Below are 44241 nucleotides of genomic sequence, written 5' to 3' on the forward strand. Positions count from 1 at the left end.
TGAAAAGAATTCACTCATTCGCATCAGGTGACTTGTGCCTTTCCCATAAGCAGTCAACTTAGCAACCTCTGTGATAATCTTTTCACGCTTGCCAGGTTTAAGAACTGCTGGGAGCTCATCTGTAACTTCTTCCGGTGTACCGGCTCCGTATAGTAATTCTACCCACCCGAAAAGATCTTTGCCTGCGTTGTCTAGCAGCATCAACAACGGCGCGGCCACGTCATCAGCATAGATTTGGTCACCCGTGAAGTAGCACTGATGCGGTCGAGGTTCGCCTCCCCCTTGGGCAACTATGTCCTGCCGGGTACCTACTTTATTGTGGCTATCCTCAATCAATTTGTCCAGATAAGCCAGCGCATCGTCTTCGCCACCGTGCGGTTTACGGCACGAGCCGTGAATGATGCGCAAATCACTCAACTCGGTGGAGGGCAGCACAAATGTTGGACGCTCGTAAGTGCCATAGCATAGCCCTATACTATCTTTAGAATTGCTTATACCGCCAGCATGAAATACCCCAGGTGCTGCCAGGTCCTTTTGTCCGCTCGAATTCTGAAACAGCATATCGTAGCAATACAGTTGGTGTGGCTGTAGAGCGCTGCCCCTAGAAGCCGTGACAGCGGCTATATGCAAATAATCGCCCATCTGAACGGTTGAAGTACTACCCGTGAGCTTCAGCTTGTTGGGAACTACCCTACCGCCCTCGTAAATATTCAGGGTAAGTGTTGCTGCATTCTTGAGAGCTACCCATACGGTTACAGAATTAGCTTCGGTGCGTCTTAGAATGGGGCCAGCAATGATCAGCGGTAATGAATTGATCCTATCACGGAGCGGGTTAATGGACATAGTAATTAGGTATAGTTAATTATGCGTATAGTAAAATTCTTCTGTCAGATAGAACCCGCAGATCATGTAGTTGCGAGTATCTAGATGCGCTTGTAAGAATAAATGCTAACGACGGTTGCCTCATAGAGAAAAGCACCTTTTAAGATGGCGAAGCCGAGACTGATGGCCCACTCATAACCTTTTCCAAACGACCGTTCAGAAAATGTTATAAGCTCGGCAAAAGTCGTAGCTTTGGGCTGAGTTAGTAGGAAGTAATGGGGGTAGAAGCCACGCAGGCTTCGGAGAGCTCCAGGGGGAGCAGCAGAGAATACAGCACGATACGAATAAGATAAGTAAGAAGAATAAGGATATGTCCCGACAGGTATACGTTACGAACTACGCGCGGTTAACTGAAGAATTTGCCCTGGACCGGGCCGCGTCTCAACTAGAAATAACAGAGCTGCTCGTGCGGCTCCAGGATAAAGTAGATCAGCGGATGCCCCAGCCCTATCTTATAATTGGCCAGGCGCGTCCCACTGAAGGCGAAGATAGTGTAATCTTTCAGTTCTCCCACCAAACGGCCGAGAGTATTCACTACGAATACGAGCGGCGGCTGGGTTCTTAACCGATAAGGCATTCTATGCGGCAATACGTTCCCTACTACCGGGTCTCGACACAGAAACAAGGCAGTTCCGGACTGGGCCTAGAGGCGCAGCGGGCGGCCGTGCACCAGTATGTGCCCAGCCCTGGATGCATTGTGGAAGAGTTTACGGAAATAGAGAGCGGCAAGAAAAACCAGCGGCCGCAGCTAGAAGCCGCCATTGCCGCCGCCCGCCGGGCCGGGGCTACCCTGCTCATCGCCAAGCTCGACCGCCTGAGCCGCAACGCGGGCTTTATCTTCGCCTTACGCGACTCGGGGGTGGATTTTGTGTGTTGCGACATGCCCGATGCCAACACGCTCACGGTGGGGCTGTTTGCCGTCATTGCCCAGCACGAGCGGGAAACCATTTCCAAGCGGACCCGGGATGCACTAGCGGCCAAAAAGGCCCGGGGTGCCCAACTTGGCACCCCGGCTAACCTGACGCCCGCAGCCGTGGCCAAGGGCCAGGCCGTGCGGCAGCGGAACGCGGCCAACAACCAGCGTAACCGCCAGGCAGCGCGGCTGGCTACTCTCCTACAGGCCCAGGGCCACACGCTCCAGCAGATTGCCACCGAGCTCAACGACTCCGGCTACCTCACGCGGCGGGGGCACGCTTTCTACCCGGCCACGGTGCAGCGCCTGCTTAGCCGGGTAACGGCTCTGCCTCCTGACCCCTCGGCGGAACAGGCTCCCTATGCCCCTGCTGGTGGTAAGGCGTAGCAAGGGGGTAGTGTGTGGGATTCGTCACAAGGCTTGGGCAAAGCCCGCTGTGCTATTTGGGTAGGCCCCGCCGGATGCGCTGCCGGCGGCTTTCCTCCTGCTCCCGGATGTGGGCGGGCCGGGCCTCAATAGTAGCACTGGCGAAGAGCAGCTCCAGGGCCTCGTGCAACGCCTGCTTCTGGGTATACTCGTACTGGCCAGCTACCCGGCGGGTGTGCACGTAGTCCTTGAGTTGCTCCAGATACTGCTGCCCGATGATAAATGTTTGGCGCACGTCAGCAGACGCTGCAGGACTGACAACATTAGTAACACTGGTAACAGGTGTAACCAAAGGCGTCTCACCGTTCTGCGTGTTATTGGTGTTACTAGTATTACCTGTATTACTATTTTCGTTACGAACCGCAGCCGGTGATGTTTCAGGGCTTCGTTCCTGCTCCAGAAAATCCAGGAAGTCCTTTTCCGAGGTTCTTTTGGGGGGCGTGGCGGGGGGAGCCAGCTTCTTGAATGACTTAGCCATGTGCCTGCTTCGTTAGCGGGTAAGGATTTCTTGCACCAGAGCCTGGTAGTCGGTGGCTCCGGGACTGGCGGGGGCGTAGCGGAAAATATCCTGGCCCAGGTGGGGTGCTTCACCCAGGCTGATAGCTTCCCGGACCGTGCTGGTAAGTACCAAGGTGGGGTACTTCTCCCGAATCAATTCGGCGGTTTCTCGTCGGAGCACTTTGCGGCCGTCGAAACGGGTGAAGAAGATACCGCCGATTTTCAGGCCTGGGTTCAGCCGCCGCTGTACGCGGGCAACCATCTCCAGTACTTTCTCCAAGCCATCAGTGGCGTAGAGCTGCGCTTCCACCGGAATGTAGAGCGTGTCGGCGCAGGCGTAGGCGTTTAGGGTAATCAGGCCCAGGGCGGGCGGGCAGTCCAGCAGAATATAGTCGCAGCGCGCGTGCAGCGGCTCGAGCAGATCCTTTAGCAGATACTCTCGGTCCAGTTCGTCGCCCTTTACTTTCTCGAAGCTCGATAAGGCGGGGGCTCCGGCCACCAGGCCCAGGTTTTCCTGCACGGGGTAGGCCTTCAGGTCGTACTCTTGCAACAGGGCACCGTACACATTGTACTCCGGGGCCTCCAGGCCCAGCCCCCGGGTCAGGTTTGCCTGGGGGTCCAGATCGATGAGCAGGACTTTGTAGCCAGCCCGGGCCAACCCGGCTCCCACATTCGCCACGGATGTGGTTTTGCCTACCCCTCCCTTCTGATTAGTAAATGCGAGAATCTTGCTCATGAGGCAATATTATAAAAATGCCCGGTGTTATGCGTGTTACTGAGTTGCAGATATGGTGTTACCAATGTTATTCAATGAGGATTGTATTTTCTTCTGTATACCCACTTGATGCGCTGGGCATACAGAAGAGGGGATTTTTGGTCGGTTAACTTATAAAAGGGGGGTATAGAGTATGACGGTTTCACTTATAAAAAGTGGTTTTATATTTATAAGAACATATATAATATTAAAAAAGTACAATCACAGAGGCTGCGTGCTGATGTTGTTTCCGGTGGGGTTGCTTGTTGATGTTTTTGGGTGAAAAACCACTTTTTATAAGTCGACAAATCTCTTTAAAAGCTTTTTGTTGGCCCGACATCAACAAATTTGTGAAAACTTGTCTTATTTACCTATTTGCAGGGGTCACAACTAGCTGATAATCAATAGCATATAAAGGTTTAAAACCACTTTTTATAAGTGAAAAACCACTTTTTATAAGTGAAAAACCACTTTTTATAAGTGAAAAACCACTTTTTATAAGTCTATCCACCACTTTTTATAAGCGAAAAACCACGTCTAATTTTAACAGTGGTTTTTATACTGTATAGACAGTACATTTAGCCAAACATTCCCTGGTATGCCGCCCGAGAACCTACCGCTAACTGAACTGGCCATTCGTCAGCACAACGCCATTACCACGGCGCGCTATGATTATTCGGCTTGTCAGCTGGATATCCTGTTTTACGTGCTGTCCAAGCTCAAGAAAGACGACAGCCCCGATACCCAGTACTGCATTTACGTCAAGGACATTGAGAACCTGACGGGGCGCCGCTGGAACTACCAGCAGCTGCGCGAAGCGACGGCGGATATGGGCTCGCGTATGTTTGAGGTAGAGAATGCGCAGGTGTACAAGCAGCTGTGGATGTTCCAGAAGGTGGAGTACATCAAGGGGCGAGGCTACCTGGAAATTGAGCTCTCGCGCCACATTCGGCCCTACCTCTACGAGCTGAAAGATAATTTCACGTCCTACCAGCTACACTCGGCTCTAAAGCTCACCAGCAAGTACGCCAAGCGCATTTATCAACTGACCTCGCAGTGGAAGGACGTGGGCGAAACTCGGGTGTACGAATTGGATGAGTTCAAGCTCATGCTCAAGCTCAAGGACCCCACCGGCCGGGAGCCGGAGCAGTTCCAGAATATCAGCCAGCTCAAGGCCCGGGTGCTGGATATTGCCATCCGGCAAATCAACGAGCACACCGACTTGCAGGTAGACTACCAGCTCCAGAAAAAGGGCCGGGCCTTTACGGGGCTGCGGTTTTACGTGCGCAAGCAGCAGCCCCAGCAGCTCCCAATTCCGTTCGCCGATACTCAGGACGATACCCGCACCCAGCTGGCCCGTCAGCACCTCGATACGCTCGGCATCGCCCAGCCCGAGTTGCAGCAGGCCATTCTCACCGATGGTCACCTGGTCGACGAGCTATTCAAGTTCATGTACAAGCTGAAAACCGACAAGGTAAAAGCGGACCGCAACCCTGGGGGACTGTTTCTAAAGATGCAGGGCCTACGGTAAGTTGAAAAACCACTTTTTATAAGTGGCACCCTGGCCACTTCCTCTCCTAAGGAACATAGGTAACACCGTGTTATTTGTGTTATCTGCTACAGCTAGCGCCAATTGGCTACCCTTTAGCACTTCTTCCACTTTATGGGTCACTGCACCGCTGCCCTCGAGGACAACCTGCTCAGGCTTACGGATAAACACGAAGTGAATGCACAGGAGGAGTTGAGAGTCGCCGGCGCGGAGCGCTATGTGCTGGAAGAACTGGACTACCCCGTAGACCTGGCAGCGGGCCTGCTCCAGAATCTGCACCGACGAGCGTTCGGGCAGCTGTACGAGTGGGCCGGGCAATGGCGGCGCGGCGTGCCAAACGAGAGAGCCTACCTGTCCCCGCCAGCTCACCAGGTACCCTTGCTGCTCTACGAATTTGTAGACGAACTGACTGGCCTTCTTATAGCAGCGGGGGGGGTAAAATTACTCTAAGCCGTTTCCTGACTCACCGGCAGCTCCCGGCGGAGCCCTCTCCGGAAAGTGTGGCGGCGCTGCTGGCGTATGCGCATTACCGGTTAGTGGCCATTCGGCCGCACGGCGCGTCTGTTTACCAACCTGCTGGCTTACTCCTACGGCTATCAGGAGGTAGTACTGTACCAGTGGCAGGCCATCCGCCGGGCCGATGCCTATGAGCTAGGGCCACTGCACCAGCTCATCCGCGCCTAGCTGCGGCCGCTGCTTTAGGCTGCCGGACTAGGTTTGCTCATAGAGGGCCTCCAGGCGTGCCAGGGGCACAGTTTGGTTTTCCAGGGCCATGGACGCGTACACGGACTGCACCACTCTTGCTTTCACAATGGCCGGATCCTGGAGCTGCGGATAACGGTCGCGGAGTTTCATAACGGCAAGGGCAGTAGATACTGTGGTACCGCAAAAGTAGCCACAAAGTTCACGGGCGGGCCTTGGTGCGCCCCCTATGCTACCATACCAAACGCCCGGCCCCGGCCCCCAAGGGGGCGGCAGCCGGGCGTGCGGGAGAAGGCAGTAGCGGAAACTTACTGAGCCTCGGGCGGGGTAGAGGGGAGCTGGGAAGGAGCCACCTGCCGGACCAACGTTTGCAGAAACTGCCTCAACTCCTGGTTTTCCTCTTTCATCTGCTCATACAACTCCCGCAGGTCGTGCAAGCCTTCCTCCACGTTATCTACCTTGTGGAATAACTGTTCGTTCCGGTTGGGCATATACTTTGTGATCTGCGCTTCTACGTGCCAGATTTCCAGAATATCGTCGTAATACACATTGAAGGGCGGGTGCGTCCGGTTATCGGAGCGCAGACGCAGAAATCCGTCGCGCCGTAGCCGGTTTTTTACCCGCTTGATTTGTAGCCCACGCGACTCGGTAACGACCACGTAGCACTCCAGGTCCGTGAGCGACTCCCAATCGAAGCGTTCCAGGTAGCGGCACACCAGCCAGTCGCCGTCGTGGTACGTGGTTTCCATACTGTCGCCCACTACCTGCACGCCCCGCATGTGCCCCTGGCGAACTATCTCGCTGGGCAGTATCATGGGGCTCGACTGCTCGAAAAACTCCTGGCTCTGGTAACCGGCTAAGTAGTTGGCGGCGGCCTTATAGTTGATCAGCGGGATGGTAGCCAGGCCTTCCGTGTTCTGGGTAACCACCAAAAACTCGCCCGCAGCTGCAAGCCGAGCCGAAGTTTCGGGGACCGGTTCAGGCTGGGGGGCCAGTGACGGCTCCGAAGAAACCGGGGCAGCCGCCAACAGCGGCTCTTGCGGCGGCCCGCTCGTGAACAGAAAGTTCAGGTTGATTCCCTTACTATGCAGAAAATGCATGTACTCATGCGGGATAGTTTTTGTCTTTCCCCCCTCCAGCCGGCTGATATCACTTTGCGACAGGCCAGCGGCTTCCGCCGCTTCTACCTGCTTAAGCCCCAACAGTGCCCGACACTGCTTGAGACGCTCAACTATAACTGGGTCCATGCATTGATATTTAAAAATTTCATATCAATTCTTGTTTGATATGTTATTAGTGCATATACTTGCACCGTACTAGCACACAAATATGCATAAACTTATTATAAAAGCCTAATGCAACAGCTCTTTCGCCGCGGTCGGCTCTCAGGTGGCCGCAATGATATCGTTGAACTCCCGCAGCCGGACCAGCCACCGAGCCAGGCACTCCGGACTGCCATCCAGTTCCACCAGCACAGTGACGGTCTGGGGGGAAGCAGCACCAGTCGTAAGCTCAGCCGGCACGGCTGAAGCGCGGCGCGGCGCAGTTCGCACATCTTCATCGGGATTGTAGTTGTAGAACTGCTCCAGGCTCATCCCAAAAATGCCTACAATCCGTTGGAGCACGTCCACTTTGGGCTTTACATCGCCCCGTTCGTAGCGCGCAATAGCGCTGTAATCCTTCCCTACTCGCTCCGCTACCTGGGATTGAGACAGTTTAGCACGAATTCGTAGCAGACGAAGCTTTTCCGAGAGTTCCATGGGCGCGTTCCTTCATCGAAAGAAAGTATTCTATTGATTTTCAATATATTATACTAGTAACTTAAATTTAACTATAGTATTTTTATTGCAAGTTGCGTTATAACTACAGCATATTGCCACGAAATAACTACCCTACTTTATGCTGATTTCGCATAATTAGTTAATTTATTCTTATTCACTTTATCCTCGTTAGGTTATGCTACTGGCACAAGCTGGTAAGGTTGGTTTCCGCTTTCCGTCTTCCGTATCACTATCCATTATGCTATCTGGGAAGGCAGCACTCCTCCCGCAAGGAAGGCTGTTTTTGGAAGACGTTGGGGGAAACCGCAGCCACATACGGAGGGAGCAACCTGTTCGGCTTTCACGCTTCGGCCCCAGGGCCGGGCGTAGCCTGGGCAGGCTTCCCCTACGGCCTCAACTGCCCTTGCCGCTACGTGTTTTGTGGCCCTCGTCCTCTGCTCTGCTCCTTCAGGGGTAAGGCCAGTGGCACTGGGGCGGGACCGTACGCTTGCCGCGCGCACGCGTCCCGCCCACAGCGCCCGCTTACCGCTCTGCGTACACACACCGTGCAATTTTTCTGCTGCGCTGGCTCCGGCTTCGGTCGGGCCTGGCGGGCGTTTGCTGTCTCCTAAGCACGTGCACCTCCTGGTATGTTTTCCTGTTGGTTTCTGACGCCCGGACTGCGGTCCGGCACGGTTTGTTCGGCCCCGGCGCTACGCCCCGGGCTGCTTTGCCCACCTGCCTACAAGCCCGGCGGAGGCACTTTTTTCCTGCATCTGTAGATACGGCTGCCGCCTGCGGTAGCCTCACTGGCGTGCGCTGGCGAGGCGAAGCAGGCTGGGCAGTCTTTGCCGATTCTGGCTATGCTACGACATCCTTCTTGGCTAACGACCCCGCGCGTGCTGGCCTTGGTGGTGCTGGAGCTACTGGCCCTGCTGGGTCTGCTCGGCCACCACCTCTACTGCTGGCTACACTAGCCCTATCTGCCCGCCCACCGCCAAACGCGGGGCACCTCCGGGACGCCCTTGGTGTAGGCCGGCCCTACCAGTTCCTTTCTATTCCGACTTCATGTATCACCCCACCGCCCGGCGCAAGCCCCGCATCAATTACTCGGCTACCTTCCGGCGGCTGCACCAGCTGCTGCGCGACCCCTCGCCTATTGCCCCCGCCCCACGGCCTACTCACCTGGCAGCCGTGCGCGCCCAGTACGGCCCCGGCCCCAAAAAGCTCCGCTTCCCGCAGCTGAAGGGCAACGTCTGGAACACCATGAAGGAAATAGTAACCATCTTCTACGCTACCTGGCAACGGGCCCGCGGGGCCACCAACCTGGCCATTACTACCACCCGCGCCTCCTTGGCCAAGCGCTGCGGAAACCGCGACCCGAAAACGGCCTACCGCCACATTCTGACGCTGGTGGAAACGGGCTTCCTGCGGGCTAAGGTGCACATCCGGCATGGCTTGCAGCTGCTACTGAACCCCACCTTATTGGTTTTCGAGGAGGTAGAGCAGCTGCCCTCGCCGCCAGCCCAAGCGGGCGGATCAACCCAGGCCGCGGCCGTTGCCGATTCGGTGCGGCAGCTAGCCGCCACGTTTTCGCTCACCCCCGTGCAGCGTACTTAAAAAAGCCTAAACGGGCATTTTCCCCCGCTTTATAGATAAGAACTATTTATAAATTCTATGAAGCATAGGAACGCCGCCACCCGGGCGAGTTATCCACTTTTTTTCCACAAGAAAGGAAGCCGGCTGAAAAAAAATAGGTCCGCCGGCGGCCGCCTTGCCCACCCATAGCGGGCGGGCCAGCGGCTTCGTGCTTATCCTCTATGCGTTCTTCTTCCTCCCTGGCTGCGGCCAAGCGCTTTCCCATTCTCTCCCTGCTGACCCTGCTCAACATTCCGGTGGTGAGCGTGGCAGCCGGACAGGAGCACTACTGCCTCTCGCCCTTTCGGCAGGAGTCCACGCCTTCCTTCGTGGTGAATCCGCGCAAAAACGTCTGGATTGATTTCGGGGAAACCGATGCCGCCGGCCGCCCCGCCGGGGGCGACGTGCTGGCCCTGCTGATGCGGTATTTCCGGGTAACGCTGCCTCAGGCCCGGCTGCTGCTGCGCGAGCTGGCCGGGCAGTCCGTACCCGCGCCCACCCTCCCCCCACTGGAGCCCCAACCCGCCGGGGCGGCGTTTCAGGAAGTGAGCCTGAGCCCGCTCAGCTACGCTCCCCTGGTGCAGTACCTGCGCGAGCGGGGCATCCGCTGGGAGCTGGTACAGCGCAATCCACACGTGCTGGGGCGTCTGCAGCAGGTGTTCTACCGGCCCGTCGGCTCTGCCCGCTCCCGGCCCTACTTCGCGCTGGCCTGGCGCTCCGACGCGGGCGGATGGGAGCTGCGCAGCAAAAACTTCCAGTCCTGCCTGGGTCCCAAGGGCCTGAGCTACCTGCCGGGCCGTGAGCCAGGCTGCGCCTTATTCGAGGGCTTTTTCGACTACCTGAGCGCACTGACCCACTTCGGCTGCGTTTCTTTCCGGTGCAGCGTGCTCATCCTCAACTCCGTGAGCATGTCGGCACAGGCTTTGCCCTACCTGGAGGCGGCTCCCGTGGTATACAGCTTCCTGGATAACGACGCGGCCGGGCGCAAGACGCTGGCGTTTTTTGAGCACCACCTGCCCGGGCGCGTGCAGGCCCAGAATCATCTTTATCAAGGCTACAAGGATGTAAACGATTTCCTGACCCGCACCCCCCCCACCCGCCCGCTGCCGGCCCCGGAACCGCAGGCGCACCCGCGCCGGGCCACGGCCCGCTGGTGGCTGTGGGTAGTATTTGAGACGCCCGATCCTACCCCGCGCCACTGCACCTTCTACTCCTACTCCAACGACGCGGCGGGCTACCAGGCCCTGGTGCAGCTCTGCCAGCGCCTGCAGCCGCAGCTGCGCTACTACCGCCTCTGCGAGCGGACCCAGGGCCTCGAGTTTCGGGTGGTGGCCCGGCCGGGCAGCTTCCTTCCCGCGCTGCCCACCCACGCAAGCTAACCCGGCCGGGCCGGAGTGAGTAGGTAGCGCCTAGGGGAGAAAATACGCCGGTGGCGGTTCGGTTTCTGTTTGCTATCCTTCCCATCATGAAAGAAACGCTCCTGCTTAGCTACCTGCAAGTTCGTTTTCTCACCCAAGCCCTGCACCAGTGGTTGCAGGAGATTCGGCCGCCCCACGGCAACGCGCCCCGGCTCTCGGCACTGCAAGCTATCAGCGCCGAGGCCGTGCTGCCCAGCCTTACCGGGCGCCTGCACCGCCAGCTGCTGCACCATCTACGCCCGGGCGAAGCCGCCGCGACCCTGCTCCCAATTCAGCTAACCTTAGCGGAAATGCTGGCCGTGTTCCGCTGCCTGCCATTGCCAGAAACCCAACCGGAACTTCACGCCGTTATGCTGCGGCTCAGTGAGCTGCTGAAAAAATATGAACCCTATGTCATCGTGTAGCCCGGCGGCAGCCTTCACTTCTTCCTCCCCCATTCGGAGCCAGCAACTGGGCCGGCTGGTTGGGGAAGCACAACGGCCGCTACCAGGGCACGGCTCAGGGTGTGTCGATTTCCCGCTGGGGCGGACCCAGGGCCTGAATAATCTGGGCTACCTCGTTGGCCCGTAGCAGCTTGCGCCGCCCAAACTGCAGGCCAGCTTCTTGTAGCCACCGTCGCAGCGTGTCGGGAGTGCACGAATACCAGCCCGCAATCTGGCTTTTGGTTGCCGATGTAATTCTCATAAGTCGATAGAAATAGAAACGATACACTAACGCTAACGCCCTGGTGGGGCAGTGGTAAAGATACGCAGGTTTGGCCTGCCCCCGCCAGTGTGCTATGTCCGCGAAACCCCGCCATACCCACGAAATAGCCGCCGTACCCCGGCGTATCCGACGCAAACCTGCTGGTGGCGGAATCAGAAGCAGAACTTGCCGGTTCTTAGCAAAGCTTCGGCGTACTATCCTATTCAGCTGGCTATCAGCTGAGCCTATATTCAACAGCCTCTATCTACAATCCAATTACTACCTATTCGTATGTGTACTATTCTGCCCCCCGGGGCCGCCGCGCCGGCCGCCCGGTGCTCTGGCGCGGCTTGCCCCGCCCGCAACGCCGGCCGCTGCCGCCGCGCTGCCTGCTCCGGCCCGGCTGCTGCGGTGCCCGCCCTGCCCGCTGCCGTTGCGTTTCCGTCCGTATCTGGTGAGGCGGGCGCGCCGGCCCGTCCGGTCCTTACCGATGCTTCCCAGCGCGTATGAGCTGGTTGCTACACGCCCTTCGCCAGCGCCTGAGAGAGTTGCAGGAACAGTTGCTCCGCCTGCTGCCGGGAGTAACGGCGCTACAGTGGCCACGCCGGCGCCTGTGGTGGCTGCTGGGCCTGAGCCTGCTGCTGTGGGCGGCCCTGGCCGGCCTTTCGCCCGCGGGGCTGGTTTGGCACGAATGGGGCTTGCTGGTGGGTACGGTGAGCATGGCGGCTGCCTGCCTGGCCTTCAACCTGCTGCTCTGGCGCATCTATCACCGCCGCGGCGATTTGCGGCCCGTGCGTACGGCGTTGGTACTGGTGGGGGTGCTGTTTTCCCTGCTGACGGCCGGGCGCATGCTGCACGTGACTACCCTGTTTACGGGAGCCTGGGCCGTGGTAGGCAGCGCCATCAGTCTGGCCACGGGCCTGGTGGCGGTGGTGGCGGTGGTGCTGGCCTTCTCGGCCGAGCAGTACGCCATGCAGCTCCCGCGCCTGGCCGACTTACAGGCCGCTACCGAGGAACTGGTGGAAGTGCGGGCCTTGCTGCAGCTGCGCGAAAACATGAGCCTGGAGGGCATGTTTATCAGCGCCGATGCCACCATCCTGGAGGCCAATGCGGCAGCCTACAAAATCCTGCAGTACGACCAGAGCAAGCACGAACTGGTGGGCATGCGCGCCGTGCAGCTCCTCCACGACGACGACTACCACATTGCCTACCAGCACCTGCTGCGCAATGATTCCAGCCCTTACGTGGTGCGTGCCATCACTAAAACTGGAGCCGTGGTGTACCTGCAGGTGGTAGGGTCCAATTTCTGCCGCCACAACCAGGATGTAGTCCGCGTGACCAGCTTCCGCGACGTGAGCCTGGAGCGCCACTACCTCCAGCAGCTCATGCCCTACCCCGACATCAACGACAAGCTCACCCAGGAGCTGACCGAGTTACGGTCCTACTTCGCGAGTTCATCCTCTTCCCCCTCCCCACCCCATGCTGCCGCCCCCCGCTGATGCTGATGCGTACAGGCAGGTGCTTCTGGCTAGCATCCTCCCCAACGGGGAGCATGTATTCGATAAAGTATGGGAAAGCACGGCCGTCGGCGGGTTGCTGCTGCTCGTGACGGCCCTGGTATGCGCTGTGTGCTGGACCCTGTACAAAGAACTGAAGGCCGAGCGCGAAGCCCACCGCCTGGCCAGCCTCCAGAAAGATGAGCAGCTGGAAAAGCTCAACGAGCGGTTTCGCAATGAAATGGTGGCTACCCGCCAGGTGACAGAAGGCCTGATCCGGCAGCTGGAGGAGCTGCAGGCCGAAGTTAAGCACAACAACATGCGCCCCGAGTTCAATCAGGGCCTGATGCAGCTCAAGAACGGCTTGCGGGCCCTGGGCGAAGAGCACGGCCTGAAAGCCAGCCAGATGAACATGGACACGGGCCTTGTATTCGACCATTAAAAGTTACTGATTATCACTTTACTACATAGCCTATTTTCCTTTTTCACTTTATTCTTTTACGCTACTTTCTATGCATCCTTTTCTCTCGCAGTTTGCTGCGCAGCTGGCCCCCGCCCGGGCGCTATGGCAGCGGTTTGCCACCTGGTTTAAGCTTTTTCAGAAACGCTGGAACGACTGGCCGCTGGTAGTGGGCGCCATCGTCCTGTTCCTGGCCGTGCCCTACTGGCTGCGCCGCTACCTCGACCCCGAGGCCCGGGCTTTCCCGGTGGACTACCTGAACGTGCTGCCCTCCGCGCTGCTGTACTTCGTCTACGCCTCGGCCGTGGCCTACACCATGTTCCGCCTGCAGTTCCCGGACCTGTTTTCCGACTTCATCCGCTGCCTGGAGAAAGACCTGCTGGACTTGCCGGAGCAGGCCGTCTACCAGCTCGATAAAGACTACTATGACCGTAAAAACGCACAAGCATGGCGCCTGTTCAAAACCTCGCTTACTATCTTGTTCTGCTACTTCTTTGGCACCCTGCTGCTGGAAATAGCCGTGCTGGTTATCAGCTAAGCCCCCAGCCGGAGCGGGCAGCCGCGGGGCCAGCCCCCCAGCGCCTGCGGGCCGTGTACCTAAGCCAGGTGGGCGTGCGCGAGGCCACCGGCCGCAACGACGGAGCCCAGGTGGAGGCCTACCTGCGCGAAATTGGACTACCCCGCGGCTACCAGTGGTGCTCGGCGTTTTGCGTGTGGTGCTTCCGGCAAGCTGGCATTCCGGCTCCTCGCTACGGGCGGGCCCGCAGCTGGTTTACCACGGCCCGCCTGCTCTACCGCCAGGATGCGGAGCAGCGGCCTCCTGAGCTGGGCCACGGCAACCTGCGCCGCCGGAACGAACCGCGCCTACCCCCCCGCCCCGGCGACTTGGTAGGCTACCGCTTCAGCGGCTCGGCGGCCATCAACCACGTGGGCTTTTTGGATAGCGACTGGGGCACCGGCCCGAGCGTAACCACGGTGGAAGGCAATACTAACCTAGCCGGCTCCCGCGCCGGCAACGGCGTATGGCGCAACATCCGCCATAAACGCATGCTTTATGCTATAGCTCGGTTCCCTTAATTCCTCCTGTATACATAAACTTGGTGGCTGCCCTGGCTGATTCCGTCAGTAATGCGGTAATAAGTATTGAAAATAATAAAAATAATTATCGAGCCTTGTAACCTTGGAAATAATATTTTAGTATTGCACTGATATATACGCATCAGAATTAGTTATAATTATTTTTAGTAGTGCAGTTATGGCTAGTAAGTCGCGAGAACAACTCTTGCAGGAAATTAGCACCGCCCTTCCCAGTGGCGGGGTACCAGGCTTAACCACTGCCAGCGGGGTACGCTCCGTCCTGACAAGCTTGACGGATGAGTTGCTAGCCCTGCGGCAAGCACCAGGCTCGGCGGTCCAGGCGGCTAGCCTACAGCTACCCAAACCACTGCTGCAAATTCGCTATGGCGCTGCTTTCCAGCGGCAGCCGCTGGTTACGGCCAACCACCTCCGGGTCAGTTTTGCGTCGGCGCTAGGCTCTGATATTCTGAAGTCTAATCCCGAAATCTGGCTTTTCACCTATAACCAGCGGCGCAACCGCCACCGGCACAGCGTAGGCTGGGGTCACCCCTCCCACCAGGGGGGCTGGCGTGCCACAGGAGGCTTTTGGGGCGGCCGGGGCATCTGGCAAATGGATACCGAATTCTACGGTGACACCTACATGCAAACCCTGGAAACAGCTGCCCCCTACGCCGATATTTTCTTGGATGGTAACCAATGGTTCGAGCCTTCAGGTGGAAGAAGAGCCCAGGCTAAAGGCAAAAAAGGAAATAATTATCGGTTTCGGTTTGCCCTAGTAATTGATGCGCCCGCCGCGCAACCTACGCCTTCCGGAAAAATAATTAGTGAGCTAAGTGATGAAATATGGCTTAGCTCTTTCGTAAATAATCAAGTAATTTTCCGCCAAGGAACCTATAATAAAATGGCTATGAATTAAATCTGCATACGTAGATTTAATTCGGGTGAAGCGCAACTTATTATCCCCCTCCAGGGGGGTAATGCTACGTGATGAACCGGCGCGCTCCGCAGCGCAAGCGGCCCACTGACTCTATTAGGCGTCAGGGGGGGGAGCCGCATGGTACTTCAAATCGTATTCGCCCGGGGTCCGGCCTCCTGCCTGGGGGCCGGATGCTGCCGGGAATTTTTCCGGCAGCCCATTTTACCTTCTTGCGCGCTATTGCGCCCATAAACGCCCGCAGGATTTCTTCTGACGGGCGTTTTTGTTGGCTCCGGTCGCAGGCAGTTGCGGGCCATGGGTATGCCTCGTTCCGGGCCACCTGTTTTTATGTTAAGCTATTCTATTATGCTATTGCTACCTCACCTTTCTGCCGGCAGGAACTTGGCTACCCGCTGGCCCCTACCCCTGCTTTCGCCCACGCCACTTGCGACTTATTCGGCTGCTTATGCCCTGGCTCGCCATCCTTAGCGCCTGGCTACGTCCGCGGCTGCTGGTGTTCCTGCTCGGGGTAGGGACCTTGCTCCTGCTGCTGCAGTTGGTTCTGGACGGGTGCCAGCGCCGCACCCAACGCCATTTGCAGCAAACCCAGCTGGCGACGCTCCGCCTCCGGGTTATCGACTCGGTGCTACGGGCCCAGGAAGGGCAGCAGCGCCGCCGTCACGACAGCCTCGAGCAGGTGCTGCGTCAGCAATTACTTCTTCAGCAACAACGCTCCCAGGAGCTTTCCCGCCGTGAACAACAACTGGAAACGCAGTATCGCGCTGGCCGCGTGGTGCTGCCTAAGCTCTAGCGCCCTGGCCCAACTCGTACCCGACTCGACCCAGCTGCAGCGCCGGGTAGTGGGCCAGCCCTTCCCGTTTGCGACGGGGGTAGCCCTAGAGCTGGGCCTGTACCGCCGCCTGCAACAGCACACGGAGCTGGCTGATCTGCTACTGGCCAGCAAGGAAGAGCGCCTGCGCACGCTCAGCAGCCAGCTCCAGCTCAGCCAGCAGCTCTACGCCGCCTCGGCCCAGCGCCTGCGGGAGGCCGAGGCCGCCAGCCGCCGCAAGGACGCTACCATCGATTCGCTCGGGCGCGCCTATGACCAAGCGCAGCGCCAGGCCCGCCGGCGCCGCTGGCAGCTGCTCACGCCCGCTACCGGGCTGGCAGCCATAGCGGGGCTGCTGGTAGGGGCCTGCGTCGGACGCTAAGCTGAGCGTAGCGGCCCGCACCCGCCCGGCCCTCGTCCGGCCCCAGTGTCTTGCCTATTTCCTTATCTGATTTATTTCTATCCGATGCCTGTATCCTTCTACCGGGTGCTTCCCCTGGAAGCAAACCTGCGGGCCAGCCCGCGCCTGCTTACTACCAACATTCTTACCCAGCTCCGCCAGGGCCAAGTGGTGCAGCGCCTGCCGGCAGCGGTTAATCAGCCCAGCGGCTGGCTGCACGTACGCGTTGAACTGCCCGGGGCGCCCTCCCTGGAAGGCTTTGTGAAAGCGTTTTTGCTACAAAAAGCAGCCGGCACCACGGCCGCGCCCGCCGCCCCGGCACTAGCCCTTCCCGAAGCCCACCTGGCCGCCTCCGGCCCGGTTACGCGGGCCCAGACCGGGCGCCGGGCGTATTCGCTGCGGGAAGCCGCCCAGCCCGCCCGGCCCGGCCCCACGGCCCAGGACAAGGCCCAGCAACTGACCCGGATTCTGGAGTTTCTGGACGTGGAGCACTCGGCCCGCTACAAGCCGGGCAGCGGCCTGACCTACTGCAACATCTACGCCCACGACTATTGCCACCTGGCCGGGGCCTACCTGCCCCGCGTGTGGTGGCGCCCGACGGCCCTGGCCCAGCTGCTGGCCGGTACCTGCGTTGAGGCCCAGTACGGGGCCACCGTACTCGAACTCAACGCCAACAGCCTGTACAACTGGCTCGAAGAGTTTGGGCCGGCCTTTGGCTGGCGGCGCACGTTTTCGGCCACGGAGCTGCAGCAGGGGGCCAACGCTGGACGGGTAGCCCTAGTATGCGGACAGCGGACGGAGCTGAACCAGCCGGGTCACATCTGCGCTGTGGTGCCGGAGCTGCCCCGCTACCCCGCCGCCCGCCACGGGACCGAGGTGACTATTCCGCTGCAAAGCCAGGCCGGGGCCCGCAACTTTCGCTACGGCGGCCACGCCTGGTGGCAGAGCCGGCAGTTTGCTCGCTTTGGCTTCTGGCTCCACGAGTAGCCTTCCGGCTTACTGGCGCTTAAAAAAAGGCCCTGCTACAGTAGCAGGGCCTTTTTTTAAGCGCCAGTACACTCCGTTAGAAGTTATATAGGCTGGCATGATGCCCCCCTACGCTGTCGGAGGCCGTGGTGGAAGTATCCTGGCGGAACTCGTAGTGGCTCACCAGCGAGTCGGTGGGACTCCGCTCGTAGTTGAGCACTTCCACGGGGGTGAAGTGGCGGCTGTACACGCGCAGATCGGCCACGCGGATGTTGCGCATCTGCTCGTTGAGCGAGTAGCGGGAGCCGAACGTGAGGTTGCCGGCCGGTGCAGGCACGCGCAGCTGCAAAATGCAGTGGTGCCAGACGCCGAGCTCCAGGGTATCAGCAAGGTTGTGGCCGGTGCGGCGCACGCCATCCACGTACCAGTCCCAGTTGCTACCTACCCCATGGGTGGCAAACCAACTATCCTGCACAGTATCCCGCCAGTCCAGCACGTACTCCCAGCCGCCGGTAAAGGCGGAGTCTTTCCAGAGCCAGAAGCTGAGCGTGACCGTTTCCAGAGCCGGTACCGGCACCAGCAGGTACTGGTTGGTGGCGGCGGCGTTGGCGGCCAGGTAGTGGGTAGGAGCCGGCAAAGCCACCGGGGCGGGCCGTTCCAGATCCAGCCCGACCTCGGCCACGGCCCCATTCGGTGCATCGAAGAAGGTAGCCGGGTTGCCATCGAAGGCCTTGTCGAACTCGCAGCCCGGCGCGTAGGCTCCCGGCGTGCCGAAGGGCATGCCCAGCAGCCGCTGCCCATCGTGGTACACTTCCAGTTCCGTGATATTGCCGTAGGCGTTGTAAGGAGCCAGGTAGCGCACGTAGCGGTAGGAAGTGGTGTTCGGAAACGTCACTTCCGTAAACTGCCCCTGCGGGGGCTCCGTGCCGATGGTGTACAGCGTGGTCCACTGCCGCCCATCCGGGGAGCCTTGCAGTTGCCCGCCCACCATGCGGCTGGTAAACCCGTCGCGGGGGTAGTAGCGCACCCGGTTGACGGGGGCAGCCGGGCCGGTGCTCAACTCCTGAAGGCTGGCCGCGGGAGCCAGCTGGTACCGGCCCAGCAGGTACTGCTGCAACTGGGTTTGCTCGGCCGGGTTCAGGGTTCGGTCGTAAACCAGCGCCTCGGCAATGCAGCCCTGCCAGCGGTAGGCGCCGTACTCGTGGAAGGTGGCGTCGCCGAGGCGGAACACATTATCCAGGGGCCGGTCGATGGCCCCGGCCAGCATCTGACTTACGGGCTGGGCCTCCCCGTTTAGCCACAGGCGGAAGGCCAGGGTCTGGTTGTTATGCAACTCAGCCAGCACTACCACGGGCCGGGTAAGCCGGGTTTCGGCGCCGGCAATGCCCACAATGTTGCTGTTGAAGTTGTTCAGGCCAAAGCAGTCGGAGCTGACCCACAGGTCGTTGGCATAGTTGACATTCTGCCCGAACATGCAGGGCATGCCGTTGGTGGCCTGGGGCTGCTTGTGCAGTACCAGGGCCACCGTGTACGCCGTGGGGGCGGCCTGCGGCAAGGTCAGCGGCAGAAACGCGCCGTTGCCATCAAAGCGGATGGCGGGCCGGCCGTTTGCCCAATGTTCGGCTACCGTGAGCGGGGCGGTGCCGGGCTCGGCCACCATGCGCAGCTGGTTGGGGCTGCGGTCGAGCCACTCGGTCACCTGCCCGGCGTCGTTGCGTACTACCCCCGAGTCGGCGCTCCACCAGCCCTGCAAGCCGGTGGTAGGGATAGAGCCCACGTAGTCCGGTTGATAGTACTGCTGCACCAGTTCGTAGAGGGCAGTTTCAGAGGCTCCTACCATCTCTCGGTTAAGCAAGCACAGGTCGCCCAGCAGGATGTTGGCCGCTAACCCCGTGCCGTTACGGGCACCAATCCACAGGGGCTGGGGCGGCAGCGGTACGGCCGGGTTGTCGGCGTTGTAATCTGTGCCGTACAGGTGGCGGGAGTAGTCGGCCCGCACGCCATCCACCAGCAGCCGGGATTCGCGGCCGGGGCGCGCTAGGTTCCAGGTGCCGAGCAAGGTAGCCGGCACACCGGGTTGGGCACCGGGCAGGGCCGCAATGGCGTAGCCCGCGTCGTGGTGCAGGGTCATGGTGTGAGTGGCCCCGTCTTCCACGCTGACCACGAAGCCCCGGGTAGTATTCATGTTTGGGGAGTATTCGAGCAGAACCGTAACGGCCATGTTATCGGTGCTGAAGACGGTAGCTACGGTAGCCTCTGTAGTATTGAGGTGAAACCCAGGGTTATCTACCTGCAAGGCCCCCTGATTGGTAGCGTAGCAGCGGTGCCCGTTCAGGCCGGTAGGTTGGAGCGTCACTAGGCTGGTAGCCGCCGTAGCCTGGCGGAGGTCGTTGCCAAACAAGCAGTAGGCCCGCTCCACCTGACCGGCGGCGTTCACCCGGTTACCAAAATATGGACTAATCCAGATGCCGGTGGTAGCTGGGGGTAGGGAGTCGAGGTAGCGGTAGGCGGCCTCTACGCGGAGCATATCCGTTACGGTGCCTCCGTCAGCCTGCACACGCTGGGCGTATGCCTGGGCGCGGGCTGGCGCTTGCCCAGCCAGGGCCTGGTTCGAGTAATACGTCGTGCGGTGCTGCATCACGAGGCCAGGGTTACAACGGCCGTGCTAGCGGCCGCCGATCGGGAAATGAGCACCTCCAGCGTGTCGCCGCTGGCCACGGCAAAGGGCAGGCCGATGGGGGTTCCGTTCAGGCGGTAGGTCACGCTGGCTACGTTCCGGAGCTGCTGGCTCTGGTAGGTAGCGGCCTGGGTGGCGCCCATGGTACGCGTGACGTCATCTGTAAAGCCGGCCTCGAACACGAACTCCAAGGTAGAGCCGCCAGCTCCGCCTGGAGCGCTAGTCATGGCCCGTTCGTCTATTACGTTTTTCGCCTCGATGGTACCCCGCACCATCGTATTGCCTCGTAGGATCACAGTATCAGCTTGAACAGCAGTTTGCCCAGGAGTGCCCAATACGCTGTAATTGGTCAGTGTCACAGTGCCAAGCCCGGCTATCAGGGGTGGCGCTCCTGCCGTACGCGTTGCAGAGTAAAGCGTGCCTTCCTTCAGATGCACCTTACCCCCAGCATGATGAGTGTGAATAAAGGAACTGTCATCTGCTTGAATATCGCCTTTCCACTCAAAGACCGATGCGGAGTGCACTACCTGTACCACCTTGCCCGGGCCAGTTTGCTTCAGAAAGCCTGTGCCATAAAACTCAGCAGGCTGGCCATTCCCTGTAATACGAATAGCATCCGTGAGCAAACTGGAAATGATAGTGCCACTGTAGCGGTAGGTTGCTTTGCCCCACAGGAAAAAGCCGGTGCCGTTACCCCCCGACACATTAATATTTAGGTTGTGAATAGTATAGTCCACAACGGCATTGGCATATGCGCCGACTACCCAGCCCCCACTTTTCACTTGGTTTAGCGTAGCAAAGTCGCCATTTAAGACTCCACTTCCTCCTTCGAAAGTGAGCACATCGGAAACGTTGGAAGGCGCGTTGACAGTGATAGTGTGTAGATTCACATTAACCCCTGCTTTCACCCGGATCTGCTCCTGGTTTCCTCCCACGTTCGGATCGGAAAGCGGCGCATTAATATTTACTGTATCACCACTGCTGGCACCCAATAGCGCGGCGGCGGCAGAAGAATAGTAGGTAGTGGTACGGTCAGGCTTGACGACGTTAGCAAAATTGCTATTAACGACGGTGGTAGTCGCCTGAAGGGTGCTTAACTGATTACGCAGGTCTGTGTCCTGCTCATCGACGTATTCTTTTGTTACGTCGCCGGCCCCCGTAGAACTCCCCCCCCCGCGGCCGATGAGCAATACCTGGTGGGCAGCGAGTTCTTCCGGAGCCGCGTCGGTAGGGTAGTCGCCCTGGCGGCGCACTTGCAGCACCGTGAAGGTGGCCTGGGCATGGTCGTAGCCTAGGGTAATCTGGTGCTGGTGGCCGTCGCGGGCCTCGCTGAGTACAGTCACCTGGTCTACGTCCTGCTGCACGAGTTGGCGCACCTGCTCCACTGTGAGCGAGGCCAAGTGGAAGTGGCCCGGATCGTCGAGGGCGTTTACCTGAAACAGAAAGGGCCGGGCTCCATCCGTGCGGTCATAGAGTTCGGTGGTCAGGCTGGCGAGGAAGGTACGAACATCGGCGGCGGTGGTTTTACCACCCTGCCCGCCCGTGCGCACCGCCATTTCCAGTTCCTGAAGAAGTTCTTCTTGCGTTTTGCTAGACATGATAAAGGAATGAGAATAAAGATAAAATATAATTCAAGTGACTTACTATAAGCATTTTACAAAATTAAAAATCTTCAAACTATGGCATACTGAGAAGGATTCTAGTGACTACCCACACGTTTAGTAACACAGGTAGCACTCATAACACTAACAACACATATACACCGGTGTTACTAAAACTTTGGCTGTTGGGGCGGGTGGTTCTAAACCTGGCAGCAGCCTAGCGCGGAAAGAACCCCAGTGAACCCGCTACCAGCTGATTGAGGAAAGTAGTCCTGAAGGCCCGCAGGTTGTGGATGGGTAGTTAGGCCGCCGGCAGCGTCGCTCCGCCGGGCTGGCTCTCGTTGCCGGAGCAGCCCGGCTTTAGAGGGGATGGGCATCGTATCGTCTGGTAGAGAAGGGAAAAGAGAGGCAGTGAGTGCAGATGGGGGGAGCAGTCCTGTCTAGGCGTTTCTCCTGGCCAGCAGCAGGCGCACTGGCGCTGACTTGCCCCGCTAGTACCGCCTGGGCGAGTTCCAGGGCGCTTCGGCAGGTCGTGGTAGCATCCGTTTCGCAACACCGCGTTTGGGCAAGTCGGCTGGGCTGGTACTCCGCGGGCGAATCATAGTAGCTGTGGCAGTACAGGGGGCTGGCGGGGTCGTTGTCGTAGCCCGCGTACTCCGTGCGCAGGTGCGTCAGTCGGACCCCGGCAGCCGGGGCGGCCGGATGCTGGCCCGGCGGCAACGCTAGGTGCAGGCGCTGCTGCGCCTGGCCGTAGCTGTCGTAATCCCCCAAAAAGGCCAGCTGAGTCCGCGGGGCGCCCCCCGCTGGCCACTCGGTAGTGCACTGGCCCAGGTGGTGAGGAAAGAAAATCAGCTGGCTGCTGAGCGGGGCCACCAGCTGGGCCAGCGGCGGCAGCTGCCCATCGAAGGAAAGCCAGGAGCCAAACACATCGGTGTCCAGTTGGCGGGGTACTACGCGGGCTACGCCTGGAAGACTTTCCGCAACCCGATGGAGCTGCGAGGGGCGGCCGGCCCCGGTGGAAACGTACTCTTCTGTGCGCAGCTTGGAGCCCCGTAGCGCCCGGTAGGCCGCCCGGCGGTGGCGGCCGGGCAGGGCCCGGAGCAGCTCGTCCGTGGCGGCCGGGCGCTTCAGCACGGACGGGGCGGTAGCCTGGTACTCGTGGGTCAGGTCTAGCTCTTGCCACTCGTCTCGCTCGTTGCGCACGGGCCCCAGGTGAAACCAGCAGCGGGTTTCCAGCAAGCCGGCAGGCGGCTCCGAATTGCCGGGCAAGCAGGGTTCCAGGGCAGAACAGAGTGCCGGAATCAGGCGTTCGTCAAGTGCGAATTCCTGCTCCTCGTAGGCCCAGCTTGGCTTGTTTCCGGCCCGGCACGACCACGCGTCCGCAGCGGCGACGGCTTGGTAGCGGCGGATAGTCGTGTGCTGGTCCACTCGACCGAAGCCCCAGACTCCCAGCTCGTCGGCGGAGCCAGCGCCGTGGTGGTAACAGTAGCTGGTGGCAGTAGCGGTGCCCGAATGCCCCTCCCGCACTTCCACTCGCGCCACTACCGGTACCGGAAAGGGAAGCCGTGTGTGCCAGCGGGTGGCGGGGCGGCGTTCATCCTGGAGGTAGTACGTGGTGGAAGCGGCGTATTCCACCCGCGTCAGGGTTGAGGGAGAAGTAGCTAGCTGCTTGAGAAGGTAGGGCCTCACGCCGGCAGTAAAATCAAGGAAGTGATGGTGAGGGCGGCCCCCAGCCAGGGCGGCGCATGTCCAGAGCAAGCCGGCCACCCCCGTACCCAGCAGGTCGACGAGGCGCACGGCGGCGGGGGACAGCAGGGTGGGCGGGCCAGTAAGACGAATGGGGTCTGACCAGGCGTTGCCGCTACGGTTCAGCCACAGCGTCAGGCCAGTATCTTCCACGTACAGCAGGTCGTCGAGCCCGTCGCCGTCCACATCGCCGAGCAGCAGGCGGGCGGGGTCGTAGCAGTGGGGCAGGCGGGGACTGTTGCGCATGGCAATGCGCCGCCCCCAGCGGCCCCGCCCCAAATTCGGCCAGTACGCTACCTGTTTCTCCTCTACCAACACTACGGCAGGCAAACCCGGCGCGAACAGGGCGCGGCGCAGGCGCGGGTCCTGCGGGCATAGCCCAGGGTAGTCGTCAAATGGCAACTCAGCTGCCCCAGCCGGGGCGCGGAGGCCCTGGTTTACCCCGGTAAGGCCGGGGGCAGTAGGCCGGCAGCGGGCGCGCAACACGGCGGCCGTGCCCTCCTCGCTCAGGCGTGGCTGTTTTTTTTCTTGTGGGGCAGTGGGCTGCAAGCCAACCGCGGTGGCGCGCAAGGGCCGGGGCTGGTCGAACACGCCATAGCCGAGATTTTTCCAATAGTGGCCGCCGGCTTCCGCCAGCTCCACCACGTCGGGCAGGCCGCGGCCAAACAGGTCCAGCAGGGCCATGCCAGGGCTGGCCAGAGAAGCCGCAGGCAGCTCGCCCCCCAGCGGAAAAAAGCACTGGTCTGCCGGCTGAAAGCAGGAATAGCCGAATTCCAGCGGGGGGCCGGACGCCTGGTGGCGGGGACCAGTTATCAGCACCCGCCGAAGCAGGGAAACGCCCGCCAGCGGCGGGCCGGCGGTTGAGGCGTCCTCGTCGAGGTAGGAAAAAGAATAGGTGGCCACGGACTCCCGACTGCCGGCGCCCGCGGACGGGGCGTCGGGAGTGGTGTAGGTGCAGATGCTGGTGCAGCGACGCGTGGTTCGCTGCTCAAAGCCAGCATCGTAGGTGGAAAAGGGGTCGGGGCGGGGGCCGTAGTTCAGCTCCACGCTCACCCCGCAGCGCCGGGGGGCGTCGGGAGGGTAGGCAGCATAGCGAATACTGGTCAGGTAGGTTTGCTCGTAATGGTGCGGGCCTTCCTGGGCCTGTTCGCGGCGGTAGCCGTAGCGGATTTCGTTGCCCAGCGGGTCTACGGTGCGGGTCAGGTGCCAGGCAAGCACGTGGGCCGGGTGCTCCGGATCGGCCAGCACGGCCAGGTTTCCGGCAGCCGCGACGGGTAGCTCCGGCTCGCCGTAAGTGCTGATCAGCCCATCGGTGGTGCGCACCTGCCAGTAGTTGGGGCCGTTGTCGTGGTAGCGGTAGTGCTCAATGCGGGCAAACATGCCCTCGGTGCGGGGCCGGTACTGGGCCACCGTGCCCAGCAGCGTGGTGCCCTCCGCGCCTCCGAGCAGGTTTTCCCACCGAATGGGCACCAGCTCATTAAGGCCGGAGAGCAGAAACACATCCTGGTCGTCGGCGTACTGGGGGATGCCGGCGCGAGTGCTGCGCCGCACGCTGGCTACCGCCGCGTTCCATCCCCACCCAAAGGCCGAGTTTCCGGCGCTGGTGGAGTAGCGTAGCGTTAGCCCGGGCTGCAGCGTATGGCTGCCCGGAGGCAGGGCGATGGGCACCGAGAAAGTGCCGGTTCCGGTAAATAGATCGGGCGAAAACTGTTCGCCGCTGCAACCCGTGGCGCCGCTGTTAGGCCGCGCAGGCAGGCAGCTTCCTGCTGGAGCGTTCATATAGCTGAATAGAAATAGAGCAGGCACGCCAGGCGGGCTCCGCCGCCAGCTCTGCTGAATAAAGCGCCTTTCCTACCCGGAAATAGCTCCCGGGAGGCCCCGCGCTATCGTGCGCGGGGCCGGGGGAAGAAAGGCATATAGAAGAATAGATACGCAACACCAGTAGCCCCTTAGCAGGCACTAGCCGAGCTAAAAACTCTGGTAATCAGGCACTCACGTAGAAATCAGCGGCACTGAAATCAGCAGCGCTGAAGTCGCCCGGGGCCGCGGAAGTGGCCAGTAGCTCCAGGCCCATTTCCGTGGGGTTGCTATCCGGAGCATCGAAGAAGGTAGTCACGTCGCCATCAAACACCTTCTCGAAGGTATTGCCATAGTTCAGGTAGGAGCCGGAACTGCCGAAGGGAGTACCGACCAGACGGGTGGCATCGTGGTAGAACTCTATCTCCGTGAAATTTCCGTAGCCGCCGGCCGGCATCAGCAGCCGGATGTAGCGGAAGGCCAGGGAGTTGGCAAACACCGCCTCTGTAAACTGGTTTTCCGCCGGCGTGGCCGTGATGGTGTGCAGCGTGGTCCAGCTCTGCCGGTCGGGGGAGCCTTGCACCAACGTGCCGGGCGTACGGGTTGCAAAGCCGGGCCGGGGGTAGTAGCGCACCCGGTTGACCGGGGCCAGCTGGGCCGCGGGGGGAGCCAGCGGCGGCTGGGTGCAATAGTACGTAGTTCGCCGCGTCATTAGTCGAGCAGGGTTACGATGGCCGATTTAGTGGTATCAGCACGCTGAATGCTCACTTCCAGCGTGTTGCCGGCGGCCAGGGCCAGCGGCAGCGTGGCCGGGGTACCGTTCACCTTATAGCTGACGCTGCCCACATTTTGCAGCTGCTGCGTGAGGTAGGTGGCCGCTTGGCGGCTGCCCATGGTGCGCACCACTACATCGGCGGTGCCTTTCTCCAGCACAAATTCCAGCTGGTTGCTGTCGGCGCCCCCGCCTCCGGCCCCGCGCACGGAGGCTGGCCGCTCATCAATAATCTGCGCCGAATCGATGGTGCCTACCACCACCGTATTGCCGCGCAGAATCACCTTAGGAGCCACAATAACGGGCTGGCCGGGCGTGCCCAGCACGGTGGCATTGGTCAGGATGATGGTGTTGTTATTGGCGTAGGTACCATCGATGAGCACCGGAGCATCGGGGGAGCGGTTCTCACTTAGCACCAGGCAGCGCTCCAGGTGCACCGTGGAGCCGTTGGCGGCCCCAATGGTGCGGCGGTTGTTGAGCACCAGCTTGCCCGTCCACGTCAGCTGGGAGCTAACGTTGGCGTAGAGGGCGGAGCCCTCGCCGTCGGCGACTACTGTGCCTTCGCCGCTGAAACTAGCGCTGTAGCGCAGGTGCACCGCTTGACCGTGAGCCGTGATATTGCCGCGGTAGCGGACGCGGGCCCCGCCCTGCAGGGTTAGAGCCGAGGTGCCGGGGGCGCTGATAAAGTGCAGGTCCAGCACGTCGTAGTCGATGCTGGCGGCGGGGGCGTTGGGGTAGCTGCCAATGCCCCAGGCTCCCCCGGAGTTGGAGTACACCACCGAGCCGCCACCCAGGACCTGGCCCTTACCGGCTCGCAGCGTCAGGGCGTCGCCGGTGGAGGTCAGGTTGCCAATAGGAAAGCCCTGGGTTTGCACTGAAACGCCTTCCGGAATGTCAATCTGCGCCACGTTGCCCGCCAGGTTGGGGTCGGCAATGGGCGCCGGAATCAACACCACGTCGCCGGGCTTACTGGCCTGCAGGGCAGTGAGGTGGTCGGGGTAGTAGGTGCGGGTACGGTCGGGGTGCACCACGTTGGCCCGGTTGCGGGCAAAGAGGGCGAAATCCGTCTGGCTGACCAGCTCCACCCACTGTAGCTCGCCGTCTACCTTCGCGGGCACCGTGTTGTCAGGGGCTTCGGCAAAGCCCGTCAGCGCCCCGGAGCCCGGGCCTTCTTCGGTCCGGACAATTAGCTCGTCCAGCAGGCTGTCGAGAAAAGTACGCAGGTCGGCGGCTGATGTTTTGCCGCCTATACCGTTGCTACGCACGGCGGAAAAGAGCTCATTATGCAGCTCTTCCTTAGTTTTAAAGGACATAAGTAACGTATTGTAAACTACTGGAATAACTACTCGACTGCCCGCGCGCGGGCTATAAGTTGGAAGCGTGCCTTCCGCAAAATAAGGGTACTAGCTTGAGGCGTATTTCTGTCGCCCGCCCGTAGGAGGATACCTGCCTTGGAAAGGGCAGCTATCCTCCTTTAGTTCACCGCTGGGCGGTTTATTCTCCGGCGGAGGCCGGTGTAGCCGTCAGCAGCTGGTCGAATACCAGGCCGCTGCTACCGCCGCTGGAGCTGCCCTGCCCGACGGCCCGGTGGCGACCAAACCAGAGCACCGTGCGGCCATCGAGCCAGCGCGTGCGGTGGAAGGCGCTTTCCACGCGCATGCCCGTAGGCGGTACCTGGTACTCGTGGACGCGGTAGGGAGCGGTAGGCCCGCCCAGCTGCAACAGCGAGGTGCGGGGCTGCACCACTTGATCATCGGGCGCGAGGCCGGGCTGCCCGCGGCGCATCTGGCCCTGCTCCAGGTGGTAAGTGCCCTCGCCGTCGGGGGTAGGCACGAAGGGAATCCAGTTTTCCGCCACGCTGGACGCGAGCCGGTAGGCGTATTTCGCCCCGGCCGGGGTAGTAGCCGGCTCCGCCTGGGTGCGGAAGTACTCGGCCACCAGCGCGGCGGCGCCGTTGCCATCCATGCCCCGGCTGAACCCATTGGGAATAGTGTCCTCAAGGGCCCACACCAGGTTGGTAGCTTCTTCGCGGCGGAAGCGCACCTGCTCCACGGGCTTGCTGACCAGCGGCGCCACGGCCGTAGGAGGCACTAACAAGCGCGGTTCGGCGCTGGTCCGCTGGCCCGGCTGGGCGTGGCCGAACAGGCTCCAGCGCCCGGCATCATGGTCGAGGGTCAGTTCCCCATCCGGGTCGGGCTGCTGGTTGGCACCGGCAGCTTCCAGCTGGTAGGTAGTCCCGAACACGTCCGTGACCTGCAAGGATTTAACCGCGCACAGGCTACCCACTGGCACTTCGTAGGGCAATACAAACCAGTCGTTCTGGTAGAGGAACATAAACTCCTGGAGCAGCATCCGCCCGAAGTCCGACGGGTCGCCGGTGAGCTGGCCGAAATCTACTTTGCGGTCCTCGAACTCCCACCAGCGGGCATTAGGGGCTCCGGGGAACTGGATTTCGGTGGGCAGAAACCGTAGCGTCTGGGTTTCCAGGTCGGGGTGCCGGTCGCGGTACTGGTCGGGCCAGTCTTTTTTCTCAATGGCGCGGTCGATGAGCGGGGCCACGGCGCTGCCTGTACCCGCATTGCTGAAGCCCGTAGCTGCCTGCTGATCCACGGTATACCAGGGCAGCTCGGCGCCGGCGTGGGCCCGGGCCCCCAGGGCCTGGGGCGCGGCTCCGCTGGTAGGCGCGCCCAGGGTAAACTGGTAGCTCATATCCGGCACCGACCACGCATCCGCCGCTTCACTGGCGAAATACAGGCGGAAGTAGCAGTTCACGAACTGCACGCTCAGCGCATCCAGCTGAGCCACATCGGCGGCGTCTACGGCTGGGCCCCCTTGGCGGGCCCGGAGGTACTGGTAGAGGGTAGTGCCCACGGGTACCCGTTCCTCGGCATCGGCCGCGGCCGGGCGGGTAGGGTAGCCCGCCAGCAGGGCCTGGTAGAGCTCGTAGCCATCGAGGGCCTGGCCATCGGTGGCCAGCAGCAGCTGGTGCACCTCAGCGGTGGTACGCTCCTGCGCGTAGGCGGCCCCGGCCGTGGCCGGCGTAGCCGACAGTTTGAACGCGGTGCGGAACCCGGGAGCATAACGGCTCAGGCTCTGGGTGCGCAGCAGGCGTAGCCAGTGCTGCCCCATCTGCAGGCGCAGGCCGGGCTCGGGGAGCACGGGCTGGGCTTGCACCACGGCCTCCAGGGGTTTGGCCCCGAGGTAGGCGCGGGGCGGCTGCTCCGGCCCGGCCAGCTGGTTGAGGCGGGAAAGCTCCATCTGCACCTGGGCGTAGGCGGGCGTTCCGCGGTCCTCGGCCCGGAACTCTTTCATCTGCCACTGGCGGGCCAGCAGCCAGGCCGGGTCCCGGATTTCGGCGCGCAGGCTACGGTTGAACTCGGTGCTGCGCGGGCGGGGCTCCAGGCGGTTGCTGCCCACAATGGCTTTCACCGCCTGGGCTTTTCTCAAAACAGACATAGATATAGTTATAGCGGGATAATACTCAACAACTTACTTCGTAGCGGCGCCTTACTCGTTGGCCGGAGCCAGGGGTTCTTCCCCGAAGCGGGCGGGGTCCTGGGCGGCTTGCTTAATCTGGCGGAAATCGAGGGTGAAGGTGGCCGCAGCCTGGGCCACCGGGGCTACCAGGGCGGGCAGCACCGTGCCCAGGTGGGTGAAGGCCAGGCTGTCGGGCTCCACGGTGCGCTTTTTGGCCAGGTCCAGGGTTTCGTTGATGGCGCCTAGCAAATCCTCGAAGCTCCAGGTGCTGGTGGGCGTGCTGGCCCGGGGCGACACCACCAGCAGCAGGCTCTGCGGAGCCTCCGTGTTGGGCTGGTCGTAGTGAAACGACAAGCCGGTGGTTTCCAGGTTCTGGGGCAGAATTTCTGTCCACTCGTCTACCCACAGCGCGCACTGCGTAGTGTCTGCGGGCTGGTAGCCGGCAGGTAGCACCTGCACCAGCGAGAGGGCGTCGCGCGGGGCCTCGTAGTTGCTGGGGAAACGGACGCCCAACCAGTAGTCATCGGGGCCGGCGCCGGCCGAAAGCTGGGCGGGCTGCAGATCGAGGGGCTGGTAGCCGGGTTCCTCGGCCCAGAGCAGGTCATTCATCAAGGACACTTTCTCCAGCTGATCCAGGGGCTCGCGCACGCAGGCCACGCCTTGCAGCCACTCCTGCAGCAGGAGGGGGTTGTCGGGGTGGGCGCGCAGCAGCTGGGTGGCGCGGGCGGGCGTCACGGCCTGGGCGTAGCCGGCGGGCGTTTCAACCATCAGGCTCAGGCGGTAGGCCGGGCCAAACAAGGCCTGCCCTACGGCCGTGTACCGGTCGGTCAGGCTTCCTTCCTGGTCGAAGGCTTTCTCCGCGGCGGCCACGCGGGCCGCCACGGCCCGGGCCACGGTACTCAGCGAGTTCAGCAGCAGCTCGGCCTTGGCGCTCAGGGCCTGGCTGGCTTCGGGCACCCCGTACAAGGACACACGGTAGAACAGCTCCCGCAGGTTGGCCTGCTCGGCCGAAGACAGGGGAGCCGTCAGCTCTAGCTGACCGTTTAGCTGCTCACTCAGGGCCTGCAGGGCCTCGAAGCTGGCGTGCAGGCGGTCCTGCACCTCAGCCTGCTCCACGCCCACCGGCTCGGAGGTAGCGGCCGGGGTGCCCGTCAGCTGGCTGGGGGCGCGCAGGTCATCGGGCAGGGCCGGGCGGGTGCCGCCCAGCAGCTGGCGCAGGCGCCCGGCCAGGGGCAGCAGGCGGCGCAGGGCCTGTACCCCGGCGCTTTCATAGTCGAGGGCCCAGGCGGTTACTACTACTCCGGCGTTGGTACGGGGGGTAGTGGCCTGCTTGCGGCGCAGGGCGCGCAGTAGCAGCTGTTCCAGGGCAGAGCCGGCCTGCAGCTGGCCCGGCTCCAGGAGGTAGAGCAGGTCAATGGGTTGTAGCCCCAGCTCGGCCAGCATCACCGATTCCACAGCGCCGGTTTCTTCGTCCACCAGTTTATCACTACCACTAACTGCGGTTGGTGCGTCAGTAGTGCCAATGAAGGAGAAGGACACGGCCGCAGGATTACCAAAGAAGCCGGCCAACCAGTTGTTAATGCGCGGCTCGGCGCTGGCCCGGGGCGTGAGGGCTACCCCCTCCCAGGCCCCGCGGGTGGCGGGCAAGTGCAGCAGCACCCGGTGCGTGATGGAGTTGCCGGTGTGGGGCGGGTGCACAATTTCCGGGTTCACGGGAAACTGCCCCTTGGCCACGCTTTCGAGCATGCCCGCAGCCCGATCGGCGTTGCCGAGTACGGCCTGGTACATGCTCTCCCCCACGGTCAGGTCGCCGAGGGCATCGAGGGTATCGGCCAGGGCAGCCAAGTGCTGATCTACAGCGGCCACAAACTCGGCATTTTCCGGGGTGGCAGCGGGCAGGTCGGCTATGCCGTAGGGGTAGGCTGAGGTATCATAGGCTTGCAGCAAGGCCAGCCCATCCACCACCTGGCGGGCAGCCTGTTCCGGGGCGGCTTCGGCGGAAGCCGCCTGCTGGCTCAGGGCCTGGGACTTGGCCTGCGGAAAGTGGGTGCGGAAAATGGGGAGGTAGGCCCCATACGGGCGGCCCTCCACGCGGGCCGGGGTTTGCAGCAGGCTGGCTTCAAACTCCTGCCCCAGCACCGCCGCCAGGTTCTGGCCCGCCCGGATGCCGTCCAGCACGGCCAGGGCCTTGCGTACGCGCTCCGAGGACAGGTTAACGGCCATGCGCTTGGCGGCGGGGTCCTCGGCCTCGGTGGTGAGCTGGCGTGACTTGTAGCCCTGGCGCAGAATGGCAGCGGCCGTAGCGTGGTTGAGGGTAGGGGCGTGGATAAAGCCCAGGTTATCGGGATCCAGGCGCACGCCGTCCGGCCCGGCCACCGACTGGTCGGCCGGCTTCACGTCCTCCAGCCAGGAGAAGGCGCCCAGGTAGCTGCCTTCGGGGCGAGTCTGGCGCAGGGTAGTAAGCTGCTGGGCTACCTGCGCAATTTTCCAGGCATCGATGCGGTAGTTGCCCAAGTCGAGGTGCTCGGCCAGCAGGCGCTCCAGACGGGCTGTAGGCAGGATGGCCAGGGACTTCACAGCGGCCAAGTAATCTTGTATGCCTTGGTCGGCTTGCAGGGCCAGGTGGAGCTGTTGCCCGTTGTAGTCGTGGTAGAGCCACTCCCAGGGTGCCGTATCCTGCTGCAAGATGTTAAACAGCTCTTTTTCCGCCCGCTCCTCGTCGGTTTTGCGCAGCAGGCGCATGGCCGCGTCCCAGTACTGGAGCAGCACGGCCTGGCGCAGGAAGCGGTAGAGCAGGGCCTGGGGCCGCGGCCCGTCATAGGGCAGGTTTTCGCGGCGGATGTCATCGAAGCTAGCCGTGGCCAGCCACTCGATGTAGTTCTTATCTAGGTTGGGGAGTGGGGCCAGCCCCTCAGTTTCCGACAGCGGTTGGTCGTCGATGAGGGAACCGAGTTGGCGCTCCTGGCTGGCCTGGTCGGCGAAGGAGTGGGCTACCTGGCTGAAGGTGGTCTGAAACACCTGGTCGAAGATAACCGGCCACTGCTCGGCCGTTAGCCCCAGGGTTCCGCCAGCGGAGTCGGCCGTGTCGAGCAGCGTGCGAAACTCCTCGTAAAGCGGGTTCAGGGGTGCCTCGTTGCTGCCGAAGCGAGCCTTGGTGCGCTTCTGGCTGGACCAGATGGTTTGGGCCCGGGCCACCGCCATGGCGTTCAGCGAGTCGGCCATGACGGGCCCCATCATGTAGCGCTGGTAGTACTCCACGGAGGTGGCATCGGCGCCCAGCACCGTGAGCAGGTTTTGCTGGTCGGTGGGGGCGGCGGGCAGGGCTACCTGGGCAGCGGCGGCGCCCACGGTGGTAGGGTAAAGGCCCGCCGGGCGCAGTCCCTGTTGGTTTAGGCGCTCGGTCCAGGTAACGTCGAGGCGGCGCAGCACCTGTTGGAGCGTGGTGGCGTAGTGGTTAGGCGAGGCCGGCGCTTCCCAGGCCGAAAACCGGGTGGTGGGCAGCACGCTGTACGGCTCATTGCCTACCCGGAAGGCAGGCAACGGCCCCCGGCCCGATACGTACCGCTCAAAGAAGGAGCGTACCCAGTCGATGGCCGGCAAACTCAGCAGGGGCCGCAGCATCTGCTCCAGGTAGTAGCCGTAGGTAGCGGGCCACAGGGCCTGGTTCATGCGCACAGCCTCCTGGCCGTCGGTAGTAGTGGCGTGGGCCACGGTCAGCGCGTCGCCGAGGATGGCCTCGGGTAGGCCCAGGGCGGTAGCCAGCCGGCCGCCATCGGTATCCGGACCGGGCGCAGACTGCGTGAGCAGGGCAAAGCTGGCGTCGGCATCGAATTGCTCGTCGGAGCTGAAGCCCGCCCCGTCGGCGTCGGCGTTGTTGGTAGGCGTGCCTTGGGGCACCAGCGCCAGCCCGTCGGTGAAGCGGTGGTCGTGCAGAATCTGGTGCAGGCGGCCGGAGGTAGGGGTGCCATCGGCGAGTACATCTTCCCGCACGCCTACCACTACCAGGCGCTTAAAGCCGCGTTCGTACTCTTCATCTGAGAGGGGAATGCTCAGGGCCATGCCCTGCTCCACGGCCTTGGGAAAGTCGACCGTCCAGGCATTGCCCTCGTCGAGGCCCGTGATACCCGCCTCAACGCCAGACAACTGAGGATCAAAGCCTACCGTCAGCTTGTCGGCGGAAATGGCGCGCCCTTCTACTACGCGGCGGGCCACCAGAAACTCAGAGGTAGGGTTGGGAATGAGCCGGGCCAGGCCCGGGCGGCGGGCGTCGTTGTAGGGTGCCTGGAGCTTGTCGAGCAGCTGCTGGCGCAGGAAGGGCTCTACCTCCGCGCCGGTATCGGCTTGGTCGTAGAGCACTACCGAGAAGTGGTGGGGCATCACCCGCGAATACGCCGCCTCGGTCCAGCTGTCGGTGGCCTCTTCCGGGGTAGGGAACTGGGGCGTGAGGGTCAGGTCCCGGGCCATGGCATCTAGGTTGGTGGGGCGGAGCTGGCGCACAATCCACAGGGCGCGGGGCGAGCCGTATTTCTCCACTAGGCCGCGCCACAGCGGCAGCGAGTGCAGGGCGGTGCGGGACTTGCCCTCGGGGTCAGCCTGTTCCCAGTAGCGTTTGGCATCCTCGATTTCGGCCGGGGTCAGCCCGCACTCGTGGGTGCTGATGCCGATTTGGTCGGGGTAGAAGCGCACCCGCAGCTCGTGGGGGGCCTGGGGGTTGCGCACAAACTTAACCTGCACCCGCACCGGGAACAGCAGCACCGGATACTGCGAGGAAAATGAAGTGATATCGGGCATAATAGTAGCCTGGTTCAACTAGAATAATAAACTGATGGATAAACTCTTGCTATTCTACTACAGTAGCTCGGCCGCGTGTACCGAGGCCATAATGGGTTGCTGGAACAGGGCGTAAGCCAGCTGGGCGCTGTTGCGCACGTAGGGCACTTTGGGGTCGGCCAGCACGTGGGGCTTGGTTGCCGAGGCGAAGTTGCCCAGGTCGATGTTGTCGCCTTCCTCCGTGGCCAGGTAGGGCCAGGAGAAGTCGTTCCAGGTAGCCGGGTCGTCGGTGGCAGCCGTATTGGGGGGCAGGCTGGCATCGAGGCCGAACTGCGGCTGGCCGGGCCGTTCCATGAAGACCAGGAAGTAGCCCAGGTCGGTGCCCTGGCCCGTACCGCGGGCTTCGGCCAGGGGCAGCTCAAAGTTCACCGTCACCATATCCTGGCCCACGTTCAGGCGCTGGGTAGGGTATACGGTGCGCGTTTCATCGGGCTGTAGCACGCCACTCACCTCGTGGGCCGCCTGGGCGCAAATAACCAGGTTGGGGTAGAGGCGCACCAAGTCGGAGCGGATGGCCAGCATCAGGTTGGGCGAGCGGGCCTCCGGTGGGCGGTTGCCACCCAGCGGGTTGGCCCACTGGTCCAGGGGCTGCACATCGAGGTAGGCTTCTTCCTCGGCGGCGGTGGGCTCGTCGTCCAGGTGCATGTTCTGGTGCTCACTCACGTCCCAGAACTGCTGGAAGTAGCTACCTCGCATATCGGTGGGGTACTCGCGCCAGAGCAGCTCCGAGCCCAGGGCGTGGTTGGCCCCGAGCATAAAGGCTTCAATAAAGGCTTGGTTGACCTCCAGCTGGGTGATGCTGTTGGCCGGGAAGTTCTCAATGTTGGGCAGAAACAAATCGGGGTGGCTTTTGCGCAGCAGCTCGCCCAGAGCGTCGGGGAAGACGGGGTAGGCCATGACCGGCTTGAGCAGCACCTCGCCCGGAGCGGGCCGCAGTGCGGCCCGCGAGTTGCTGACCGGCAGCAGGGCAGCGGCTAGCTCGTCCTCGGCGCTGGCGGCCGCAAAGCTGGCCTCGGCGCTGGTTGCGCGCAGTGCCGCTTCGGAGCTTTCCGCTTTCCGGCTCAGGGTCGCCATGAGGGGTGGCTCGCTGGGCTTCGTGGTGGTTTCTTCTTCCGCCAGCAGCAGGAAATCCGGGGCCTCAAAATCTTCGGCGGCCCAGTCGCCGGGTAGCACGGGCAGAGGCACCTGGGCCCCGCCAGCATCACCGACGCGGGAAAGGAATACGCGCTCGGGCTGGGTGCCGAGCAGCACGCCTCCTTTCACGGCGTCCAGGTTCAGGAAGGGTAGGCGGGGGCGCACCGTCTCGAATCCTGCGGCCATAACTCCGGCTTTGAACTCTCCGAATGCCTCGCTGAACGCCTGCTGCATGGTTTCGGACACGGCTTGATATTCCTTACCCCGAAGCACGCGCAGCGGCAGGGGGCTTCCTCCTTCCTCGTCCCTCAGCAACTGGTCCACTGCCTGGTCGTTGAACTGCGAGAGGCGCAGGGCTTCCCGGCGCGGGGCAGCGGCTTGCACCGTCTGACGTTGCAGCAGGGTCAGCAGCTCGTCGCGCTGGCGCAGGCTGGTGCCCGGCTCCACCAGCGTGCGGGCCGCCGGGGTGGTTTCGGGCTGGGTAGGCCGCAGGGGCCGGCCGGCCTGGCCCACCTGGTAGCGCCCGAACGGCTTGGTAATGCGGCGGAAAGCCGGGCTGAAGGCGGCCACCGGCACGTTGCTTTCCCGAATGGCCTGCCGGGCCGTAAGGCCGGTGCCGAAGGGGCGCACCCGGTCCAGGGCCATGCCCGTCAGGTGCAGGCCGTAGTTGTCCAGGGATTCGATGACGAGCGTTTCGGGGGCCGGGGCGGCCGCAGCGGGGGCATCGGCAAGCGCCATCCGCGCGAAACCGGCCGTTTCCGCCTCGCCCCCCAACTTGGTTTGCTGGCCCGCGGAAAGGGTAGTAATGGTTACGGGCAAATGCTGCTGGCGTAGCCCTTTGGTCGTGCGCAGGCCGAACTGGGCCCCGCGCAGCTTCTGGTTGGCCAGCAGCACGTCGCGCACCTGCTCCCAGGCCCGTTCCACAAAGTCCTGCTGCTTGTCCTGTACCAGCTGAGCGCCCAGGCTGGCGACCAGGCGGTAGCGCGGGTCGAGGTTCACCTGCTCGGGCCAGGTGGTGAGTTGCGTGCTCGTGCGGGGGTCGCTGAGCCCGGCTGAGTTCAGGTAGGAACGGCCGTAGAGGGGAGGCGTAACCACCGGGCGCTGGCCAGCTACGGAGGGCGTGACCACAAAGCCCGGCTTAAGCTCATCGTACAGATACTGGGCTACTTCCGCTTCTACTTCTCCTATGCCGGCCACCTCGGGCACCAGCACGCCGGGCATATCGAGCAGGTAGTCTTCCCGCCCCGTATCAACCAAGATGTTGCCCAGGGGGGCGGTGGCAGCAGCTGCCACAGGCTGCAGCTGGCGCACCAGCGACTCAAAATCGGCGGTGGCGCTGGTCTGGAACTCCCAGTCGTAGTACACGGGGAAGTCGACGCTGCCGGTTTTGCCGTCCCAGGCGGAGGTATTGCTGCTCACCCCTGACGGAATTTGCTGGCCCAGCCCCGCCAAGCGGCCCGCCTCAAAAGCCGGGAGCAGGAAAGCCCGGTAGCGTTTGCCGGCCGCCAGGCGGCGCGGGCTGAACACGCGCGAGTACGCCAGCTCGGGCCGCTCCTTCAGCTTCGTGTTCAGAAACTCGTTCATGTCAGCAGCCGTCAGAGCCTGGTGGGCCTGCACGTGCGCCCACAACGACTGTTGGTCTACCGCCGGGAAAACGGGCTTATCGGTAACGGGGCTGGTGACGGGCACGCGCACCAGCGGCAGCGGCGTGGTGTTCTGCTCCGGCAAGGTGTACTCGCCTTCTTCCAGCACTAGCAAAAACAGCCAAGGCTGGGTGGAGGTAGCGCCGGTAGGGCTGTAGCGCCAGGGCAGGTCTTCCTCCTTGAACTCGATGGAAGCCAGCTGCAACGACGAAAACTGCGTTTCGTTGGGGTTGGGGTTAGTATCCAGGATAGCGTCCGGGTTGATGCCGAGCACGTCGCCGGGGCCGTACACTTCCGCCGTTTTCTCGATGTGCTCCTCCGTGGGGCTACCCGCGTTGGTACGGCTGGTAGCCGTGAGGCGCAGCGTAATGGCGGGCCGGGCCGAGCCCTGCACCGCCTGTGCCACCTGGGTCAGCTTGCTTTTCACCCAGGGAATGAAGGAAAGCTGGTCGCCTACCTGCACAACCGGTACCGTATCCTTTATAATAAAGGTACCCGTCAGGGTAGGCTGGCCGTCGGATATCTGCACCTCCACGGCATAGGTGCCCGCCGCCAGCCCCTGGAACATGTGGCTGGCCTGGTTATAGGCATTACTAGTGCCATCGTTATGGTTATAAAAAGACTCCCAGTTTTGCCAATTCCCGCCGTCCTTCTTAATGCGCCCCGTAACAGTGGCAGTAATGGTAGCCCCGGAAACCGATTTGACGAACACATCAGCGCTGCCGTTGTCGCCCGTAATGGCGCTATCTGGCTGTACCACAATGTGGTCAATGGCCAAAATGGCTACTGAGTTGACAATGGTAAACTCTCCCTGCAACACCCTGGGGCTGTTGCCTCCCATCACCTCTACAGAGTAGTGGCCGGGGCCCAGGTTTTCAAAGGGCAGACTGGCTCCATCGTACTTGTAGTTCGAAAAATTCGTCCAGTTCTGCCAGGCCTCGCCATCTTTCTTCAGGCGGCCAGTAACGCCACCCGTCGTATAAGTGATGCCCTTCACAAAGACTGTAGCTCGACCATTATCAGAGGTAGCAGAAGTATCCGCCTCAGGCACAATCCGGTCGATGGCTAAAGTATCGGGCGGGGTGGGGGCCGGAACACGAACATTTTTCGACACCGTTTCCCCGCCCCCAGAAAGATAAACAGTATAGGTTTGACCTGCCCGAGGAACCGGCACATCAACGGGTATTTCTCCCACATCTACTACCCCAGAAATAGGAGTGTTGTTATCGTTGGAGATGCTAAAGTTGAAGTATTGTTGTACCTGACCATTTGCTTGAGTGATTTCGGTAAACGTGATATAGCTACCATTGTAGCCATTATTACCATAAGCTTGAAAATCTAAGGCCATATAGTAGATCTAGCTCAAAAGAGCTTAGAATAAATAGTGAATAGATTGTATTGATAAGGTGCGGTGGCGAGGAAATGTAAAGCTCCTGGTGTCCGCCATATTATAATCAGTAACCTACCAGCAGCTCTGCTGACTTCCAGTGCCCCGAATCACAGACTTCCTTAGAGAGAAGCCTGTGGTTCGGAGTTGAATACAGCCTGATATACCAATAACGCCTGCTACGAAACCGCAGGAGCCTTACACCAGCGCCAGCTGGTAGGCCGGCACTACCAGCAGCTCACTGGCCTGCACGGCGCGGTTGGCTACCTGCTGCTGCAAATAGGCTGTGGCCTCGGCTTCGCTTGGGAAGGAAGCTGCTTCCGTGTACAGGCTCAGGTTGCGGGCGTACACCACAGCGTAGGCATCTTCCTGCCAGGTAATGGGGCGGGGTGCCCGCGCCGAGGTGCGGGTGCGCAGGTAAGCGCGCCCAATGCTGCTGTTCTTGGCCAGCTTGCGGTAGGTAGCCTCGGTGGGTTTCACCGGCGGCAGGGTGGTAGCAACTACCTCCGCGGGGGTAGCCGCACTGTCCGCGGCTACCACGTCGGCCGACAAGGCCGCAACACCGCTAGTGGCGGGGCGCGACATCACCACGTGCTCGTACTCCACCACTTTCTGTACGGGGCTGCCGCCGACTAGGCCGTTGAGGCCGCGCAGGCGCAGGCCGCTGCGCATCCGCTGGAACGAGGGGGCCGAGAGCTTCTGCGCATCGCTCATGCGGCGGAACTGCTCGGGGGCGAAGAAGTCGGTTACTTCTTCATTATCAGCGCTCTGAATAGCTGTACCATTCAGCTGCAGGGGCTTGATTTCGGTAATATCAAACCGGTTGTTGCCTGCCACGCTGGCATTGCTGAACTTCTCCAACTGGTAGCCCAGCGGCACGAGCTTCTGGCGGAACACCAGCGCTCCGCTGGGGTCGAGCAGCAGATTGCTGGCCCCCTCGGGCACGGAGCGCAGCACAGCCGCGTTGGAAGTGGCCCCGGTGGGCAACTCCATTTCCCAGTTGCCGGCCGCGTTGAGAGCTTCGGTAAAGAGCGTGTGTACGTTGACGGCCTCCAACCGCTCGGCGGCGCTTCTACCAAAGGTGCTGTTAATGCGGGCCTTGATTTTGAAGCCCAATACTTTAAAGCTAGCCTCGCCTACCACATGCCACGGGGCCGGCCCCGTTACATTCAGCGAGAGGTAGATGCCCAGCTTGGTGCTGCCCTTGCGCTTGATAGCCACGCCGGCGCCCACGTAGGCGGCCACCCGGAACGGATGGAACTGGAACAGCACATCGAAGCCCATGAAGCCTTCCACGTAGAAGCCAAAGGGCAGATCCAGGAACAAGTCCAGGCGGCTACCAAACTGCACCGTATTCGAGGTGAGGGCCAGGTAGCTGGTCAGGATGATTTTCAGATCATTAGTATTGGCTAGGGCCAGCGTCAGGCGGCGCAGGGTCGGCAAATCGGCATTGGCCGGGGGCTGAAACGCCGGGTGGAAGCCCCCCGAAGTCAGCACGAACACCGGATTCTCGCCGCTGTAGAGGCGGAAGGCCGCATCGCCGGTGAGGGCAAACTGCAGAATCTTCGAGTCGGTGAGCGTGGCGTCGAAGGCCACTTTCTTGGCCCCAAAGTCGATGGAGCCTAGGAAGTCGGCCCGCAGCCGGACGATAGGGTGAGCTTCGTCGGGCAGGATGGCTTGTAGCACCCCGAGCAAAGCCAGGCGCACCGGGGAAGGCAGCTCCAGAATCAGGGCCGCATCCAGAGTTATAAGCCTGGGCGTGCCCCAGCCAATCTTGGCCATAAGCCCGAACACGTAGCGGCCTTCGGCGGCGGGGAAGCTGCTCTCCACCGTGCTGAGCACCTCGGTGGGGTTGTCCAGCACGTTGGCCGGGAACAGCAGCCGATCCATACGGCCGGCCCTCACCTGCTCGCGCAGGTAGGGAATGTTAAGCGTGCGGTTAACGCCCACCAGGCCGCCCACGCCATTCAGCGTGAAGCCCAGCCCTAGTTGAATAGGAGCGAACTGCGCCGTAATCAGCAGCAACAGCGAGTAGCCGTCCTGCTGGTCGGGCAGCTCGGTTTGCAGAATGCCCACCGCGTTCAGCGTCAGCTTGTCGCGGAAGGTCAGGTTGGCAATGCCGGCGTAGCGGTGGTTAGCCGGGTCGATGGAGAGGTAGCCCCCGCCCTTGAGGATGTCGGACTCGACTGCAATGCCCACGCCGGTAGGGGCTTTGAAGCTGAAGTCTAGGTCGAAAGGTCCGACGTTGCCTATCTCGTCAGCTTTTTTGAGTTCGGCCTTTAGCCCAATACTCTCTACCGTTGCCGTGACAGGCCCCAACTGCGACTGAGCCGATGCGCCGAATACCACGAAAAGCTTATCGGATACCTTAATTTCGTACACTAGCGACTTCAGGTTCAAAAACTTTGGCCCTAGGCCGTTATTGAAGCTGACCTGGTCGCGCAGGCCTGCGTTGCCGCCAAAGTACAAGCCTCTGCTTTTCGCCCAGCCGACGTTTAATGCAAAATGTACTTCGGTTCCGCCAGTGGGCAGCAGTCGGTTGATAAAGGAGTCGCCTTCATCTGGTGCCAGAAACAGGGATACGTCAGAAGCCGACAGATTCACGCCGTAATCCTCTTTGCCATTCTGCAACGCTAGAAATGCGGCGGCGCTCAAGTCCTTTATTTCCAACCGGGTTCCATCGACGTTGCCGATAGAATAAGTAGTGTCAGGCAGAGAGAACAACCCTACCTTGATCTTTCCTCCGTTACTGCCGATAGACGAGCTTAAGCCCGAAGTATTATTACCAAGAACAAAAGCGCCTGTATTAGCACTGGCCTCTATATCTAGCAGCCAGTCGCCGATGGTTTTGGTAACATCTACTATGCCATTGGGCAGGATGTAGACACCCGGTCCCCCTTCATCGACAGGAAGCAAGCCAATGGCAGCTCCAATTGTCAACGATGTATTGCCACTTGTGAATTGTTTGTATAAGGACAACACACCCTCCATCCGTTTTAGGTCTACAGCAGATAGACCGGCATCCAGCATAGGACTACCTACACTAGCCTCAATCCCCATCGTCGCTAAAAAATCAGCAACTCGGGTAAATAGCTTTTGAGCTACCTTGTTTGTGGTAGTCAGATTTGCTAAATCCGCAGAGCCGTTTGGAATATACTCTGACTTTAGAAGCTGGGTAGGATTTCTAAAAAAAGAAAGGGCTTTATTGAAATTGATATTTGGTATATCACTCGACGCTTTTAAGTAATCACTTCCGACCTGAACTAAAATTAAATCTTTTTCAATAATTCCCAGCAAGGATAGCAGAGAATAAATACCTTGATGATATCTACTTAAATAAATAACAAATAACTTATTAATAATATCAGAAGGCAGGCCGCTCAGCTCAGTATCCAAGGAAGTACCCTGAGTGGACAATAAAGTCAACGCCGTACTTGCCTGCTTAATATTAGCCAATAAATTTCGCGCATCAGCAAATGATGTTGGTGTTGAACTTTCAATAGTAGACACCAATTGCAATAAAATCAAGTTAACAGCTTTTATTTTATCAACAATTTTATTTTTATCAGCTGACGATAAAATAGAAATATTCCATCCTATAGCATTAAGAAAGTTTAGTATTTCTATCTCGCTATTCGACGTTTTTATTAAAGGATTAAAAATATTTGTAACACTTTTAATAAATATTTTATATGAATTTTTGGTCATGTTATTTTTTTTTAAAAATATGTGCTATATTAATTAATAACATCATAAACATTGCTATAAATGAAGCAACACCCAATCCTATAAAAGGCTGTTCATTTGATCCAATAAGAGCAAACGCATATAACGCTGTAACACATGATGGCAATAAAAATAGTATAAAATATATTATTTTATTTTTATTCACGTAAAGATTCGTGAATACCAACTCTAAAATGACTAGAAAAATACATGGTACCATGCCGATTGCAATATATAAACCCCCATAATTCGGATCAAGAAGCAGAGTTGCAATCGTCATTTTTGCTAGAATGAAGGTAAAACTACCGTGTGAACAGTGTGATTGAAGGGATCTACTTGACTAGGATTGCCATGGCTTTTGTACCAAAAGCTTTGCTTTACTGACTTACTCGACGAATCCCATGAAAAGGTAACGTCTCCTATCTGATCTTCACCAACGCCTACTCGATTATTTCCGTACTTCATATGTTCGACGCTGATTTGCTTAACCTTATCTAACGTATTGGTTGTCCAAGTGAATACTGGCGCGTTAGGAAAGCGCACAGACTTGTTTCTCTTATCTAACGCAAATTGCAATGAGTACTCCCATTGTGGGTAATCACCTTGCGCGTCTTTATAATACCGTTCATCAGTCATTCTGATAACCACTGGTGCTTCGTGTCTGTACACAGGTATACCATGAAGTTCCTGTTTATCATGCTGCATCACGTGTGGATTGGGTACAGGTAAGGACCAGCCAGCATACATCAGCGTTGCTCTGTCTAACAGAGTCATGGCCTGGGAAGCAAGAGTACCCGAAAGACGAGTCTTAGAGTCTTGATTCTTTAGCGAACTGCAGACTAACTGAGTAAAATGCGCTCTAACAGGCAAATTTGTATTACTAGGATTTGAAATAGCCGGTCTATGGTAATCAACATTGACACTGAAGCCGTAATGAACATCGCCCGAAAAGAAAACCACGCGCTTGTATTTGGAAAATTCGCGTAGGGCACCTTGCATTCCATCTTCGTTAAATGCCCAAGCTTCTTTATCCTGGTTTTCATTACCAGAAATTGGGTGACCATCCGTAGCTTTAGTACTGAAAAGGTGGAAGGGGGCATCATCAATACCTGCCACAAGCTCTTGAACTATGCCTTCTACAATGGAATGACCGAACATCGGCGCCGGGCATAGCACCAAGGCTACTTCTACCGAAGCCGGCAAGCTATTCAACGGCGTATTAACTTGATTAGTAAGAGCGGAATAGCTCAGGAGTGCCGGCGGTTTAGCAGGGGAATCAATATCGGTAAACTGGCGATGAGTTCGTGAATCCAGTGCTATTAATATAAATTTATTAAAAACAATTGAGAAGTGATAATCAATACCGAAATTGGTTTCCAATGATTTCATTGGTGTATTGTTAGGCCCTCTTCCATCATATGAAATTTTCGGCAAAATTATATTACCAATTTCATTCCATTTTACTGACATGGCGTCACCTCGCGCGCTGTGAACTTGCTGTAATTTAGTAAGCAAATCTCCACCTGGTGTATCAGCATTAAAACGAGCAGGAGTATTGCCCCATGACTGAAATACAGCAAAGGCTACCATTCCGTTTTGAATAATCTTTGTACCTAAGGAGCTGCTATATGCTCTTTCAACCCATTCTAAGTTTAAAAACCAGTCGTCAGTAATTTCATGGTCATCACACATCATATATGATGGAATGTTAGCCAACGCCCGACGGACTTTTCCCAGAGTTGAATAAAAGCTTATTAACGCTACAGCTTCGTTGTCATAAGATTCGCCCAATGGTGTTTTAGAAACAACTATCTGGTCAGCTTTTCCAACGACTTTTGTTGTAGCCGCTGGTTCATTCGGATATACATCATTGAAAGTAGGCAGATCCAGTACAGTTGCTCCACCCGCTGACGTTTTTGTTGGCCAGAGCACGTTAGACCATGCGAAAAGGTACATTGAAAAGAATTCACTCATTCGCATCAGGTGACTTGTGCCTTTCCCATAAGCAGTCAACTTAGCAACCTCTGTGATAATCTTTTCACGCTTGCCAGGTTTAAGAACTGCTGGGAGCTCATCTGTAACT

Annotated in this window: 34 protein-coding genes and 1 pseudogene; 16 read left to right on the forward strand and 19 right to left on the reverse strand. The window is 60.1% G+C overall.

What is annotated here, in order from left to right:
* On the reverse strand, window positions 1-843 hold an 843-nt coding region (locus K3G63_RS22275; RefSeq protein ID WP_220616364.1), incomplete at its 3' end, for a hypothetical protein.
* A gap of 349 nt (window positions 844-1192) precedes the next feature.
* On the opposite strand from K3G63_RS22275, the gene K3G63_RS22280 reads away from it, so the two are divergent.
* The gene (locus K3G63_RS22280; protein ID WP_220616365.1) at window positions 1193-1447 is read left to right on the forward strand and encodes a hypothetical protein; all 255 of its coding nucleotides are present in this window, start codon (window positions 1193-1195) and stop codon (window positions 1445-1447) included.
* A 15-nt stretch (window positions 1448-1462) separates the two neighbouring features.
* Window positions 1463-2182: a recombinase family protein gene (locus tag K3G63_RS22285; protein ID WP_220616366.1), complete on the forward strand. Its 720-nt coding sequence runs from the start codon at window positions 1463-1465 to the stop codon at window positions 2180-2182.
* Between the two features lie 52 nt (window positions 2183-2234).
* On the opposite strand, the gene K3G63_RS22290 is transcribed toward K3G63_RS22285, so the two are convergent.
* Together K3G63_RS22290 and K3G63_RS22295 are read right to left on the reverse strand one after the other, a co-directional pair.
* Complete coding sequence (locus K3G63_RS22290) at window positions 2235-2456, reverse strand: hypothetical protein (protein ID WP_220616367.1); 222 nt, start codon at window positions 2454-2456, stop codon at window positions 2235-2237.
* A 255-nt stretch (window positions 2457-2711) separates the two neighbouring features.
* Window positions 2712-3455 (reverse strand): ParA family protein, encoded by a 744-nt coding sequence (locus tag K3G63_RS22295; RefSeq protein WP_220616368.1) that lies wholly within the window; start codon window positions 3453-3455, stop codon window positions 2712-2714.
* 616 nt (window positions 3456-4071) lie between these two features.
* Between K3G63_RS22295 and K3G63_RS22300 the strand changes: the two genes are divergently transcribed.
* Together K3G63_RS22300 and K3G63_RS22305 are read left to right on the forward strand one after the other, a co-directional pair.
* Complete coding sequence (locus K3G63_RS22300) at window positions 4072-5004, forward strand: replication initiation protein (protein ID WP_220616369.1); 933 nt, start codon at window positions 4072-4074, stop codon at window positions 5002-5004.
* Window positions 5005-5136: 132 nt separating this feature from the next.
* Entirely contained in the window at window positions 5137-5472 is a 336-nt protein-coding gene (locus tag K3G63_RS22305; RefSeq protein ID WP_220616370.1) for a hypothetical protein, read from the forward strand.
* 261 nt (window positions 5473-5733) lie between these two features.
* Here the strand turns inward: K3G63_RS22305 and K3G63_RS22310 are convergent, their stop codons facing one another.
* From K3G63_RS22310 to K3G63_RS22320, 4 genes and pseudogenes are all read right to left on the reverse strand, one after another.
* A complete protein-coding gene (locus K3G63_RS22310; protein ID WP_220616371.1) occupies window positions 5734-5877 on the reverse strand; it encodes a hypothetical protein in 144 nt (47 codons plus the stop codon).
* A 155-nt stretch (window positions 5878-6032) separates the two neighbouring features.
* Window positions 6033-6824: a helix-turn-helix transcriptional regulator gene (locus tag K3G63_RS22315; protein ID WP_409070879.1), complete on the reverse strand. Its 792-nt coding sequence runs from the start codon at window positions 6822-6824 to the stop codon at window positions 6033-6035.
* A gap of 33 nt (window positions 6825-6857) precedes the next feature.
* Window positions 6858-6971 (reverse strand): annotated as a pseudogene (locus K3G63_RS23210) (helix-turn-helix domain-containing protein); the annotation flags it as partial.
* Between the two features lie 138 nt (window positions 6972-7109).
* On the reverse strand, window positions 7110-7484 hold the full coding sequence (locus K3G63_RS22320; protein ID WP_220616373.1) for a helix-turn-helix domain-containing protein: 375 nt from the start codon (window positions 7482-7484) through the stop codon (window positions 7110-7112).
* A 1068-nt stretch (window positions 7485-8552) separates the two neighbouring features.
* Between K3G63_RS22320 and K3G63_RS22325 the strand changes: the two genes are divergently transcribed.
* The 3 genes from K3G63_RS22325 to K3G63_RS22335 all read left to right on the forward strand — a co-directional run bounded on the left by K3G63_RS22325 (window position 8553) and on the right by K3G63_RS22335 (window position 10944).
* On the forward strand, window positions 8553-9104 hold the full coding sequence (locus K3G63_RS22325; protein WP_220616374.1) for a hypothetical protein: 552 nt from the start codon (window positions 8553-8555) through the stop codon (window positions 9102-9104).
* A 200-nt stretch (window positions 9105-9304) separates the two neighbouring features.
* A complete protein-coding gene (locus tag K3G63_RS22330) occupies window positions 9305-10501 on the forward strand; it encodes a toprim domain-containing protein (protein ID WP_220616375.1) in 1197 nt (398 codons plus the stop codon).
* A gap of 86 nt (window positions 10502-10587) precedes the next feature.
* Window positions 10588-10944 carry a hypothetical protein gene (locus tag K3G63_RS22335; RefSeq protein ID WP_220616376.1) on the forward strand — a complete coding sequence of 119 codons (357 nt, stop codon included), beginning with the start codon at window positions 10588-10590 and terminating at the stop codon, window positions 10942-10944.
* Between the two features lie 94 nt (window positions 10945-11038).
* Here the strand turns inward: K3G63_RS22335 and K3G63_RS22340 are convergent, their stop codons facing one another.
* The gene (locus K3G63_RS22340; protein ID WP_220616377.1) at window positions 11039-11224 is read right to left on the reverse strand and encodes a hypothetical protein; all 186 of its coding nucleotides are present in this window, start codon (window positions 11222-11224) and stop codon (window positions 11039-11041) included.
* A 291-nt stretch (window positions 11225-11515) separates the two neighbouring features.
* Between K3G63_RS22340 and K3G63_RS22345 the strand changes: the two genes are divergently transcribed.
* The 9 genes from K3G63_RS22345 to K3G63_RS22385 all read left to right on the forward strand — a co-directional run bounded on the left by K3G63_RS22345 (window position 11516) and on the right by K3G63_RS22385 (window position 17389).
* Window positions 11516-11734, forward strand: a complete 219-nt coding sequence (locus tag K3G63_RS22345) for a hypothetical protein (RefSeq protein ID WP_220616378.1) — start codon at window positions 11516-11518, stop codon at window positions 11732-11734.
* Window positions 11731-12723: a PAS domain-containing protein gene (locus K3G63_RS22350; protein ID WP_220616379.1), complete on the forward strand. Its 993-nt coding sequence runs from the start codon at window positions 11731-11733 to the stop codon at window positions 12721-12723. Before K3G63_RS22345 ends, K3G63_RS22350 begins: the two co-directional genes overlap by 4 nt.
* On the forward strand, window positions 12704-13162 hold the full coding sequence (locus K3G63_RS22355; RefSeq protein WP_220616380.1) for a hypothetical protein: 459 nt from the start codon (window positions 12704-12706) through the stop codon (window positions 13160-13162). The genes K3G63_RS22350 and K3G63_RS22355 overlap by 20 nt, the downstream gene beginning before the upstream one ends.
* Before the next feature lie 70 nt (window positions 13163-13232).
* Window positions 13233-13718 (forward strand): hypothetical protein, encoded by a 486-nt coding sequence (locus tag K3G63_RS22360; RefSeq protein ID WP_220616381.1) that lies wholly within the window; start codon window positions 13233-13235, stop codon window positions 13716-13718.
* Complete coding sequence (locus tag K3G63_RS22365) at window positions 13628-14257, forward strand: CHAP domain-containing protein (RefSeq protein WP_220616382.1); 630 nt, start codon at window positions 13628-13630, stop codon at window positions 14255-14257. The genes K3G63_RS22360 and K3G63_RS22365 overlap by 91 nt, the downstream gene beginning before the upstream one ends.
* A gap of 610 nt (window positions 14258-14867) precedes the next feature.
* Window positions 14868-15173, forward strand: a complete 306-nt coding sequence (locus K3G63_RS22370; protein ID WP_220616383.1) for a hypothetical protein — start codon at window positions 14868-14870, stop codon at window positions 15171-15173.
* Window positions 15174-15639: 466 nt separating this feature from the next.
* Window positions 15640-15984: a hypothetical protein gene (locus tag K3G63_RS22375; RefSeq protein ID WP_220616384.1), complete on the forward strand. Its 345-nt coding sequence runs from the start codon at window positions 15640-15642 to the stop codon at window positions 15982-15984.
* Window positions 15926-16384: a hypothetical protein gene (locus tag K3G63_RS22380; RefSeq protein WP_220616385.1), complete on the forward strand. Its 459-nt coding sequence runs from the start codon at window positions 15926-15928 to the stop codon at window positions 16382-16384. The genes K3G63_RS22375 and K3G63_RS22380 overlap by 59 nt, the downstream gene beginning before the upstream one ends.
* A gap of 84 nt (window positions 16385-16468) precedes the next feature.
* Entirely contained in the window at window positions 16469-17389 is a 921-nt protein-coding gene (locus tag K3G63_RS22385) for a hypothetical protein (RefSeq protein WP_220616386.1), read from the forward strand.
* 76 nt (window positions 17390-17465) lie between these two features.
* On the opposite strand, the gene K3G63_RS22390 is transcribed toward K3G63_RS22385, so the two are convergent.
* The 11 genes from K3G63_RS22390 to K3G63_RS22440 all read right to left on the reverse strand — a co-directional run.
* Complete coding sequence (locus K3G63_RS22390; RefSeq protein ID WP_220616387.1) at window positions 17466-20006, reverse strand: hypothetical protein; 2541 nt, start codon at window positions 20004-20006, stop codon at window positions 17466-17468.
* Complete coding sequence (locus K3G63_RS22395; protein WP_220616388.1) at window positions 20006-21643, reverse strand: hypothetical protein; 1638 nt, start codon at window positions 21641-21643, stop codon at window positions 20006-20008. The genes K3G63_RS22390 and K3G63_RS22395 overlap by 1 nt, the downstream gene beginning before the upstream one ends.
* Window positions 21644-22006: 363 nt before the next feature.
* Window positions 22007-25171, reverse strand: coding sequence for a SpvB/TcaC N-terminal domain-containing protein (locus K3G63_RS22400; RefSeq protein WP_220616389.1), 3165 nt, complete (start codon window positions 25169-25171; stop codon window positions 22007-22009).
* A 205-nt stretch (window positions 25172-25376) separates the two neighbouring features.
* Window positions 25377-25901 carry a discoidin domain-containing protein gene (locus K3G63_RS22405; protein ID WP_220616390.1) on the reverse strand — a complete coding sequence of 175 codons (525 nt, stop codon included), beginning with the start codon at window positions 25899-25901 and terminating at the stop codon, window positions 25377-25379.
* Window positions 25901-27274: a hypothetical protein gene (locus K3G63_RS22410; RefSeq protein ID WP_220616391.1), complete on the reverse strand. Its 1374-nt coding sequence runs from the start codon at window positions 27272-27274 to the stop codon at window positions 25901-25903. The genes K3G63_RS22405 and K3G63_RS22410 overlap by 1 nt, the downstream gene beginning before the upstream one ends.
* Window positions 27275-27455: 181 nt before the next feature.
* Window positions 27456-29417, reverse strand: a complete 1962-nt coding sequence (locus K3G63_RS22415; protein WP_220616392.1) for a hypothetical protein — start codon at window positions 29415-29417, stop codon at window positions 27456-27458.
* Window positions 29418-29468: 51 nt separating this feature from the next.
* The gene (locus K3G63_RS22420) at window positions 29469-34229 is read right to left on the reverse strand and encodes a hypothetical protein (RefSeq protein WP_220616393.1); all 4761 of its coding nucleotides are present in this window, start codon (window positions 34227-34229) and stop codon (window positions 29469-29471) included.
* A gap of 57 nt (window positions 34230-34286) precedes the next feature.
* Entirely contained in the window at window positions 34287-38393 is a 4107-nt protein-coding gene (locus tag K3G63_RS22425; protein ID WP_220616394.1) for a hypothetical protein, read from the reverse strand.
* Window positions 38394-38630: 237 nt separating this feature from the next.
* Window positions 38631-41348, reverse strand: a complete 2718-nt coding sequence (locus tag K3G63_RS22430) for a DUF6603 domain-containing protein (RefSeq protein WP_220616395.1) — start codon at window positions 41346-41348, stop codon at window positions 38631-38633.
* Between the two features lie 793 nt (window positions 41349-42141).
* The gene (locus K3G63_RS22435; protein WP_220616396.1) at window positions 42142-42438 is read right to left on the reverse strand and encodes a hypothetical protein; all 297 of its coding nucleotides are present in this window, start codon (window positions 42436-42438) and stop codon (window positions 42142-42144) included.
* A 5-nt stretch (window positions 42439-42443) separates the two neighbouring features.
* The coding region (locus K3G63_RS22440) for a hypothetical protein (RefSeq protein ID WP_220616397.1) at window positions 42444-44241 on the reverse strand (1798 nt) is incomplete at its 5' end.

The organism is Hymenobacter sp. HSC-4F20, from assembly GCF_019599275.1.
Classification (GTDB): domain Bacteria; phylum Bacteroidota; class Bacteroidia; order Cytophagales; family Hymenobacteraceae; genus Hymenobacter.

What these genes read in the sequence shown, in the direction of transcription:
- K3G63_RS22280 (WP_220616365.1), top strand. Translation starts at nt 1,193, where the DNA reads ATGTCCCGACAGGTATACGTTACGAACTACGCGCGGTTAACTGAAGAA.
- K3G63_RS22285 (WP_220616366.1), top strand. Translation starts at nt 1,463, where the DNA reads ATGCGGCAATACGTTCCCTACTACCGGGTCTCGACACAGAAACAAGGC.
- K3G63_RS22295 (WP_220616368.1), bottom strand. Translation starts at nt 3,455, where the DNA reads ATGAGCAAGATTCTCGCATTTACTAATCAGAAGGGAGGGGTAGGCAAA.
- K3G63_RS22300 (WP_220616369.1), top strand. Translation starts at nt 4,072, where the DNA reads ATGCCGCCCGAGAACCTACCGCTAACTGAACTGGCCATTCGTCAGCAC.
- K3G63_RS22305 (WP_220616370.1), top strand. Translation starts at nt 5,137, where the DNA reads ATGGGTCACTGCACCGCTGCCCTCGAGGACAACCTGCTCAGGCTTACG.
- K3G63_RS22310 (WP_220616371.1), bottom strand. Translation starts at nt 5,877, where the DNA reads ATGAAACTCCGCGACCGTTATCCGCAGCTCCAGGATCCGGCCATTGTG.
- K3G63_RS22315 (WP_409070879.1), bottom strand. Translation starts at nt 6,824, where the DNA reads ATGCATTTTCTGCATAGTAAGGGAATCAACCTGAACTTTCTGTTCACG.
- K3G63_RS22320 (WP_220616373.1), bottom strand. Translation starts at nt 7,484, where the DNA reads ATGGAACTCTCGGAAAAGCTTCGTCTGCTACGAATTCGTGCTAAACTG.
- K3G63_RS22325 (WP_220616374.1), top strand. Translation starts at nt 8,553, where the DNA reads ATGTATCACCCCACCGCCCGGCGCAAGCCCCGCATCAATTACTCGGCT.
- K3G63_RS22330 (WP_220616375.1), top strand. Translation starts at nt 9,305, where the DNA reads ATGCGTTCTTCTTCCTCCCTGGCTGCGGCCAAGCGCTTTCCCATTCTC.
- K3G63_RS22335 (WP_220616376.1), top strand. Translation starts at nt 10,588, where the DNA reads ATGAAAGAAACGCTCCTGCTTAGCTACCTGCAAGTTCGTTTTCTCACC.
- K3G63_RS22340 (WP_220616377.1), bottom strand. Translation starts at nt 11,224, where the DNA reads ATGAGAATTACATCGGCAACCAAAAGCCAGATTGCGGGCTGGTATTCG.
- K3G63_RS22345 (WP_220616378.1), top strand. Translation starts at nt 11,516, where the DNA reads ATGTGTACTATTCTGCCCCCCGGGGCCGCCGCGCCGGCCGCCCGGTGC.
- K3G63_RS22350 (WP_220616379.1), top strand. Translation starts at nt 11,731, where the DNA reads ATGAGCTGGTTGCTACACGCCCTTCGCCAGCGCCTGAGAGAGTTGCAG.
- K3G63_RS22355 (WP_220616380.1), top strand. Translation starts at nt 12,704, where the DNA reads ATGCTGCCGCCCCCCGCTGATGCTGATGCGTACAGGCAGGTGCTTCTG.
- K3G63_RS22360 (WP_220616381.1), top strand. Translation starts at nt 13,233, where the DNA reads ATGCATCCTTTTCTCTCGCAGTTTGCTGCGCAGCTGGCCCCCGCCCGG.
- K3G63_RS22365 (WP_220616382.1), top strand. Translation starts at nt 13,628, where the DNA reads ATGGCGCCTGTTCAAAACCTCGCTTACTATCTTGTTCTGCTACTTCTT.
- K3G63_RS22370 (WP_220616383.1), top strand. Translation starts at nt 14,868, where the DNA reads ATGGATACCGAATTCTACGGTGACACCTACATGCAAACCCTGGAAACA.
- K3G63_RS22375 (WP_220616384.1), top strand. Translation starts at nt 15,640, where the DNA reads ATGCCCTGGCTCGCCATCCTTAGCGCCTGGCTACGTCCGCGGCTGCTG.
- K3G63_RS22385 (WP_220616386.1), top strand. Translation starts at nt 16,469, where the DNA reads ATGCCTGTATCCTTCTACCGGGTGCTTCCCCTGGAAGCAAACCTGCGG.
- K3G63_RS22390 (WP_220616387.1), bottom strand. Translation starts at nt 20,006, where the DNA reads ATGCAGCACCGCACGACGTATTACTCGAACCAGGCCCTGGCTGGGCAA.
- K3G63_RS22395 (WP_220616388.1), bottom strand. Translation starts at nt 21,643, where the DNA reads ATGTCTAGCAAAACGCAAGAAGAACTTCTTCAGGAACTGGAAATGGCG.
- K3G63_RS22400 (WP_220616389.1), bottom strand. Translation starts at nt 25,171, where the DNA reads ATGAACGCTCCAGCAGGAAGCTGCCTGCCTGCGCGGCCTAACAGCGGC.
- K3G63_RS22405 (WP_220616390.1), bottom strand. Translation starts at nt 25,901, where the DNA reads ATGACGCGGCGAACTACGTACTATTGCACCCAGCCGCCGCTGGCTCCC.
- K3G63_RS22410 (WP_220616391.1), bottom strand. Translation starts at nt 27,274, where the DNA reads ATGTCCTTTAAAACTAAGGAAGAGCTGCATAATGAGCTCTTTTCCGCC.
- K3G63_RS22415 (WP_220616392.1), bottom strand. Translation starts at nt 29,417, where the DNA reads ATGTCTGTTTTGAGAAAAGCCCAGGCGGTGAAAGCCATTGTGGGCAGC.
- K3G63_RS22420 (WP_220616393.1), bottom strand. Translation starts at nt 34,229, where the DNA reads ATGCCCGATATCACTTCATTTTCCTCGCAGTATCCGGTGCTGCTGTTC.
- K3G63_RS22425 (WP_220616394.1), bottom strand. Translation starts at nt 38,393, where the DNA reads ATGGCCTTAGATTTTCAAGCTTATGGTAATAATGGCTACAATGGTAGC.
- K3G63_RS22435 (WP_220616396.1), bottom strand. Translation starts at nt 42,438, where the DNA reads ATGACGATTGCAACTCTGCTTCTTGATCCGAATTATGGGGGTTTATAT.